This is a genomic window from Ktedonobacter sp. SOSP1-52 (genome assembly GCF_016587395.1).
Genome location: NZ_BNJH01000001.1, coordinates 916,833 through 974,503 on the forward strand (window position 1 = coordinate 916,833; position 57,671 = coordinate 974,503).

The 57,671-nt window shown below is 52.9% G+C and carries 52 protein-coding genes and 1 pseudogene (2 of these 53 cut by a window edge); 27 read left to right on the forward strand and 26 right to left on the reverse strand.

The window, feature by feature from the left end:
- Both JMJ16_RS04185 and JMJ16_RS04190 read left to right on the forward strand, forming a co-directional pair.
- Positions 1-345, forward strand: the 3' portion of a protein-coding gene (locus tag JMJ16_RS04185; RefSeq protein WP_201378646.1) for an HAD-IA family hydrolase. 261 nt of this gene lie to the left of the window's left edge; 345 of the gene's 606 nt are visible here — the last part of the coding sequence; the start codon falls outside the window, past its left edge; it ends in the stop codon at positions 343-345.
- A gap of 83 nt (positions 346-428) precedes the next feature.
- Positions 429-737, forward strand: coding sequence for a MazG nucleotide pyrophosphohydrolase domain-containing protein (locus tag JMJ16_RS04190; RefSeq protein ID WP_201378648.1), 309 nt, complete (start codon positions 429-431; stop codon positions 735-737).
- 50 nt (positions 738-787) lie between these two features.
- Here JMJ16_RS04190 and JMJ16_RS04195 read toward each other — a convergent pair whose 3' ends face one another.
- Both JMJ16_RS04195 and JMJ16_RS04200 read right to left on the reverse strand, forming a co-directional pair.
- Entirely contained in the window at positions 788-1,825 is a 1,038-nt protein-coding gene (locus JMJ16_RS04195) for a Gfo/Idh/MocA family protein (protein WP_201378650.1), read from the reverse strand.
- A gap of 52 nt (positions 1,826-1,877) precedes the next feature.
- Positions 1,878-2,411 (reverse strand): NUDIX hydrolase, encoded by a 534-nt coding sequence (locus JMJ16_RS04200; RefSeq protein WP_201378652.1) that lies wholly within the window; start codon positions 2,409-2,411, stop codon positions 1,878-1,880.
- A gap of 317 nt (positions 2,412-2,728) precedes the next feature.
- Between JMJ16_RS04200 and JMJ16_RS04205 the strand changes: the two genes are divergently transcribed.
- A complete protein-coding gene (locus JMJ16_RS04205) occupies positions 2,729-4,078 on the forward strand; it encodes a hypothetical protein (RefSeq protein WP_201378654.1) in 1,350 nt (449 codons plus the stop codon).
- Positions 4,079-4,145: 67 nt separating this feature from the next.
- Here the strand turns inward: JMJ16_RS04205 and JMJ16_RS04210 are convergent, their stop codons facing one another.
- The 9 genes from JMJ16_RS04210 to JMJ16_RS04250 form a co-directional block, all read right to left on the reverse strand.
- Positions 4,146-4,463: an AzlD domain-containing protein gene (locus JMJ16_RS04210; RefSeq protein WP_201378656.1), complete on the reverse strand. Its 318-nt coding sequence runs from the start codon at positions 4,461-4,463 to the stop codon at positions 4,146-4,148.
- On the reverse strand, positions 4,460-5,236 hold the full coding sequence (locus JMJ16_RS04215) for an AzlC family ABC transporter permease (protein ID WP_201378658.1): 777 nt from the start codon (positions 5,234-5,236) through the stop codon (positions 4,460-4,462). The genes JMJ16_RS04210 and JMJ16_RS04215 overlap by 4 nt, the downstream gene beginning before the upstream one ends.
- A gap of 47 nt (positions 5,237-5,283) precedes the next feature.
- Positions 5,284-6,138 carry an AraC family transcriptional regulator gene (locus JMJ16_RS04220; RefSeq protein WP_201378660.1) on the reverse strand — a complete coding sequence of 285 codons (855 nt, stop codon included), beginning with the start codon at positions 6,136-6,138 and terminating at the stop codon, positions 5,284-5,286.
- Positions 6,139-6,262: 124 nt separating this feature from the next.
- Entirely contained in the window at positions 6,263-6,640 is a 378-nt protein-coding gene (locus JMJ16_RS04225) for a PleD family two-component system response regulator (protein WP_201378661.1), read from the reverse strand.
- The gene (locus tag JMJ16_RS04230; RefSeq protein WP_201378663.1) at positions 6,630-8,876 is read right to left on the reverse strand and encodes a PAS domain S-box protein; all 2,247 of its coding nucleotides are present in this window, start codon (positions 8,874-8,876) and stop codon (positions 6,630-6,632) included. Before JMJ16_RS04230 ends, JMJ16_RS04225 begins: the two co-directional genes overlap by 11 nt.
- A gap of 91 nt (positions 8,877-8,967) precedes the next feature.
- Entirely contained in the window at positions 8,968-9,231 is a 264-nt protein-coding gene (locus JMJ16_RS04235) for a hypothetical protein (protein ID WP_201373678.1), read from the reverse strand.
- A 272-nt stretch (positions 9,232-9,503) separates the two neighbouring features.
- Entirely contained in the window at positions 9,504-10,463 is a 960-nt protein-coding gene (locus JMJ16_RS04240; protein WP_201378665.1) for an NAD(P)-dependent oxidoreductase, read from the reverse strand.
- A 47-nt stretch (positions 10,464-10,510) separates the two neighbouring features.
- Positions 10,511-11,554 (reverse strand): hypothetical protein, encoded by a 1,044-nt coding sequence (locus JMJ16_RS04245; RefSeq protein ID WP_201378667.1) that lies wholly within the window; start codon positions 11,552-11,554, stop codon positions 10,511-10,513.
- Positions 11,555-11,571: 17 nt separating this feature from the next.
- Positions 11,572-12,135, reverse strand: coding sequence for a sigma-70 family RNA polymerase sigma factor (locus JMJ16_RS04250; protein WP_201378669.1), 564 nt, complete (start codon positions 12,133-12,135; stop codon positions 11,572-11,574).
- A 251-nt stretch (positions 12,136-12,386) separates the two neighbouring features.
- Here JMJ16_RS04250 and JMJ16_RS04255 point away from each other — a divergent pair, with 251 nt between their 5' ends.
- Positions 12,387-12,944 carry an AAA family ATPase gene (locus JMJ16_RS04255; RefSeq protein WP_255553197.1) on the forward strand — a complete coding sequence of 186 codons (558 nt, stop codon included), beginning with the start codon at positions 12,387-12,389 and terminating at the stop codon, positions 12,942-12,944.
- A 162-nt stretch (positions 12,945-13,106) separates the two neighbouring features.
- Here JMJ16_RS04255 and JMJ16_RS04260 read toward each other — a convergent pair whose 3' ends face one another.
- The 4 genes from JMJ16_RS04260 to JMJ16_RS04275 all read right to left on the reverse strand — a co-directional run bounded on the left by JMJ16_RS04260 (position 13,107) and on the right by JMJ16_RS04275 (position 15,417).
- On the reverse strand, positions 13,107-13,613 hold the full coding sequence (locus JMJ16_RS04260) for a DinB family protein (protein ID WP_201378671.1): 507 nt from the start codon (positions 13,611-13,613) through the stop codon (positions 13,107-13,109).
- Between the two features lie 147 nt (positions 13,614-13,760).
- Positions 13,761-14,237 carry a hypothetical protein gene (locus tag JMJ16_RS04265; protein ID WP_201378672.1) on the reverse strand — a complete coding sequence of 159 codons (477 nt, stop codon included), beginning with the start codon at positions 14,235-14,237 and terminating at the stop codon, positions 13,761-13,763.
- A gap of 106 nt (positions 14,238-14,343) precedes the next feature.
- Positions 14,344-14,727 (reverse strand): hypothetical protein, encoded by a 384-nt coding sequence (locus JMJ16_RS04270; protein WP_201378674.1) that lies wholly within the window; start codon positions 14,725-14,727, stop codon positions 14,344-14,346.
- Positions 14,728-14,925: 198 nt separating this feature from the next.
- A complete protein-coding gene (locus JMJ16_RS04275) occupies positions 14,926-15,417 on the reverse strand; it encodes a MarR family winged helix-turn-helix transcriptional regulator (RefSeq protein WP_201378676.1) in 492 nt (163 codons plus the stop codon).
- A 301-nt stretch (positions 15,418-15,718) separates the two neighbouring features.
- Between JMJ16_RS04275 and JMJ16_RS04280 the strand changes: the two genes are divergently transcribed.
- From JMJ16_RS04280 to JMJ16_RS04300, 5 genes are all read left to right on the forward strand, one after another.
- Positions 15,719-17,182, forward strand: a complete 1,464-nt coding sequence (locus JMJ16_RS04280; protein ID WP_201378678.1) for a catalase — start codon at positions 15,719-15,721, stop codon at positions 17,180-17,182.
- A 473-nt stretch (positions 17,183-17,655) separates the two neighbouring features.
- A complete protein-coding gene (locus JMJ16_RS04285) occupies positions 17,656-18,477 on the forward strand; it encodes a MetQ/NlpA family ABC transporter substrate-binding protein (RefSeq protein WP_201378680.1) in 822 nt (273 codons plus the stop codon).
- A 120-nt stretch (positions 18,478-18,597) separates the two neighbouring features.
- Positions 18,598-19,578, forward strand: coding sequence for a methionine ABC transporter ATP-binding protein (locus tag JMJ16_RS04290; RefSeq protein ID WP_201378682.1), 981 nt, complete (start codon positions 18,598-18,600; stop codon positions 19,576-19,578).
- A complete protein-coding gene (locus JMJ16_RS04295; protein WP_236601183.1) occupies positions 19,578-20,231 on the forward strand; it encodes a methionine ABC transporter permease in 654 nt (217 codons plus the stop codon). Before JMJ16_RS04290 ends, JMJ16_RS04295 begins: the two co-directional genes overlap by 1 nt.
- 501 nt (positions 20,232-20,732) lie before the next feature.
- Entirely contained in the window at positions 20,733-21,668 is a 936-nt protein-coding gene (locus JMJ16_RS04300) for a PhzF family phenazine biosynthesis protein (RefSeq protein WP_201378684.1), read from the forward strand.
- Between the two features lie 213 nt (positions 21,669-21,881).
- Here JMJ16_RS04300 and JMJ16_RS04305 read toward each other — a convergent pair whose 3' ends face one another.
- Positions 21,882-22,841, reverse strand: coding sequence for an LLM class flavin-dependent oxidoreductase (locus tag JMJ16_RS04305; RefSeq protein WP_201378691.1), 960 nt, complete (start codon positions 22,839-22,841; stop codon positions 21,882-21,884).
- Between the two features lie 165 nt (positions 22,842-23,006).
- Here JMJ16_RS04305 and JMJ16_RS04310 point away from each other — a divergent pair, with 165 nt between their 5' ends.
- Positions 23,007-23,594: a TetR/AcrR family transcriptional regulator gene (locus JMJ16_RS04310; protein ID WP_201378692.1), complete on the forward strand. Its 588-nt coding sequence runs from the start codon at positions 23,007-23,009 to the stop codon at positions 23,592-23,594.
- Positions 23,595-23,729: 135 nt separating this feature from the next.
- Positions 23,730-24,977, forward strand: a complete 1,248-nt coding sequence (locus JMJ16_RS04315) for an RNA polymerase sigma factor (protein ID WP_201378694.1) — start codon at positions 23,730-23,732, stop codon at positions 24,975-24,977.
- Positions 24,978-25,174: 197 nt separating this feature from the next.
- On the opposite strand, the gene JMJ16_RS04320 is transcribed toward JMJ16_RS04315, so the two are convergent.
- Positions 25,175-27,454 carry a DEAD/DEAH box helicase gene (locus JMJ16_RS04320; protein ID WP_201378695.1) on the reverse strand — a complete coding sequence of 760 codons (2,280 nt, stop codon included), beginning with the start codon at positions 27,452-27,454 and terminating at the stop codon, positions 25,175-25,177.
- Positions 27,455-27,836: 382 nt separating this feature from the next.
- Here JMJ16_RS04320 and JMJ16_RS04325 point away from each other — a divergent pair, with 382 nt between their 5' ends.
- The 3 genes from JMJ16_RS04325 (at position 27,837) to JMJ16_RS04335 (ending at position 31,288) form a co-directional block, all read left to right on the forward strand.
- The gene (locus tag JMJ16_RS04325) at positions 27,837-28,772 is read left to right on the forward strand and encodes an MBL fold metallo-hydrolase (RefSeq protein WP_201378696.1); all 936 of its coding nucleotides are present in this window, start codon (positions 27,837-27,839) and stop codon (positions 28,770-28,772) included.
- Between the two features lie 171 nt (positions 28,773-28,943).
- Positions 28,944-30,791, forward strand: coding sequence for an asparagine synthase (glutamine-hydrolyzing) (asnB, locus tag JMJ16_RS04330; protein ID WP_201378697.1), 1,848 nt, complete (start codon positions 28,944-28,946; stop codon positions 30,789-30,791).
- A 20-nt stretch (positions 30,792-30,811) separates the two neighbouring features.
- Positions 30,812-31,288 (forward strand): MarR family winged helix-turn-helix transcriptional regulator, encoded by a 477-nt coding sequence (locus JMJ16_RS04335; RefSeq protein ID WP_201378698.1) that lies wholly within the window; start codon positions 30,812-30,814, stop codon positions 31,286-31,288.
- A gap of 71 nt (positions 31,289-31,359) precedes the next feature.
- Here the strand turns inward: JMJ16_RS04335 and JMJ16_RS04340 are convergent, their stop codons facing one another.
- Positions 31,360-31,704 carry an antibiotic biosynthesis monooxygenase gene (locus JMJ16_RS04340; protein ID WP_201378699.1) on the reverse strand — a complete coding sequence of 115 codons (345 nt, stop codon included), beginning with the start codon at positions 31,702-31,704 and terminating at the stop codon, positions 31,360-31,362.
- Positions 31,705-31,895: 191 nt separating this feature from the next.
- Between JMJ16_RS04340 and JMJ16_RS56715 the strand changes: the two are divergent.
- The 5 genes and pseudogenes from JMJ16_RS56715 to JMJ16_RS04360 all read left to right on the forward strand — a co-directional run.
- Positions 31,896-31,955, forward strand: a pseudogene (locus JMJ16_RS56715) (hypothetical protein); the annotation flags it as partial.
- A complete protein-coding gene (locus JMJ16_RS53635; RefSeq protein WP_236601185.1) occupies positions 31,934-32,149 on the forward strand; it encodes a LysR substrate-binding domain-containing protein in 216 nt (71 codons plus the stop codon). The pseudogene JMJ16_RS56715 and the gene JMJ16_RS53635, both read left to right, overlap by 22 nt.
- Before the next feature lie 25 nt (positions 32,150-32,174).
- A complete protein-coding gene (locus JMJ16_RS04350) occupies positions 32,175-33,050 on the forward strand; it encodes a dihydrodipicolinate synthase family protein (RefSeq protein ID WP_201378703.1) in 876 nt (291 codons plus the stop codon).
- Between the two features lie 203 nt (positions 33,051-33,253).
- Positions 33,254-35,542, forward strand: a complete 2,289-nt coding sequence (locus JMJ16_RS04355; RefSeq protein ID WP_201378705.1) for an ATP-binding protein — start codon at positions 33,254-33,256, stop codon at positions 35,540-35,542.
- Between the two features lie 274 nt (positions 35,543-35,816).
- Entirely contained in the window at positions 35,817-36,506 is a 690-nt protein-coding gene (locus JMJ16_RS04360; protein ID WP_201378712.1) for a peptidoglycan-binding protein, read from the forward strand.
- Positions 36,507-36,628: 122 nt separating this feature from the next.
- Here JMJ16_RS04360 and JMJ16_RS04365 read toward each other — a convergent pair whose 3' ends face one another.
- From JMJ16_RS04365 to JMJ16_RS04400, 8 genes are all read right to left on the reverse strand, one after another.
- The gene (locus JMJ16_RS04365) at positions 36,629-37,798 is read right to left on the reverse strand and encodes a methyl-accepting chemotaxis protein (RefSeq protein WP_201378713.1); all 1,170 of its coding nucleotides are present in this window, start codon (positions 37,796-37,798) and stop codon (positions 36,629-36,631) included.
- Between the two features lie 13 nt (positions 37,799-37,811).
- The gene (locus JMJ16_RS04370) at positions 37,812-38,912 is read right to left on the reverse strand and encodes a serine/threonine-protein kinase (protein WP_201378714.1); all 1,101 of its coding nucleotides are present in this window, start codon (positions 38,910-38,912) and stop codon (positions 37,812-37,814) included.
- A gap of 314 nt (positions 38,913-39,226) precedes the next feature.
- Positions 39,227-39,367, reverse strand: a complete 141-nt coding sequence (locus tag JMJ16_RS04375; RefSeq protein WP_201378715.1) for a hypothetical protein — start codon at positions 39,365-39,367, stop codon at positions 39,227-39,229.
- Positions 39,364-40,269 (reverse strand): SAM-dependent methyltransferase, encoded by a 906-nt coding sequence (locus JMJ16_RS04380; RefSeq protein ID WP_201378716.1) that lies wholly within the window; start codon positions 40,267-40,269, stop codon positions 39,364-39,366. The genes JMJ16_RS04375 and JMJ16_RS04380 overlap by 4 nt, the downstream gene beginning before the upstream one ends.
- 26 nt (positions 40,270-40,295) lie before the next feature.
- Entirely contained in the window at positions 40,296-41,210 is a 915-nt protein-coding gene (locus tag JMJ16_RS04385; protein ID WP_201378718.1) for a hypothetical protein, read from the reverse strand.
- Between the two features lie 171 nt (positions 41,211-41,381).
- Entirely contained in the window at positions 41,382-41,723 is a 342-nt protein-coding gene (locus JMJ16_RS04390) for a hypothetical protein (RefSeq protein WP_201378719.1), read from the reverse strand.
- 2 nt (positions 41,724-41,725) lie between these two features.
- Complete coding sequence (locus JMJ16_RS04395; RefSeq protein WP_201378720.1) at positions 41,726-42,001, reverse strand: hypothetical protein; 276 nt, start codon at positions 41,999-42,001, stop codon at positions 41,726-41,728.
- Positions 42,002-42,515: 514 nt separating this feature from the next.
- Positions 42,516-45,782: an ATP-binding protein gene (locus tag JMJ16_RS04400; protein WP_201378721.1), complete on the reverse strand. Its 3,267-nt coding sequence runs from the start codon at positions 45,780-45,782 to the stop codon at positions 42,516-42,518.
- 489 nt (positions 45,783-46,271) lie between these two features.
- On the opposite strand from JMJ16_RS04400, the gene JMJ16_RS04405 reads away from it, so the two are divergent.
- From JMJ16_RS04405 to JMJ16_RS04440, 8 genes are all read left to right on the forward strand, one after another.
- The gene (locus JMJ16_RS04405; RefSeq protein ID WP_201378722.1) at positions 46,272-47,786 is read left to right on the forward strand and encodes a hypothetical protein; all 1,515 of its coding nucleotides are present in this window, start codon (positions 46,272-46,274) and stop codon (positions 47,784-47,786) included.
- 43 nt (positions 47,787-47,829) lie between these two features.
- Entirely contained in the window at positions 47,830-49,833 is a 2,004-nt protein-coding gene (locus tag JMJ16_RS04410; RefSeq protein WP_201378723.1) for a hypothetical protein, read from the forward strand.
- 48 nt (positions 49,834-49,881) lie between these two features.
- Positions 49,882-51,801 (forward strand): hypothetical protein, encoded by a 1,920-nt coding sequence (locus JMJ16_RS04415; RefSeq protein WP_201378724.1) that lies wholly within the window; start codon positions 49,882-49,884, stop codon positions 51,799-51,801.
- 24 nt (positions 51,802-51,825) lie between these two features.
- Positions 51,826-53,481 (forward strand): CHAP domain-containing protein, encoded by a 1,656-nt coding sequence (locus JMJ16_RS04420; protein ID WP_201378731.1) that lies wholly within the window; start codon positions 51,826-51,828, stop codon positions 53,479-53,481.
- A 180-nt stretch (positions 53,482-53,661) separates the two neighbouring features.
- Entirely contained in the window at positions 53,662-54,054 is a 393-nt protein-coding gene (locus tag JMJ16_RS04425) for a hypothetical protein (protein ID WP_201378733.1), read from the forward strand.
- Positions 54,055-54,072: 18 nt separating this feature from the next.
- Positions 54,073-54,471: a PrgI family mobile element protein gene (locus JMJ16_RS04430; protein WP_201378735.1), complete on the forward strand. Its 399-nt coding sequence runs from the start codon at positions 54,073-54,075 to the stop codon at positions 54,469-54,471.
- A 17-nt stretch (positions 54,472-54,488) separates the two neighbouring features.
- On the forward strand, positions 54,489-57,188 hold the full coding sequence (locus JMJ16_RS04435) for a VirB4 family type IV secretion system protein (protein WP_201378736.1): 2,700 nt from the start codon (positions 54,489-54,491) through the stop codon (positions 57,186-57,188).
- 8 nt (positions 57,189-57,196) lie between these two features.
- A protein-coding gene (locus JMJ16_RS04440; RefSeq protein WP_201378737.1) for a hypothetical protein crosses the window boundary here: on the forward strand, positions 57,197-57,671 show its 5' end (the start). Its footprint extends 797 nt past the window's final position; only the first 475 of its 1,272 coding nucleotides appear in the window; it begins with the start codon at positions 57,197-57,199; the stop codon falls past the right edge of the window.

A 57,671-nucleotide genomic window follows, 5' to 3' on the forward strand; every position in this document is an offset into this window, starting at 1 on the left:
GAGCCACTCCTGGCCTATATCCAGACACTCAGGGGTCAGGGCACAGCCTGTTACGTGGCAACGATGCAAGAGCAGTATCGCACCGCCTATATCCTGCAAGAGATGGGCTTCGAGAAGCTATTTGATGGCATATTCTCATCGGCTTTTATCGGCTATAAAAAGACCCAGCCAGAGTTCTATGCTCACATTCTCAAGAAGCTAGACGTAACGCACGCCCAAGAGGTCCTTTTTTGGGATGACAGTCCTGCGAATGTAGCCACAGCCCGCAACGTTGGTTTGCAAGCCGAAGTGTACTCTGATTTCGCTGATTTTACCGAGAAGATGCGGCTCTACTCTGACAAATGACAGTAACTATGATATGATAAAGCCGCACTAAAAGCATTTAGAGTCCCGACGCTGCTGAAGCACGCGTCGGACAGGAGCACGATATGGACTTAGAACAGCTCTCCTCAGCTGTAGAGGGCGTATCGCAGACCTATGCCGAGCGTTTCGATATCGAGCGTGACGCCACGTGGTTTGTCCTGAAGCTACAAGAAGAGGTTGGCGAGCTCACGCAAGCCTATCTCATGCTCTCGGGCCAGGCCCGCACCAAAGGCAAGTCGCCCGAGGAAATCCAGGCCGACTTCCGCAAAGAGCTCGCCGACGTCTTCTGCCAGACGCTTCTGCTCGCCAGGCACTACGGCATAGACCTGGAGCACGAAATCGAGGAGAAGTGGCTCCGCTGGACTAAGGCTTAGCATAAGAGAAGCGTGTTCCCAGCTGGGAACACGCTTCTCTTATGCTAAGCTTAAAGCAGGCTGGCAATTTCAATGGGAAGCCCCTGTTGCTCGGCGGATGCGATGGCCGCGAACATGAGGGCCAGGGTCTTCAGGTTATCTCTTCCTGAGGAACCTGGCTCGCTTCCTGTCTGTATGGCCTGGACAAAGGCAGTAAGGCTGCCCGCGAAGTCGGTAGGCGCCAGGGCTGGTGACTCGACTGGGGCCGGATCTTCGCCGAGACGGCGCACAAAGATATTGTTCGTCACCCCACCGGTCTCGCTGCGATCATTCCAGATCAGCTCGCCATCGGTAAACTCCATGTGCCAGTCGCCAGTCCAGGATGTCGGTTGACCAGGGCTGACCCAGCTACCGCGATAGGTGACGACCGCGCCACCATCAAAAAGAATAGTGGCCGCAGCGACAGGCGGCTCCTCAAAGCGACTCCAGGCTGGATTCCAGCTTGTGCAGGAGATACTGACTGGTTCCTGCTTCAAGATATAGCGCATCAGGTCAAAGTGGTGAATCGACATATCCGCCAGCAGGGGCTGCCAGATATGATAATGGCGGTTAGTTTCTACAGGTGCTCTATTGGCATAATGGCGGAAGTCGACAGTAACCGTTCCCAGCTCTCCGAGGATCTTTTCTTGCACATATTGCCTGGCCGCCAGCGCTCGCGGAAAGAAGCGATAATTCTGACTAATCATCAGAATGCGCTGCTGCTCCTGCGCCAACGTGACAAGCTCGCGTGCCTCCTGTATGGTTGGCGCGAAGGGCTTCTCCATCAAGACATGCTTTCCCGCCATGAGTGCCGTCCGGGCACTTGGCACATGTCCAGCCAGGCTGGCAGTGATGAGCACAGCATCCGCTTCATACGCTTCTAGAGCCGCCTCCAATGAGGAGAAACAGCGCTCCTGCGGTAGCGGCCACTTCTCAATGGCACGCTGCAATGCCTCCTCCACAATCTCTACCCAGGCCACCACCTCGACCTCTGTGTTTGAGTTCAAAACTGTGCGAAACCAGTGACCACCAATTCCTCCCAGGCCCACTTGAATTAGACGCAAAGCCATACCAGGTCTCCATCCTCTCTAAAATAGTGTAACAAACATCATCATCATAAGTTCAGAGTAGTTGTAGCTTCTCCAGGCCCATATAAGCGCCCGCAACATCCGTCATTTTGCCACTTCTCACATGGCTCCTGAAGTCCTCCAGAGGCATCTCGACTACCCTGACGAACTCGTGCTCATCGAGCGCCGGTTCCTGAACCTTAACACAGTTACGCGCGACAAAGTTATGCTTGAGCATCGTTGAGTATGCACAGTGCCAGCACGTTCCCGCCATTTCAAGTTCGCCGCGATAACCTGTTTCCTCCAGCAGTTCGCGGGCAGCCGCCTGCGCGGGATCCTCACCCGGCTCGACACCACCACCAGGCAGGTCCAACAAAATCTCTTCTGGGCCAGGCCGAAATTGCTGCACCAGGAGCACTGTGTTGTGGGGAGTTAGTGCCAGGACACAGGCCGCATAAGACTCATGTTTAATCTCAAAATCAGCCTCGGCCCCATTGGGAAGGTGATACGTCCTGCGGAGAATATGACGAAAACCGGCAAAAACCTTGGTCTCCGCACGCTTTTGCCATGGCTGGATATTCAAAGGCATAACCTCGCTTTTTTGCCCTGATTATACCATCTAGGCCGCCTCTCTTCCGTCTCAGCTCACAGGCTTGCTGTAGGATGGATAGGCGTATGGCGCCTGCGCCATACGCCTATCCATCCTACAAAGTACCGCAGGCGCGAAAGTAAGTGTGGAAAAGCAATATGAGCTACACATGCGGTCTTTTAGCAATTCACGCTATTGATGATAGAGTCAGGTTCTTTCCTCATTAACCGTTGGTTACATTCATATGCCGACAGTTACAACTTTTTCAAACTTCGAAACAAGCTCATATATCAATGCAGTAAGGGAAACTTAATTTTATGAAAATTGTATCTACGATCTACCGAATAGCTCTCTCTATTGCCCTGTGCCTAAGCATCGCAGCCTGTGGAGAGCCAGCACAAAACAGCCACTACACAAAAATAACTTTGAGCAAAGCTTCATCGAATACGCAGATACCCACGCCAACGATTACGCCATCGACTCTTGGGAGTTGCCCTGCGCAAGCACATGGCGCCCACATGCCTCCTCTCGTTGGAGCCAAGCATCCCGCAGTAATATATGCGACAGGATCGTATCAGTATCTCATCAGTAGCTATGACACAGTGACAAAGCAAACGCGTGGAATCTTCCTTGGCGGGCAGAGTACGGGCGACCGACCCGCACTCTCTCCCGATGGGCACTGGATACTCTTCGTTGTCAACGAGGCAAGTGAGAAAAAACTAGAACTGGTACGCAGCGATGGCAAGTATGCGCAAACGCTCTATTGCCTCGATGGTGGCATCATGTTTCTGCACTGGTCGCCAGATCAGAAGCATATTGCCTTCGTAGGTAACCAGGACGAGAATGGCGGCATCTATGTGCTCAATCTGGAGAGTGGAGAGGCAAAAGTAGTGCTCCCTTTCGTGCCAGCAGGTGATTTGCAGCAGAAGAACGAGATTCAACCCTTTATGCCCGACGCCTGGCTCGATAATACTCATCTCGCGGTGCTTGGCTTCTCGTCCAAACGCTTTACCCATTATGACAGCAGCCTCTTCCCACCAACCTCTACTCTGGCCGCACGCTGCCCGTTCCATAACGCGACAGAAAGCCCTCAACTTCCACCTGATCGTCTGTATGTACTCAATATCACAAAAGGGGAAAAGCAGCATGAGCCAGACATGCGCCTGGCCTTCGATAGCAATAGTGGAAGCTATGATAGGAGTTGGAGCTATACATACGCGACGAATCCAGGCCACCTCTTTATTCACCGGTGCTCTATCGACCAGGCAGGCGCGCCGATACCTCCTTGTAGTGTTAGCCAGCTCAATACAGATGGCTCTCTAAACACCATCTACAAAAGTTCAGATCAGCAAATTCGCCATATACGTATGCTGACAGACCATAGCCTGCTGCTCATCACCGATCAAAGAAATACCCCGGAACTCTGGCGGCTCAACGTCGATGGAAGTAGCCTGACCCGCTTGCCATCAACGCTCAACCTTCTGAGCGCATACGCCAGTGAAGAATGGGCAATGCTCTCGCCCGACGCCAACATGTATGTAACGCAGAGCTATACTACAACGCAAACAAGCATCATCATTGGCGAGCTAGAGCATAAGACGCAAATTCCTATCCTGTCAGATCAATCTACTAATACTGTCTGGATTGCTGGCTGGGGAGAAGAGTAACAGTATGTGACCAAGCAGCCAGAAAAAGCAAGAGAAGCTAATTGTCTTTCTCTACGGCAGGTAGAGGCTAGCCGAAGAGTGCCTGGAGGCCCCACAGGGCGAGCATCCCTATTACAATCGTCAGAAAGACGTTGCGCGTTCGCCAGGCGATAAGGGCGGCAAGAAGGCCCGCCAGCCAGCGCGGATTGTGCAGAGAGAGATCTACGGCCCCACCTGGGAGCAGAAGTTGGGGTACAATGATGGCCGTGAGCACCGCTATCGGCACGAAGCGCAGGGTCCTGAGCACCAGCGCGGGCATCTCCACCCGCCCCAGGCCCAGGATAAAACTCAAGCGTAACCCGTAGGTCAGAAGACCAATTCCAATAATCAGCAGCCAGGTCATCATGATTTCAACTCCTTGCCGTCTCTCTCCTCCAGAGAGGTCGAGGGGATATGTTCACTCTGCTCCACGCTCTCCTCAAGCGGAGCTTTCCTTTTCATCTTTGACTCAAGCAGGAGGCCCAGCAAGATGCTGGTAAAGGTCGCCACCAGCAGGCCGGAGTTGAGAGGCAGATGCGCCGCCAGCACCGCGACCAGCCCGGCAGCCAGCGCTACAATGACTTCCACCCGCTCTTTGAGCGCCGGGACCACGAGGGCGATAAAGGTCAGCGGCAAAGTGAAGTCCAGCGACCAGTTTGCCGGAATATTGGCCCCCAGGAGCATGCCTACCGCTGTACCTGCCTGCCAGGTGCTCCAGAGTGCCAGCCCGGCTCCCAGGAAATACCAGTGCTTATGCGGGCTTTCGTCTTGCTGCTGAAAACGCGTAATCGCGATAGCGTAGACCTCGTCGACCAGGAGATAGGCCAGCAGCAGTTTCCAGCCTGTGCTCAGGCGGCGCAGGTAGGGCGCGATGGATGCGCTATAGAGGGCATGGCGTAAATTGATGATGCCAGCCGTTAGCAAAATAATACCCGCTGGCAAGGCGGCCGCCAGGAGCTGGACCGTCACAAACTGAGCCGAGCCAGCGAAGACGATAGACGACATGGCCTGAGTCAGGGCCAGCGAGAGGCCCGAGCTGCGTGCGGTGACGCCATAGATCAGGCCAAAGGGTACCGTCCCCATCAGGATGGGGAGCGTGTTTTTGATGCCTGCGAAAAATTCGGAACGTGATGTTTGCATATCCCTATTTTAGGGCATATGTTGGGAGACCGTCTTGAACGTTCTTGCTATCGCTGGCAGGCGCGCGCATACTGCCCCGGCGTCACACCGACCAGGGCTTTAAAGTGGCGCGTCAGGTGGCTCTGGTCGCTAAAGCCAACGGCACCCGCCACCTCCGCCAGGGGCATTGAGGACGCGATAAGACGCTTGGCACGCGTCACACGTAGCTGAGTGAGATAGCCATGGGGAGGTAGACCCACCGTCTCGCGGAAGACGCGCAGCAGGTGAAAGGGGCTGAGCTGCACCAGGCCCGCCAGCTGGTCCAGCGAGACATTCTCTGTGGCATGCTCCTCAAGGTAGGTTCGCACATGCTGAACAATCGAGCGACCTCCCCTGGTTGGACGCTCGATGAGGTGTGTATCCGCGTGGCGCATCACCAGATGCGCGAAGGTCCAGGTCAGCCTGGACTCCCTTTCCAGGGTGGAGGGCGAGGTCGCCAGCGCCAAATGAAGCTGAGAGAGCATGCCAGCCAGCATAGGGTCATGGATTACAGGAGAGGGGAAGAAGGGGACATCCAGCGTGCGTGTCTCATCCGGAGAGGCGGCCCGCTGGACCAGCGAGACATCGGGATAGAACATCCGATAGCTCCACCCCCGCTCAATGGCCGCCGCGCCCGTATGGACCTCGCCCGGATTAACCGCGACCACGTAGCCCTGGGGAGCGATATGCGAGCTACCGCGATACTTAAAGCGCTCGGCCCCTGACTCAATCACGCCAATGGCATAGCCCTCATGCGTATGCGGGGCAAAGCTATGCGTCACATACGTCGCCTGCAACAGCTCTAGATCATTCAATGCCGGGTCGCGCCAGAACGTCGCCTTTTCTTCCAGGCCCGACCCGGCCCCCTGGCGTCTTTTCTCCACACGCATACTCCATCCTAGAAGGGAAAAACAGCAGCTTTCTTCTAGAGCTAGTATAGCAGCAAAAGCGGACAAATACGATGAGAGAGAGAAGGCAGTGAAAGCGCAGGATCAACGCAACTGGTCACTAGCAGAGGAAGTGCGCGATTTTTGTGACTAAGATATCCATATCAAAAGGTTTTTCGATGAAAGCATCGGCACCCGCTGCCTGCACAGTCGCTTTCACATTAGGATAAGCCGAAAACATGATGATAGGGATCTCCCTGGTCTCCTCCTGGCTTTTCAGGTGTCTGGTGACCTCTCGTCCATCTCGACCCGATAGAAACACATCCAGCAGGATGAGGTCAGGCAAGGCATCCTGCTGCAATTGCTCCAGTACCTCTGTCTTCGTTGTGATAAGCACTCGATAGCCCTCCATGGAAAGCAGGTCGTACAAAAAGTCGAGAATGTCGAGATCGTCATCAACTACCAGGAGCGTTTTCTGTTGGCTTTGTCTACTCTGCATTTGGCTGCTTCATCCTTTCACGCTCTTCCTCCTGAGAGAGTACCTGGCTTTCTCGCTGTATAAGGGGCAAGCTTAGAGAAAAGATGGCTCCTTTGTTGCGCTCACTCTCGACCCAGAAGTGTCCTCCATGTCGCCTGACAATTTCTTGTGAAATGGCCAGGCCAATCCCCATACCTGGATAGGTTTTCTCCTCTTGATCAGTGACCCGATAGAAACGCTCAAAAATTTTCTGGTGATGTTCTTTGCTAATGCCCAGGCCAAAATCCTGAACGTGGATCAGCACCTGCTCCTCAGTTGTGCCCAAATGGATAAGAACGGTGTTGGCGTTGGGCGAATATTTAATAGCATTCTGGAGAAGATTTATCAGCACTTGCCCCAGGCGATCCGGGTCTCCAAACACAGCAGCTCGCGTCTCTCCTTGCAGAAGCAAGCGATGGGTCTGCGTCGTCTCCTGCACGTTCTCCACAATCTCTCGTACCAGGGTATCCACCTCTACCTGCTCTTCTCGGTAGGTCAGTTGTCCTGTCTGTATCATGGAAACATCCAGCAGATCATTGATGAGTTTGGTTAATTTCTCGATTTGTGCATCCATGCGGGCAACATATTGCAGGATTTTTTCATTTCCCTGTTGCGAAAATTCCTTTTGTGAGAGGAGTCGTTGTACCAGGCCCAGAAAGCCCTTCAGACTGGTCACCGGGGTTTTGAGTTCATGGGAAGCCATGCCGATAAAGATGTCTTTGCGCTGCTCCAAGGCTTTGCGTTCACTGATATCAAGCACGAAGCCGATACAGGTCTGAGTATGCTCGATGCAGGTCAGGGCCATAAGTATCGGGAGAGCTTTCCCACTTTTATGCAACAAGATGGTTTCCTGCGGATCGGAGGAGCCATTTCCAGCGTGTGCAGACTGAATGAGTGGGCGAAGGAACGAAGCCAGAAAAGAGGGAGACGTCATAGCAAGGGGCGCTTCTGCCTGCCACTCATCTTGGGTATAGCCCACCAGATCCAGGAAGGCTTGATTGGTTTCCAGAAGCCTTCCCGTCTCATCCGCGACAAAAATCCCGATCAAATTAGAAGCAAAGAGTCGCTGCGACTTCGCTTCTAAGTGCCGCTGCTCCGTAATATCACGGGCGATGGTCGAGGCACCAAAAATCACACCGTTTTCATCCTTGATGGGGGAGATCGTAACGGAAACCAGGAGTTCCTGGCCGTCTTTGCGTACACGCCGGGTTTCAAAGTGATCTACCGGTTCGCCAAGGCGAATCTTCGCCATGATCTGCTCAAATTCCTCGTATTGATCTGGCGGGAAAATCCGGGTCACATGCGCTCCAATCATTTCCTGGGCTGTATAGCCATAGATGCGCTGGGCTGCGCTATTCCAACTGGTGATGATACCTGAGAGAGTTTTGCTAAGGATGGCGTCGTCAGACGACTCCACAATGGCTGCTAGAGCCCGGAGCCGCTCCCGCGCGGCCTGGCTTTCCGTGATCTTGACCTGTAAGGTGTTAGCCTTCTGTTGCAGCAGTGTAAAGGTCCGTAACCGTTCCTGTTCAGTGAGCTGGGTATAGCTCGTAGGGGGAACGAGCTGGGAGTGCAACTGGCAAATGTGAGTGAATGCTGCCTCATGCTTCCTTCCGTCAAAGTCCTGGAGTGGGTACGCGCAGAAAAGGGAAAAGGTATACCTCTGACCTAACGCGTTCCAGAGTTCTTCCAGGCGAATGGCTGCCGCCTGCTTCCCCTGTGCCCACAAGAGCGCGACCATCTCCCCAAAGATACGCACGCGGCGGCCTCCCTGCGTTGCTTGTTTGACGAGCGGTCCTATCACCTCTATGAAGCGGGTCGAATCTGGCTGCCCATCGACGAGGAAGCGCGCCATGGTTGTGGCGGCATCTAAAGGGATATAGGTCCCAGTGGCCACGGCCTGAGCCAGATTGAAGCCAGCGGCTTGCAAGTATTGCTCCAGGTGTTCGTGGTGGGAGGGTGTTGCGACGACAATGCAGTTATCCCCTGCCCGTAAACCATCACCGAGAAATGCGCTGAGCATGATGATGAGTGAAGCATCGTGCTCACTAAAGCAAACAACATGCGTATGGCCTGCGAATGTGTGCTCAGAGAGAGTATTCTGTCCTGTTGATGGAATATCCAGAGGAGTGGGCGCCCAGTCCTGTTCATGCATGAGGCGTGACTCCGCGCCGTTGTCTTGCTGGGGTGTACTCATTTGATCTTGTAAGTCGTCCATTCATATTACTCTCTTCCTGCACCTACTCAGAGGGTCTTCTCGTCTGAGCCTCTGAGTGGGTGCGGAAAGAGCACAGAGGCGGATAATATGTTCACAAAGACGAGGCGTGAGAAGTGGTTTGCTCCTGATCCTCAGCTTGATGCTCCTGTTGTTGATACAGGAAGACCAGAGCAGAGAGGCGTTTAGCAAAGGAAACCACCGTTCCATCTTGACGCTTGAAGGCTGTCGTTCCAGGATGCACAGGATCATGCAGATGGACACGAACAGGAAAATATCGCCCATCCTGACGCAGAATATCATAGCCATCAGGGGACGGGATCGCCGCTCCTCGGGGAGCGCGCATCGTCTGGTTCATCGCAACGCCTCCTGCTTTTAGGGGTCAAATATAACTCCTACTTTTTCTACGTAGAAGTAGGAAAAAAGGTAACAGAAAGTGGCATTGTCAACTTATCAATTAAAGGAAGAGTTTTTCTAGAAATGGAGAAAAAGAAAATAAAAGAGTGGTAGCAAATAGTGGAGTGCTATGCGACTGTTATCATTCCTATGGAGTTGTTTTAAGGTTGTTTGATAATGAAGAGAGCATGCGCGATGGCATGCTCTCTTCATTAGATTCACCAGTCCCTGAGTCTACTTCTGCTGAAGGTGGGGTGACATCTTCAACATCTGCCTGCGGACCAGCGGACGTAGGAGTGGCAGGATAAGGGCCACGGCTCCTTTAGGGCGGGTCGCCTCCGCCACGTCGCGCATGATCTCGTCAAAGGTATGGCGTTGGTATTGTAAGAGCGCCTGGCTCTCTTCAGTATCGAGCCAGTCGGTACAATAGGGCTTGCTATCGGGCGCGAAGGCTTCGTCTGGTGGAGGCTGAATACCAATTTCGCCAAGTGTGCGATAGAGGTAGTCACGATAGCGAATCTGACACTTAGGACCGCCACCAATCAACCAGACCTTGCCCCAGATGGGACTATGCATACCATTGGCAATTGCCAGGCCCACATCATGGGTGTGAACCACCTCCAGGCGTGTGTTCAAGGGAATGGTATACATGATAGGATGCATCTGACGTGCCTCTAATGGAGGCACATCGCCAAAGCGGTAAATTGCCCATTCCAGGTTAGAGGTTCGCAACATCTCTTCGCCCTCTAGTTTATGCCTGGTATACTCGTCGGTCGCCATAACGGGATCGGTCAGGCGGCGCGGCGGCTCCTGATCCTGTGTAGGCCCAAAGACATCCAGGCTAGAGCTAAAGAGGACCTTCGGTGGCTGGCTCTGTGCTTTGGCCGCCTCGATGATATTACGTGTTCCCCCAACATTCACCTCCTGGGCCAGTTGAGGGTTCTCATCCACGGCAGGTGGAATGATATAAGCCAGATGAATGACAGCCTCCTGCCCCTTCACAGCCTCAGCTACGGCCTGGGCATCGCGGATATCGCCCCAGATAATCTCGGCTTTGCCCTCAACAAGGTGGGCCTTCTTCTCCGCCCCCTTCGACTTCAGGTCAAAGCAGCGAACCGTTTGCCCCTGCTCGATGAGCGCCTGCACAGTGCTAAAGCCAACGTTACCAAAAGCGCCAGTAACCAGAATACGCATAAATATACTGCTTCCTTCTCTTGTTATTTTCACAAATACTGTTGTTGCTAATGCTGTCCTAACGTGTTCCCATAGCGAGACTGAGAATGGGACGTAGCACTACGAGCTACGTTATTGAGTTCGATGATAACCGGATCAAGCGGAGTACCAGTGGTGGGTAGATGAACATTATTAATCGTGCCCATCGTGACAGCCTGGTGGAGCACATTCGAGACCTGATAGGCGGCCTGGCGCGTCGCGATAAGCATGTCCGCGTCGCTCTTCATGCGTTGCATGCGATTCAGAAGATTATTGAGTGAACCAGCGACATTCCAGAGCATATGCCCCTCACTCAGATTCACACGCACACTCAGATCACCATTGCTGATACGTGCATGCGTCTCCGCGATCTTCTGAAAGCCTTCTTCAAGTTGCTGCTTCTGCTGCACCTGTGTCCGTACATGTAGCGCGAGCTCCTGCTGCAACGAGACAATCTCTTCAGCGCGGTCAGCGCGACGAATAGTATTGATCAGGTTACGCATAATGACATAGGTCATAACGCTAATCATGAGCTGTATACTGACTGGCACAATCAGGGTAACGGTGAAAAGACCTTTATCGAGCATTTGCTGATATGCAAGCGTATGAGGAACGAGCTGACTAATAAGAGCGATGTCCAGGCAACATAACACTCCTACGACCAGAGATGCGATAGGAGGCAGCAAAGCACCGGCCATGATGACTGAGATAGGAAAGATGCCAAAGAGTGGCAAAAGCGAGGGGTCCAGAGGATTCGTCACCATTACAGCACTAATACATAATATGTTGTATGCGACAATGAAGGCAGCACTAATGTAGTTCCATCCCGCTTTTCCAAAGCCAAACGCGCATGCAAGTAGTATAAGGGTACCAATGCCGATAGGCGGCGATGAAGGACTATTCGGGGAATCAAATATCATAATCGGCGAAAGTGGTAGAAAAAGCGCACAAATAAGTAAAAGAAATCCACTTGTTAACCGCGCATAGCGAGAACGCTCACGCTCGCCTGGAGTTGTGTCTGGTCCGCGCTTTGGCATCGAGAACGCATACCACCAGGCCATAAATCGCTTCATATGCCATTCCTCCTAACTTATTCAATAATATTACGCGCACGCAGATATGCCAGCGCGCTTTCGACAGTTTCTGGAGAGAGTTGTAACTGTGCCTTGATCTCTTCTACGCTTCGCACCCCATTCACCTTCGTCAATACCAGGCGTAGTACGACGCGTTGACGCATAGGAAGAGCCGTAAATTCTTCTTCCATCATATTACGTCTCATTCTTGGGTGCCATCCAAGCGCGAAACCAGCGCCGAGCACAGGCCATTGCCCACTTGTTGTGGGCGGCCTCATCGCGGGCAATTGTCCGCTCGAAATGCCTGGTTTCGTCGCGGGCAATTGTGCATTTGGCCGTATTATGGGCAGGGATGGGCTATTGGTAGATGATGGAGGATCTGGTGGGGACATCAAAGATTGTAACGGGGTCTGCTCATTCTGAAGCTGTACCTGCCATTCTGAGAAGCGCGCTAACACCTTAAAAGCCTGCTTTCCTTGCAGGACAACTCTTTCCCCCTCTTGAATATAGCAGGAAATCATAGATCCAGCGCTCACCTCAACGTAGCCAGTCTGCCCCCTCTCCTTGAGGGTCTTGCTCAAAAGGCAAGACTCTCCATGCACAGAGAGATAATCAAGCAAAGTTTGCAGGTCAAGATAATAGACCTTTCTATTCATTACGCTCTCCAACATACAAATGCACGAATATACATTAGCGACTGGCAGATTTCTGCGGGCTGGAACCTACTATGTGTTATTCGTGGCGATACAGGAGCCATTCTATCATCATCCATCAAGATAGGTCAAATAAATACTTAAAAAGCACAGAACAACCCATCTAAATAAACCCATCAATAGGATGCGATTGTCCTGTTACGCGAAAACACTCGGCCCTACCTGCTGGGGGGAAGAGCACTCTTGCCAGGGAGCTTTGTGAGCAGTATGAGAAGGGCGTGCATATTGAGACTGATGCCCTGCGTCACCTGGTGGTCAAGGGCTTTGTCCCGCCACGTCCATTGAATGAGGAAGCGCATCGCCAGGCTCAGATTATGCGTCAAAATGCCTGCGCTATCGCTCTAAACTATCAAGTGAATGGCTTCTTTGTTGTTATCGACGAAGTTCTGGCTGATCCTGCCCCTTATCTGCATCATTTGCACAATCACTCGGTGATAACAGTATTCATTAAACCTGAGCTTGAACATTGCCTGAAGCGCAACGCTGAACGAGTCAACAAGGATCCAGAGACACGCCTTGAACTGGATGCTTTCATCAAATATTTTTATAGTGAGACCGAGCAGGAGGATTTTACGCGGCGTTGGGATGTGGTTATTGATAATACTGGCTTGCATGCCTCGGAAACGCGGGAGAAGATTATGCAGTGTATTCAGCAGAAATATCCTGCCAGCTTGTAAGTTCCTGCTACTTCGCAGGATAAGCTCTATAGATCACTTTCGAGAGGCACGAATACGAATGACCGCACCGGTGGAGTTGGTGCGTCCGCACCAACTCCACCATACCCTTTGACCCAGCAAAGCATTTGAGCATTGCTTTCTTCGTTGAGTCTTTCACAGACTCTAGCCAGGGAAATCAGCTGGAATCCCGTGCATGCCGAGGGTGAGCGAGAGTTCGCCGCCGTGATGCATATCATGCTCCATCACATGCCCGACGACCCAGGCGCGCGACAGGTAGACCTGTTTGCCGTCCAACTCATCGGGGAAGGTTTGTTGCATGTCGGCGGGACTCCAGCGAGCCAGGCAATCCGCCATGAGTTGCCAGGTGTGGTCGAGACCCTGAGCCAGTTCGGCTGCGGTTGGGATGGGTGTCCCCTGTCGCAACGCAACCTCGTTTCGCTTCAGGTACGCACTCATCTCCTCGCCAAACTCTTCTCCCAGGGTTATGATGAACCAGCCGATACGGGTACCGATGATGTGCATGGCGTTCTCGCCAACGGAGCGCAGGTGAGGCGTGGCACGCAGCGCAAGCTGTTCAGCGGTGAGCGGAGCAATCGCCCCTTTGATGTGCTCCTGATACTCTTTCCAGATAGTGTAGTATGTCGTGAGTGTAAAGTTGTCTTCAGTCATAGAATGGGCTCCTTTTTGCTTGTTTTCTCTTAGATTACCACGGAAAGCGGGCAGTTTATGCCCGCTTTCCGCGGGTTCTGACTGGAGCGCTGAAAACTCTCTGGAAAGGATCAGAAATAAGGCATTGAGCATCATTTCTTGTTACTACTAAAGGTTTGCGCTCGTCGATACCCTGGCTCTGCGACGGGCGTTGAAATATTTTACGAGCAGAATGATAGCGGTAATAAAGCTACCTAGCAGGATGAGGCTCAGGGGCACACCTATCGCATTCAGGATTCCCTCTTGCTGATCAATAGCCTTATTTTTCTGCTCTACAATAGCATTTATGCGACCATCACTTTGTACCTTCTTCTGCATGTCATATGTTTTGTCTATTTTTGAGGTCGTGCCGTTGTAAGTTATGCTGAGTTGACATATCTCGTCAGTTTTCATGGGCTTGTCATTACAGGTGACAGGCGCATCTGGCTGGGGGTCGACCAGGCCTGCACTAGATACATGTGTTAGTTGGTTAGCCTGGATTGAAAGCGGTATTTCTGCAATCCCACTGATGAGAGCGATAGATAGAGCAATTAAACCCCACACGAGAAGCTTGCGCGCTTGAGAATATCCGACCTGTGCTTGCATCCTTGCCTCCTCGTTGATGCGTAAGAGGTGTTACCGAATTTATTGGATGTTAAGTGACTGCTCCGGGAACCTTTAGCATACTCTATCGCATGGGTTTATGCAATGCTTAAGCGTGGATGGGCGGATGAAGCAGACAAGCACCACAAGGACGGTCCACAGCGGCTAGAAAGCGACTCAAGCTGGCCCAATGCGGACAATACCGGCGTCCAAAGAGGGCCATGAATGCTGATCCAAAGGGAGCCAGCCGCCCCAAAAAAGCTTCTAAAGTGCGTTCCCCACTGATGGCATAGCCTAACAAGAGTGCCAGAAAATCGATGGGCTCATAGCGACCAAAGCGAGCGCGGATCAGACGCACCTTCTGGGCAAAAGCGTCGAGCAGTCTCTTGGTGACGAGATACTGCACAATGATAGTCACTTCCCCAAACCAGGGTGGTACTGCTGGCCGAGGCTCTTCAGAGGTCTGGATTTCAATACACGGGTTCGCTATCATGGACAACAGAGACCTCCCATCTTGAGACGAAACAACAGCTTCTCTCTCAAGTAGAGACCTCTTTTTGTGTTATGCTGCTAGCTTGCTTGTAGCTCGTTGCGTATCTCGTGGGCAGAGCCATGATTGGGGACAAATGCTCACGTTTGAAGGCAAAAGTCGCCACTTTTCACGTCATTTACCAACAATGTGTGCGGGACTTCATCTTTGTTCCGGGGTACAGCTTTGAGTGGTGGAGAGTTCGTTGTTGAGCGTGAGAGTTTCGGCCAGGTCGCGGAGTTGCCCGCGCAATTGGGCAAATTCACCAGTCTCCAGGGCAACACGACAGTTGAACTGTCCTGGCACGGGGAAGGCCTGCTCTTTGAGAGCCTGCCCAGCCTCAGTCAGGCTGATCTCGACGGCGCGCTCATCGCGTGCGCTGCGTGTGCGATGGATGAGGCCAGCCGCCTCCAGACGCTTCAGGAGTGGCGAGAGCGTACCAGAATCCAGGTAGAGCGTCTGCCCCAGATCTTTGACCGTACTCTGGCCTACCTCCCAGAGCACCAGCATGACCAGGTACTGGGGAAAAGTCAGGCCTAGTTGCTCAAGTAGGCCACGATAGGTGCTCATCATGGCTCGGGTCGCGGCATAGAGGGCAAAACAGAGCTGGTTATCGAGCTTTAAAGCTTCGTCAGGCGATGTCGATGGAGTCATTAGAACCTCTTGAATAAAGGCAAGAAAAGATCAGCTATGCCGACGCTGCTAAAGCACGCGTCAGTCCACATTACTACATTTCATTGCGCACAATTAAATTGACAAAAATATACTACCGTGCTATTATCATAACATACATTTCAATTGTATGCTATTCAATCGTGTGAGCGAAACTAGTCGCTGTGAAGCGGCATTCACGATTGCATTTTCATGGCTAGCAGGCCGAACCCTCCGGCACAGCTAATATGCTTAGTTGGTCATGTTCCGCACATGACCAGTTTGGAAAGGTGTCCGCAGAGACATGACGGAACAAGATAAGCGTTTTCTTACGACTGATTTCGGTATTCCCGCTCCAGATAACACCAATTCACTTACCGTAGGCAATCCTGGCCCCACGCTGTTAGAAGATTTTCATCTCGTTGAGAAGCTGGCGCATTTCAATCGCGAGCGCATTCCTGAGCGCATCGTCCATGCCAAGGGCGCGGGCGCGCATGGTTATTTCGAGGTCACGCACGACGTCACCCAGTATACAAAGGCTGCGTTCCTCAATACGGTTGGCAAACAGACACCCGCCTTTGTGCGTTTCTCCACAGTTGGTGGTGAGAAGGGCTCGGCGGACAGCGCCCGCGATCCACGCGGCTTCGCCATTAAGTTCTATACTGAAGAGGGCAATTACGATCTCGTTGGTAACAATACGCCCGTCTTCTTCCTGCGCGACGCCATCAAATTCCCTGACTTTATTCACACACAGAAGCGCAATCCACAGACCAACGCCAAGGATCCCGATGCCTTCTGGGATTTCGTCTCGCTGACGCCAGAAGCCCTGCACCAGATCACGATTCTCTTCTCCAGCCGTGGCACACCCAAGACTTACCGCCATATGGATGGCTTCGGCTCACACACCTTCAAGTGGATCAATGCCGAGGGCAAAGCGGTCTGGGTCAAGTATCACTTCAAGACCGAGGCTGGCATTGAGAACTGGACTAACGAAGAGGCTACGGCCATGGCGGGCATCAATCCTGATTTCGCGACCCTGGACCTCTTCAAGCATATCGAGAGCGGGAAAGAGGCCGCCTGGACCTGCTCTGTACAAATCATGCCCCTGGAAGAGGCGGCGAAGTACCGCTTCGATCCCTTCGATGTGACCAAGGTCTGGCTGCATAGCGACTATCCACTGATCCCGATTGGTCGCCTGGTGCTTAACCGCAACCCGGAGAACTACTTCGCCGAGGTCGAGCAGGCCGCCTTCGCACCGACGAACATCGTTCCCGGCATCGGCTTCTCGCCTGACAAGATGCTCCAGGGCCGCATCTTCGCCTATCCAGATGCCCATCGCTATCGCGTCGGCACCAACTACGCGCACCTGCCCATTAACCGTCCCCAGGTTGAGATCAACAACTATCGCCGCGACGGCTCCATGCGCTTCGATGGCAATGGTGGCGCGACCCCCAACTATCAGCCCAACAGCTTCGGCGGTCCTAATGCAGCCCCCGAGTTCTATCGCGGCGATCACCAGGACGCCTTCAGCGGCAACGCTGAGCGCTTCGCCTATGAGCTGAAGGATGATGACTTCGCGCAGCCAGGCGCGCTCTATCGCTTGATGAGCGAGGAAGAGAAGACCCACCTGGTCAATAACCTCGTGGGTCATATGCGCAACATCAAGAACAAGGAAATCGCCGAGCGCCAGTTGAAGCATTTCTACCGCGCCGATCCCGAGTACGGCCAGCGCGTCGCCGCCGGCCTGGGCCTGGAAGTGACTGCCTAGCTTCTCCACTGTAAGCAAATGATATAAGCACGCGGGCATAAGCGACCCCGAGATTTCTCGGGGCCGCTTATGCCCGCGTGCTTTAGCAGCGCTGTAGGGCAGGGTGTAAGAGTCGATGAATTTTAAGGGGGCCTGAATTTTACAGACCATTATGTTGACATTCTCGATCAACATTGTTATATTTATATACAACAAGCAAGTAGGCGCTATTGGCTGGGATATACAGCATAAACCACTACTCCCTGTTTGTCCAGGCGGCCGCTGCTTATGCTTGGGGAAAATGATCAGCCATAATGATTAGATATAGAGAATATTCCTCTCTGACTTTTTGGCTCATTCTTAGCCAGATACGCCTCTGTGACCATTCTGGCTCGCTAACCTGGAAAAAGCAATCGTGAACGCCGCTTCTCAGCGGCTAGCTTCACTCGCACGATTGAAAGGTATTCTGTGGTTTTGGAAGGGATTGTTTTGCTATGCGTTTCTTTAAAAAGCTATCCATTTTATTCCTGAGTGTCTTCCTACTCTCACTCCTGGCGGCCTGTGGCGCCAATAGCGGTGCGGACGCTAATTCCGATACCATTACCGTTGGGGCATCCCCTGTTCCGCACGCAGAAATTCTGCAATATATTAAAGATAATCTCGCCGCTAAAGAGGGCTTGAAACTGAATATTGTGCAGTTTAATGACTATGTGCAGCCCAATACAGCGCTTAAAGATGGTTCCATCGATGCCAACTTCTTCCAGCATGTGCCCTATATGCAGGAGTTTGGTAAGGAGCATGGCATCGATATGGTCGCAGTGACGAAGGTTCACATCGAGCCACTGGGCATCTACTCTCACAAGATTAAGTCGCTCAATGAGGTGCCAGCCCAGGCCGTTGTGGCCATCCCCAACGATGTCACCAATGGCGGGCGCGCCCTGCAACTGCTAGCCCAGAATGGCCTGATCACCTTGAAGGGAAATGTCGGCACGAGCGCTACTGTGCATGACATTGCCAGCAATCCAAAAAACCTGCAAATTAAAGAGTTGGATGCGGCCCAGCTGCCACGCTCGCTCGACGATACGGCCCTTTCGGTCATCAACGGCAACTATGCCCTTACTGTTGGCCTGAAGCCCAACAAGGACGCACTGGCCCTCGAAAAGGCCAACAACAACCCCTATGCGAACGTCCTCACGGTATTGAAGGGCCATGAGAACTATGCTGCCGTCAAAAAGCTGGCAAAGCTGCTTAACTCTCCCGAGGTGAAGAAATTCATCGAGGACAAGTATCAGGGTTCAGTTATCCCCGCGTTCTAAGCAAAACAGCGGTATAGAGAATGTGATGGCAAGCTGGCAAAGCCAGCTTGCCATCACATTCTCTATACCGCAAGCCATGAAATAGCAAGAGGTCTCTAGATTGAAGGGTCTGGATAGAAGATGATTACAATTGAACATGTACGCAAGATCTATGGGCGCGCTCCGAATGAGGTCGTAGCTCTTAAGGATGTAAATCTGGAGGTGCCAAAAGGCGAGATCTTTGGTGTGCTCGGACAGAGTGGCGCGGGCAAGAGCACATTGATCCGTTGCGTGAACCTCCTGGAGCGCCCGACCTCAGGCAGAATTCTCGTGAATGGGCAGGAGATTACAGCCCTCTCCGGCGGCGAACTGCGCAAGGCCCGCCAGCGCATCGGTATGATCTTCCAGCAGTTTAATCTCCTCAGCTCACGCACGGTCGCAGACAACGTGGCCTTCCCTCTAGAGCTCATGGGCCTGAGCAAGACAAAGCGCCAGGCGCGTGTACTTGAACTACTCTCACTAGTCGGCCTTGAGGATAAGGCCAATGCCTATCCCGCGCAGCTCTCGGGCGGGCAGAAGCAGCGCGTAGGCATCGCGCGCGCGTTAGCTAACTCGCCCGACATTCTGCTCTCGGATGAGGCTACCTCGGCCCTTGATCCCCAAACCACACACGCCATTCTCGATCTCTTGCGCGACCTGAACAAGCGCATGGGCATGACAATCCTCCTCATCACGCACGAGATGAATGTGGTCAAGCAGATCTGTCATCAGGTGGCGATCCTCGAAGATGGAGCTATAGTTGAGCAGGGACGCGTAAGCCAGCTCGCGGCCCAGCCCTCCTCGCATCTCGCCCAGGCTCTCTTCCCTCGCCCTCAAAGTTATAGTGTCCAGCCCGGCGCCACCCTGGTCACAATAACCTTCGCGGGCGATAGCGCCAGCGAGCCGGTTTTCTCAACGCTGGCTCGCCGTTTCATGCTTGACGTAAATATTCTCAGTGGCAATATCGAAGCCTTTGGCGAGGAGCGCATCGGCCAGCTCCAGGCCGAGTTTTCTGGCGAGCAGGTCGCGCCCGCGCTGGCCTATCTACGCGAGCTGGGACTACATGTGGAGGTGCATAACTAATGGATATGACGATACTCCCCGACCTCTGGCAGGCAACCCTGGATACCCTGCGCATGGTCCTGGTCTCAACTCTCTTTACCATCCTGGTTGGTCTGCCGCTAGGCGTGCTCCTGGTGGGCACGGACCGCGATGGACTCTTCCCTATGCGCGTACTGCACCAGGTCCTCGGCATCATCGTAAACATTGGCCGTTCACTACCCTTTATTATTCTGCTAGTGGCAATTATGCCTATCACGCGCTTCATCGTTGGCACCAGCATTGGCACCGACGCGGCGATTGTGCCGCTGACCGTCGCGGCGGTCCCTTTCTTCGGGCGTGTCGCTGAGACCTCGTTGCGCGAGGTAGATTCTGGCATCATCGAGGCGGCAAAGTCCATGGGCTGCACCAGCTGGCAGATCGTGCTCAAGGTGCTTATTCCTGAGGCGCTCCCCTCAATCATCCTCGGCATCACCATTACTATCATCAGCCTGCTTGGCTACTCGGCCATCGCGGGCGCGGTCGGCGCGGGCGGCCTGGGCGACCTCGCCATCCGCTATGGCTACGAGCGCTTTGAGACCGATGTTATGATCATTACCGTCGTCCTGCTCGTCATCCTCGTGCAGGGTATTCAGCTACTCGGCAACCTAATTGCCCGTAAGTTGACCCGGCGTTAAGAATAACCCGTAAATGAAAAGGGCTATGCCACCGAGTACGACATTGTTTGCCAGGTCTTACCGCCATCCTTTGTCTGCAACAGGCTCGTCACGCAAAATGTGACATGTCCCAAATTAGAGAAAGTCCAAGCTAGCTTGGACCCTACAACACTGGAAGCAATAACACTTATATCCTATTGATGTTTGATGTCGAGCCAAAAGCATCGTACTATATCTAGAGAGCAAGGAGGAATAAGTACTATATAAAAACCATTAAGCCATGCCCTGAATGCGGTGGGAGACGTGTGCAGACGATAGCTGAAATAGCCGGAGATAATCAATGGCTTAACCCGCCCTACATCCGCATTAAGCAGCCTGAACGCAGCAGTAACTGGTTCAAGGGCAGGCTCAGAACATCCGAAATAAGCACACTCACCTGCCTCGACTGCGGCTACACAGCTGTCTTCGCCACTAACCCAGAAAATCTCACACCTGATGAGTAATACCAATATGGATAAATATATGCATAATAAAAATTCGCGCCCCTACCACTTCCGCGTGGTAGATGTCTTTGCCGATCATATCTTTGGCGGCAACCAGCTAGCCGTGTTTCTAGACGGCACAGGCCTGACCGAACAAGAGATGCTTGCCATTACGCGTGAGATGAATTTTTCTGAGACAACCTTTCTCTTCCCGCCATCTCAGCCTGGCTCGCATGCCCGGGTCAGAATATTTACGCCCGCTGGCGAGATACCCTTTGCCGGTCATCCCACGCTCGGCACGGCTTTTGTGCTCGCTACCAATGATCTTCTTCTAGCGAATACACAGCAGATTGTGCTAGAAGAGGGCGTTGGACCTATTACCGTCCGCCTCTCGGGCGAGCCGTCTGCTCCCGAATTTCTTTGGACCACGCTCCCTCCTCTGACCTTTCGAGCCCCTTTTGAGAACCGCGAGGCTATCGCGGAGGCCCTGGGCTTAAGCACCGCTGATCTCCTGTCAGAGGCTCCCATCCAGCTCATCTCGACCGGAAATGCCTTCGTCTATATTCCCCTGCGCAGCCGCTCCCTGGTGGAGCAGGTCGAGGTCAATATGGCGCAGCTACGTACAAGCTTCGCAGGTGTATCCTCGCTCAAGCTATACATCTTCGCCCTTGAGCCACAGGCCGACGAGCAGGGGAGATTTCACGCCTTCGCGCGTATGCTCAAGCCTTACCAGAACAGCATCGTCGAAGATTCCGCGACCGGAAGCGCGGCGGGTCCCCTCGGCGCCTACCTCGCCCAGCATGGTCTTATTCCATGCCAGGATGAGGCAGCGCTGGTCGTAGAACAGGGAACGCAGATGGGACGCCAGAGTTTTCTGCACATCCATGTCCGGCGCCAAGACGACGCGCTATCCGTTGACTTTGGCGGCAGTGTCGTCCCAGTCTACGAGGGCATTCTGCGCCTTCCGCCGCGCTAGCATGCTCACCATCAATCATGCAATAACGCCTTCAAATCGGCAATTGTCTGTTCGCGTGTCTCGAAGACAACGCCGTGCATGCCACAGGCTTGCGCGGCGGCGACATGCGGAGGATAATCGTCGATAAATACGATGGATGCGTGAGGCAGTTGACTTATTTCTTCAGTCAGGTATACCTGGTTACTCTGAGCATCAGCGCCTAAAGTTTAACACTCACAATTGGCCGATGAGCCGTGCCAGTTGGATTTCTTCTTGATTCGCGTCTGAGACTGGAACAAGGCCAAGGGTCAGCTCATCAATTCCTACCTCAAGTAGTTCCAGCAGGCGATCTCGTATCTTACTTTCATCTCCAAAGACCAGCAGGCTTTCAATGAAACTATCCGAGACCGTATCGATCTCTTGTTGCGAGAAACCTGCCGCAACAAACATATTACGATAGGCCGGGCGCGTATGATAAACGCTCATCGCCTGGCGCCCTATCTGCAAAGCAGTGGCACGATCCTTTGTAAAGGCTACCTGCACATGAGCAACGACTGGCGGCCGGGATCGTCCAGCTATGTCAGCCCCCGCTCTCATGGCTGGAAGAGCCGTATTAAGCAAGTATGGAAGCGGGCACATAACGGAGAGAGCACCATCCGCAACCTCGCCAGCGAGGCGAAATGCTCCTGGTCCAAGCGTTGCGATAAGCAAGGGAAGCTGCGCTGAAGCATGCAATGAGGCATCAGTCGTAAAGTAGCGCCCCTGATAATGAGCCTCGCCTTGATAGAGCAGCGAACGCAACACCTGAGTATATTCTCGCAGGTAGGAGAGAGGCTGCTCCATTTCTACGCCGTACACACTCTTCGCGAACTCTGGCGAACTTGTACCAAGACCTAGCCGCAGCCTACCTGGAGCCAGGGCGTTTAGACTTAAAGCCTGCTGAGTCAACAATACAGGATGGCGTGAAAAGACCTGCACGATAGCAGTTCCTAATTTGAGATGCGTCGTGCGCATCGCCGCCGCCGCCAGTGTTGTGAGCAGATCTGGATTCCAGGGCGGACCACCAACCCAGATGTGTTCAACTCCCGCCCCCTCAATCTCAACAAGCCTTTCGACAAGCATTGCCGGATCAGCGGGCACAACCGATAGTCCAATGCGTTCCTGTAGAGAACGAACCTCAGTTTTCTCTTCCATTTAGACGTTCCCTTCTGCACTTTCTTCAAAAAATTTCTTTAAAGCTAAGCATCTAGGCGTTGCTTATCCAACAGAGTATTGCATAAAAAGCCTACCAGGAGATACAATGATGCGTCAATCAGCAAAGAAACTTAGAATGTTGCATATGCGACAAAGGAGAGGAAAGTGACGCAAAAGCCAGAAGCATTAGAGGATTTACGCGTCCGCCGCACTCGCAAACTGCTCCAGCAAGCCTTCATCGAGCTCACGGTAGAAAAGGGATTTGCTACGCTCACAGTGCGAGATATTACGGAACGAGCTATGGTCAACCGCTCGACGTTTTACCGCCATTACCTGGACAAATATGACTTACTCGAACAGTATATGAACGAGATCTATGAGCTAACCGAAGAACAGAACTTTCCGGCAGAGAAACAAGAACAGACCTCCCCTGGCCCCCTTAATCTGCTCAAGCATATTCAACAATACGCTGACTTCTATCGTGTGATGCTCAGCGCTAAAGGAGACCCCCACTTCACGCAACGCTTTCGCCAGAATACGGAGAAACGCTTTCGCTCTTTTTCTACCCAGACCCCCACAGAACCAGAGGCCGACGCGCCTCCAATCGATCTAAAACTCAGTTGTATCGCCTATGCAGGAATTGGCGCGACCACCTGGTGGTTAGAGCAAGAGCAACCCTGTCCACCCGAGCAACTAGCCAGGTGGATGAGCCAGATCAGCAGTGCCATCGCTGGCCCTTCCCTCAAGCCATAGACTTCCGTCAGTTTGCCACCCGTTCGTTTACAACAGGGCACAGAAGTATGTCAGGTTTTTGCCTCGTGTTCGCGATAGGGTAGTGTACGCCATGTGGCGGACGGTTCTAAAAATATATGAATCAAGGAGAGACATGTGTTATCACAACCCTACGAGGAGACCGTGGCACTACCACCAGCACAGCGGGTAGGAGCAAGCGATCAGAGCATTGACAGCCTTTTAACCAGCGAGCGGGCATGGCTAGTACGTAAATGCGCCATGATTATAAGGAACGCGGATGCCGCCGAAGACCTGGCACAGGAGACGCTACTGGAGGCATGGCGCAACCAACAAAAATTGTATGACCTTGGCAGCGAGCAGCAGGAGCAGAGAAGAAGATGGCTAGCAGCCATCGCGCGCAATGTCTGTCTGCGCTGGCTGCGCGAGGATCACCACGAGCGCGCCCACCGACTCATGCGGCCATCCAATATAACCGTTAATCCTGGAACAATGAATTCACAAGAAGAAGAGTGGAGTGTTGATCTAGCCCCGGCACCCGATAAGTATGGCGTTGAAATGGAACTTGAGCGCGCGGAACTGAGTGCCTTATTGGGTGAAGCCCTCACTCATCTCTCAGAGCCACTCCGCACAACGTTAGTCGCTCGCTACATCCAGGGCGCAACTCACGCTGAGATGACACAGCAGTTTCAGGTGAGCGAGGCTACCCTGGTACAGCGCATCTACCGGGGAAAGCAGGCCCTGCGCTCGGTCTTCACCACGCACTTGAGCCAGGAGCTAGCGAGCTATGGCATTTACCAGCCAGACACACAGCCAGGAGAACTGGTCACCCGCATGTGGTGTCCCTGGTGTGGCGATGATCACCTTGTGCTCAGTGAAAATGCGCAGAGCAGTAAGCGCCTCTTCCGCTGCCGAAGCTGTAACACAACCTCTGGCGGCAGCAGCAAAACAAGCCAGTGGCAGAAGGTTAGTAGCGCCGCAGCCAAATATACGCAGCTCATCAAGTGGCTCTATAGCTATTACTGGCAGACCATTGACCAGGAGCCAACCTGCATCTCTTGTGGGGAGCCGGCCATCCTGACAGTAAAAGAGGCTCCAGATCTCCCCGCCAGGTATCATGGCATTGGCAACCAGCCAGGCATCGCTATCACCTGTTCCCAATGCCAGCGCACGCACTATAATACCCTATCGCACCTGACATTCGATCTCCCCCAGGTCCAACGCTTCTGGAAGGCTCAGAAACGCATAACCTGGCATCAAGGCAACCAGGTCGAACACGCAGGCATCCCCACCCTGGTCAGCACCTTTCAAAACAAAGACAGCGCCAAACATATCGATGTACTCGTAGAGCGCCAGACATTCCGCGTCCTGGCCATCAACGAGTAGCCATCAACCACCATAGGTGCTCGATTTATCGCGCACAAGGCGATTTATCGCAGTGATACCGAATAGCGGACAATTTCCATAACGGGAGGATGTCCCATCGGATGCTCCAGGAGATGATATGACTGGTTACTACTCCGTCTTCGTGCGATAAATCTCCTTACACGCGAAAAATCGGGTGCCTATGGGTTTCGAGTTTGTCAATCGCATTGATCCCCTTCCAGCAGGCGCTCTAGCAGGTAGATGGCGCCGGCTTTATCAAGGGGACGATTCTGGTTGCCGCATTTGGGCGACATGATGCAGGCATAGCAGCCACTGGTGCATTCGCATTTGCGCAAGGTGTCCAGGGTGGCCTGGGCCAGGGCGTGCCACTGCCTGTAAGCCTCCTCGCTGTAACCGATGCCACCGGGATAGCCGTCGTAGATGAAGATGGTGGCCTTGCGCGTCTGGGGATGAAATGGCACGATGCTGACGCCGCCGACGTCGCGGCGGTCGCCCAGAACGAAGAGCGGGAGCAGCGCGATCATACCGTGCTCAACTGCGTGTAGCGAGCCAGCCGGGTCGAGCCGCCGCTTGATGAGGGCATCGATAAATCTGTCTTCGATAAGCATCCATAAGGCCCTGGTCTCCAGGGGCGCGGAGAGCGGCTCTTCCAGCTCGCACTGCTCAAGAACGGTGCGGTACTGGTTATGCTTCCTGTTGAAGCCCTGCACCTCGCGTGTGACCAGGACCTGTCCAGAATACAACTCAAGCTGTGGACGCTGCTGGTGTTGCTCGCTCTTGAGGATCTCGACATCCGTCTGGACGATAGGTTCCGTGTAGAAATGGGTCTCATTGGGTAATACCTCGATGCGACCCTGCGAGAGGTCCAGCCGCTGCACCTCGTAGGCGGCGCCCTGGGAGTAGTAGATGGCCCCTGGATGGCACTCGCTGATGGCGTGGTAGATATCGGTCTCTTCGAGCAGGCGCTCCTTGCCGCCACTACTCAGGCTCATGATGGGGATACGCACCCCCACCTGGCGCAGCGAGACCTGGAAGGCCACGCTCTTGCGTGGATCGCGCAGGTGATAGTAGTCGCCACGCCTGACGAGCCTCTTCTCCTCGACGAGCAACTCCAGCGTACGCGCGGTGGCCGCGCCAAAAAGTTGCTGATCCGCCAGAGAGAGGGGTTGCTCGAAGGCTGCACAGAGCAGGTGCTGTGGAAAGATATAGGGATTGTTGATGTTGACCAGGGCACGCTCGGCAGGCTGATCCAGCAGCATCGATGGATTGGCAGCGAAGTACTGGTCGAGGGCGTCCTCACGCAGGACGAAGATGCTCAAGGCACTGCGGTTGCGCCTCCCGGCGCGTCCCGCCTGCTGCCAGAAACTGGAGATACTCCCAGGGAAGCCCGCGACGATTGAGACATCCAGGTCTCCCACATCGATACCCACCTCTAAGGCGCTAGTCGAGATGATACCCAGGATTTCGCCCTGGGCCAACTGGCGCTCGATCTCGCGCCTTTGCTCGGGAGTATAGCCCGCGCGATAGGCCAGGACCTTGGATTGTAGATAGGATGGCAGCTTGCTACGGGTATAGCGCACCATACGCTCGACCGTCTGGCGAGCCTGGCCAAAGAGAATTGAGCGCACGCCCTGAGTGATAAAGAAGGCCAGCAGGCCCGCCGCCTCCTCGACATAACTCTGGGCATCGGGCGGCTGCCAGAGCAGGGTGAGGCGTCCACCAGAGGGCGCGCCATTCTCAGTAATGGCGCTCACATCCTGGCCGATGAGCTGGATGGCGTGATCCTCGGGATTGCCGATGGTGGCCGAGCCGAAAATAAAGGTAGGCTGCGCATCATGTAGAGCCAGGATACGCTTGAGCCGCCGCAGGATCAGCGCGACATGGCTGCCAAAGACGCCCCGGTACATATGTGACTCGTCGACGATAACATCTTGCAGACGTGAGAGGAAGCTCGACCATGAGCGATGATAGGGCAGCAGCCCCATGTGCAGCATATCGGGCGTGGTGATGACAGCCTGGGCGCGTGTACGAATGGCGGCGCGCTCGGACTGGGGCGTATCGCCCGTGTAGACATCCACGCGCAGGTCTGCGTCCCAGGCCTGAAGCCGTTCCTGCCACTGCTGGATCAAGGCCCGCGTCGGCGCGATGCACAACAAGGTCGCGCCCTGCTGGCGATGCCGCCGCACACGCGAGGGCAGGGCCATGGCATAGGTCTTCCCCGAGGCAGTGGCGGTGGCAATGGTCACATGCTCGCCATCCAGCGCACGTGTCAGCGCCTCGTGCTGGTGGGTATAAAGCTGCGTGATACCGGGAGGGAGCAGGGCCTGTACCTCATCCGTTACGCTGGCATGCCGCGCTGGTCGGGGCATAATCTGATGTTCGGCCTGGATACGCTCTTTATAGTCCGACCATTCCGTGAGGCGGGTCAGCAGTTGCTGCGCGTAACGGTCGTTTATCACCTTCTCATCACTCGCCATCTTCAAATCCTTTCATTTCACTTTACATATTATAACCGCTGCGAGGGGAACCCGCTACTTGCGTACGCGGCTACTGTTAGGTTTCAGGAGTAATTTGTAACGCTGCGCGCCATTCCCGACGTGACATGTATGGACCAATGTTGGTAGAGGCTCAATTACGCGGCTGTCTCTCCCTCTCATAGGCGCCCGATTTATCGCGCGCAAGGCGATTTATCGCATAAATACAAAATAGCATGGATTTATCTATAACGGTTTGTTGATTTATGGTATGTGATGAGGATCATGTAGTTGGACCCGGCCCTGTACCACGGCGATAAATCGCCTTGCGCGCGATAAATTGGGCGCCTATGCGGATGAAGGCACCCATACAGGATGGTAAATCATGAGCAACAAAAAGAAGGAAAGTGACCAGAAGCGTATTGCGTATGTTCATCGCGTTGTGCTACCTGCGGCACAGTCGCCCGCGCAGTTGGAGCAGGGGTCGATCTTTTTTGTTGGTACAGCGACGCTGCTGGTCAAGTACGCTGGCTTTACCTTCCTGACCGATCCCAATTTCCTGCACCGGGGAGAGCATGTGCATCTTGGTTATGGGCTGCGCTCAAAACGCCTGACCTGTCCGGCGCTGAACCTGGAAGAGTTGCCACGCCTGGACTTTGTGCTGCTTTCGCACCTGCATGAGGACCACTTTGACCGCCTGGTGGCGCGCAAGCTTCCCAAGAATACGCCTATTGTGACAACGCCAAAGGCCGCGAGCGCGCTGGCAGAGAAGGGCTTTATAACCACCTATCCCCTCAACACCTGGGAGACCTTCGTTTGGGAGCGTGGCGCGCAACAGCTCGCGATCACGGCCATGCCCGGCAAGCACGCTCCAGGGCCACTCGCAAAACTCCTGCCTCCGGTCATGGGAAGCATGCTCGAATTCCAGCAAACCAGCGGCGAGACACTGATGCGCATGTACATCAGCGGCGATACTCTCTATATCAAAGACCTGGCGGAGATTCCTCGTCGCTATCCTAATATCGACCTGGGGCTCTTTCACCTCGGCGGCACACGCATCATGGGCCTGATGGTTACGATGGACGCGAAGCAGGGGCTAAAAGCCGTAAAGCTCATCAATCCCAAGACCGCCATCCCCATCCACTACAATGACTATACTGTCTTCAAGTCGCCCCTTGAGGACTTCCAGCGCGCCGTCGAAGACGCAAAACTCACATCGCGCGTCCACTACCTCTCACATGGAGACTCCTACACCTTCCAGGTTCCCGCCGAAAGAAGGAACACTACTGACGTACGCGCCTACGCGAATCCCAAGGCATAGATGTTACGAAATGGGTAAAGGAGTATCGTGGCAGACGGGCGAGGCCCGTCTGCCACGATACTCCTTTACCCATTCGATACCTTGATGTCATCAAGTATATTTATAGTATCAAAGTAATTTCGATATACACATATAGCAGAGGTAAAAACCCCTGGAAAGTGAGTTTCTCTTATGTGCGGTATCACCGGTTGGATCGATTGGGAACAGGATCTCTCGCAGCAGCAACCTGTGCTGGAGCAGATGGCCTGCACGCTAAAGGAGCGCGGGCCAGATCGCGAGGGCTACTGGCTCTCTCCCTGCGCCGCCCTGGCGCACCGTCGCCTGATCGTTATTGATCCCGTTGGCGGCAAGCAACCTATGCTCTTTACCCAGGGTGAACAGACTTATGTCCTGACTTATAATGGCGAACTCTATAACTTCCGCGAGCTGCGCGAGGAGCTGCGCGCGCGCGATCATGTCTTTCGCACCCATTCCGATACCGAGGTTTTATTACATGCCTATGTTGAGTGGGGCGAGGAGTGCGTTAACCACTTTAATGGCATCTTCGCCTTTGCCATCTGGGACGAGGCGCGTCAGCGACTCTTTATCGCTCGCGACCACCTGGGCGTAAAGCCGCTCTTCTACGCTCAGGTAGGCAGCGCCATCGTCTTCGGCTCAGAGATCAAGGCCCTGCTGGCACATCCGCTGGTCGAGCCTGTACTGGATAATGAAGGCATGAAGGCCATCTTTGTCTCACTCTTTCTGTCTGGTGGCGGCATCTTCCGCGATATTCACGAGCTACGCCCCGCCCACTGCGCAACCTTCACGCGTGAGCGCACGCATATTCGTCCCTACTGGCAGTTGGTCAGCAGGCCCCATACCGATGACCTGGAGACGACCGCCGAGTATATTCGCTCGCTTCTGAAGGATACCGTCAAGCGCCAGCTCATCGCCGATGTACCCGTGGTGACACTCCTCTCGGGCGGACTGGACTCCAGTGGCGTGACCTCGCTGGCGGCGCGCGAATTTCAGAGCGAGCACAAGGTGCTTGATACCTATGCCATCAACTATGCCAATAGTGAGGAGCACTTTGAGGGCAACGCTATTCGTCCAAGCATCGACCGCCCTTATGTTGAGCAGGTGGCGCGTTACTTACCGACCAATCATCATGATGTTGTGGTTTCCACCGAGGAGCTGCTTGAGAACCTGCTCGTACCCATGCGCGCCCACGATCGGCCCAAGATGGGGCAGATCGAGACCTCACTGTACCTGCTTTTTAAGGTCATCAAACAGAACGCGACGGTCGCGCTCTCGGGCGAGTCGGCCGACGAGGTCTTTGGCGGCTATCCCTGGTTCCACCAGGAGCATGTGCTTAATACGCCGACTTTCCCCTGGATAGCCGCGCGCATGAATCCCAGGGGCGATAACCAGTTTATGAATATGGGTACGCCCTTCCTCTCGCCAGCCCTGGCGCAAGAGCTCCATCCACGTGAGCATATGCAGCGCCTCTACCAGGAGGCGCTGGTCGAGGTTCCGCGCCTGGAGGGCGAGTCTCCGCGCGACGCCCGTATCCGTGAGATCTTCTACCTGAATATGACGCGCTTCCTGCTCCTGCTGCTGGACCGCAAGGACCGCATGAGCATGGCGACCGGCCTGGAGGTACGCGTCCCCTTCTGCGACCATCGCCTGGTACAGTATGTCTGGAATATTCCCTGGGAGATGAAGACTGTCGATAATATCGAGAAGGGTATCCTGCGCCGCGCCTTTAGCGGCCTGCTTCCCGAAGAGGTACGGATGCGGCGCAAGAGCGCGTACCCAACCTCGTTCGATCCAGCCTATACTCAGGCCGTGCGCTGCTGGACGCTGGAGATCCTCAATAATGCCAACGCGCCAGTAAACTCTTTCGTCAATGTAGAGTTTATCCGCCAGCTCGCGGAGCACCCCGATGAGGAGATGCGTGGGGAAAATGCCTACTTCCTCTTTGACTACCTGATCCAGACCAATGCCTGGCTGCAAGAGTATCATGTCGTAACCCCATAAAGAGAAGGAGGAGACCCCACATGCCAGCCCATCCTCCGCGCGCAACGCAGGAAGAGGAGGCCCTGCGCTATTACCTGGAAATTCACCGGGCGCTCTGGCATAGCCTGGCGACGACCTGGATGGACCTTGATCTCTCGCTTGCGCAGTTGCGTACATTGCTCTTGCTGGCGAATCATAGTCCGCTCCAGGTCGGTCACCTGGCGCGCCATATGGAGATCGGCATTCCCACGGCTGGTCACCTGGTAGAGAAGCTGGTGCAGGCGGGCTTCGCGCGGCGTTTCGAAGATCCCGCTGACCGCCGTCGCTGCCTGGTCGCGCTCACCAGTCAGGGCGAGGAGCTTTACGCGCGCTTGCTCATTGGGCGACAGACCATCGCCGCCTGCTTGCATCAGCTTAGCGATGAGGACCTCTCCGCCTATCTCCAGGGTGCTCAGGCCCTCGCGGACAAGCTCGTTTCACAACTTACCACAAACGCAAGGCAGGCCCGACGCTGCTAAAGCACGTGTCTACATATAATGTATCATATGTAGACACGTGCTTTAGCAGCGTCGGACCATATACGGTTCCTCTAGCTATGGAAAGCCTGGCTATCGCGTGGTGCCTGCTCTCGCTCAAACATACCATAATCTCTGACAACACCAGCGATACGCAACCGGTAGTCTTTGAATATATTGGCTCTACCCCTGGACTGTGCCGCCCGGTGCTCTTCCATTTGCCTCCATGCCTGGATCGCCTGTTCATCCCTCCAGAATGAGAGCGATAGAATCTTCCCAGGAGTCGAGAGGCTCTCGAAACGCTCTATAGAGATAAAGCCATCGATTTCATTAAGCAATGGACGAAGAGAAGCAGCGATATCGAGATATTCCTGCTTCTCTTCTGGCCTTGGAATAACTTCAAATATTACAGCTAGCATGGTTAAAGTATCCTTTCAGTCCTGTGAGATTCATCAAATAAGGCGAAGTTCTCTAGAGCATGGGAAGTAAGACATTCTGCCTTTCAAGATTTTGGCACTCCTCGCCCTTGACGCGAGTTAAGTATACTGGTGCCGCTACTTATTTGTCCAATGGATAGCTTTTATATTTGCCATCCGTTATACTGATGGCTATGGAACTGAGTGAAATTGAAGCATTTGTCACAATTCAATGCACAGGCGGTTTCACAAGGGCAGCGAAACTCTTGCACTTATCGCTGCCAGCAGTATCACAGAAGAGCTTCGCCTGGGAACCGTGCGCATATTGCCTATCTCAACCCTACAAACACACGCACCAATAATGGTAGTTTACCGGCGCCAGGCCTATCTCACTCGCGCGGTTCGCCTGCTGCTGGCAATGCTCACAGCGCAAGATAACGTGATTTAACAACACAAACTTTAAGGAGATACATATGATACGAGGCATTATCTGCCCACTTCTGACACCGAAAACGGACGACGGACAAATAGATATATCCGCATTAAACAGTCTACTTGAATATGTCATTGCAGGTGGCGTCGATGGCCTGCTTATCGCGGGTACAACTGGCGAATGCGCGGCGCTCTCGGACCGGGCGTGGAGCGAACTGGTCGCGCATTCCACGCGCAAGCACGCCGTAACCATTGTCAATGTCAGCCATTGTAGCCTGCACGAAACACTGAACCGAGCTACCTACGCAGCCGAGCAGGGCGCAGAGTATATCACGGCCACCGTTCCTTTTTATTTCCCGCTCCAGCCTGCCGAGGCTGTAGATTACTACCTGCGCCTGGCCGATGCCTCTCCTCGCCCGCTTATGCTCTACAATATCCCGCAATATACCAAGACAGATATATTTCCTCAGCTTCCCCGCCTTGTGGAGCATCCCAATATCGTGGGCATCAAAGACTCGGCTGGCCTACTTGATCGCCTGGGAAAGTTCGCCCTGACGGTTAGCGATTCTTTCACTGTACTCTCTGGCACCGAGTCTCACCTGGAGGCCTTGCAAGCCATGAGGATCTCTGGCCTGGTTCCTGGGCTAGCCAATCTCGTGCCATCCGTTTATCGCAAGTGGCAACAGGCGCTTGAAACCGGGGACCGGGAGAGCACTCGCACCTGCTCTCAGACCATCATCGCGCTCTCAGCACTCTACAGCGAAGTCGAGAGTTCCGCTCCTTATATCCAGGTCTTCCGCTATGGTCTGCGCCTGCTCGGCATCGAGATTGGTGATGCCTTCAGCCCCCTACAACCCCTCTCAGAGGAGAGCAAACACCGTATCGAACGCGTGATGCGCGACCATCATGTGATATAGCTCGCTACTTGCGTACGCGACTACTTCCGGAAGTAGTCGCGTACGCAAGTAGCGAGCCTCATTACCCTGAAGTCCTTCCTGAATGCCCGGTTGGCACGGTTAAGCATCTTTCTCCGTATTCTAAACAGGGGTCCTGTCTTCCCAATTTTTCTGCTATCATCTATTACATGTTATCCCCCAGGACCCGACAAAGGAGAAAGCGTATGGACCCGCGCAATCATATCCATGAGGGGACGCAAGAAACCGATAAATTTGCTAAACCAGACCCGGACACGGATGAGTTTCTCTCTCCTTCACGTCCCCTGCCACCATCGGTTCCCCTCACCAGGGGACAGCGCATAGGGCGCTTTTTGCAGCTCCATACATTCGCACCCGAATTCTTTCCTCCACAACTACAGCACGCCGCTGTTGGCTATGTTTGTGCGGTACTCCTGCCTATACTGGCAACCCTCTTTCTCTTCTCCATATTGCGCATGGCACCCTCATTTCACTTTATTGAGACTCCCATTATTCTCATGGTTGTTATTATCTCACTGGGTTGGGGAACGGTCCCAGGCATTCTGGCAACCCTGGTTGGGACGCTTATGCTCGCCTTTGTGCTACAGTACTCTCATGCCACGCCTATGCTCACAAGTAACACCTTCGCGCTCACACAATCTGAAAATATCTTTGGTCTGGGTCTCTTCGCTATCATCGGCCTGAGTGTAAGCCTGGTCACCAGCCAGACACAACACGCCAGGCGTGCGGCAACCCGCGCTCACCACCAGGTAGAAAGCCTGCTTATCCAGACAGAAACAATTTTCGAGAATATCAATGACGCAATCATGGTCATGGATACCGATGGTAAGATTATCCGCTTTAACCAGGCGCTCCAGAAGCTGCTCGCCTTTGATGAAGACTATCCCTCGCTACCACCAGCCCAGCGTGGCGCCCAGGTGCTGCCGCGCGACGAATATGGCAACCCGCTCACCCTCGAACAGTGGCCGCTCAGGCGCATTCTACAGGGAGAAGAACTCTCCAGTTCTCAGCCCGCCGATATTATCCTGCAAACCCTGGATAAGCGTACAATCCATGTCAGCATCACCGGAACACCGATCCGCAGCCAGCATGGGCGCATCATCGGAGGCGTCCTCGTGCTGCGTGATGTGACACAACGCCGCGAGCAAGAGCGGCGCACACATGAGGCTCTGGCCTCCATGCTCATAATGGCCGAGGCCCTGGTTGGCATCGCAGACTCCACCACAAGCGAGGCACTGGCTGGCAAAAGTAATCGCGATGTCTTTCACCGCCTGCTCAAGCTTGCTTGTGACCTGCTCGGCTATCGCTCTGCCAGTGCCGTCACCCTTGATAGCCAGACAGGGCAACTTCAACCCATCGACGTCTATGGATTTCCCTCGCATTATGAAAGCCACTGGTGGCAGCATGTCTCTGGCGTCAGCCTGGACGACTACCTCTCGCCACAACAAATCGCCCAATTGGGAGCCGGCCAGGTCATCAATTTTCACTTGAGCGAGCGCCGCAAGCCAGAGGCACTCACCTATGGCCTTCAATCGGTACTCCTCGCACCACTTCGCATCGGTGACCGCTTTATCGGCGTTCTCTCCCTTGACTATGAGGGAAGCGGGCGCAAATACTCGCCCGCGAAAGAGCGAGCCATTGCCTCGGCGGTAGGGAAGCTTACGGCCTTGCTTGTCGAGCGCGAGCACCTGGTCCGCGAGCGAGCCGAGGCGCGCGCACGTGAGCTTGCCGCCCTGGAAACCACGCGCATGATGGATGATTTTATCGGCATCGCGGCCCATGAGCTACGCACGCCTATGACGGCCATCAAGACCAGTGTACAACTGGCACGCAGGCAGGTCAGGCGCATCCTCAAGCAACAGAATCTCCTCTCTGAAGAGATGGTTGAGTTGGTAGCCTCCGTGCAGAGCTTTCTTACTCGCACCGAGCGGCAGATCAATACTCAGATGCGCATGATTCGCGACCTGCTGGATGTCTCGCGTATCCGCGCCGACCAGCTCGAACTTCAGCCTGAAAACTGTAACCTGGCCCAGGTCGTACGCGAGTGTGCCGAAGATCTGCGCGATATGGACGCCAAACGTTCATTCACTCTCAACCTGCCAGGGAAACAGAGAATAGCAGTCGTCGCCGATGTAGACCGCCTGCGCCAGGTTGTCATGAACTACCTTACAAATGCCCTGAAATACTCGGACGCCAGCCAACCTATCACACTAACCGTCAGCATGGAGAGAGACAGGGTGCGTGTAGCAGTCATCGACCATGGACCCGGCATCACCAAGGAGCAACAGAGCAAAATATGGGAGCGCTTCTACCGCGATCCAGATGTCGAGGTACGCAGCGGTTCCGCCGTGGGCCTGGGCATTGGCCTGCACGTCAGTCGCACCATCATAGAAGGACTGGGAGGCCAGGTTGGCCTGGAGAGCCAACCTGGTGAAGGTTCAATCTTCTGGTTCACACTCCCCCTGGCCCGGTAACCTCTGCAAGAGTAGAGTACCCTCTTCCCCTACGTCAAATACGGCAATGTCATTTTAAGAGTTATGGTGCGGGTTGCCTTCGGCAACCCGCACCATAACTCTTAAAATGACGAGCCACGTAGTAGAGAGAAATACCTAAATTAAGGCACACTACCTTGCCCGAGGCAAAGAAACAGAGTATCCTAGAAAAGGAATCTACACAGAAAACTTCTATTTTTAGAGTGAACGAACACTTGCATATTTCTATCTATGACAAATCGGAGAAGGTTCAAGGATGACAAAACACACCAATCCAGACCAACCGGTCTCACCAGATGACATTACGCTAAAAGATGGCGAGTCTCCTCTTGAGTATTCCTGGCCTGCTATTAACATAGATGCATCCACACTTACACCGTCTCCACCCCCACCAGTCAAGAAACGCCCTGCAAATGAAGAGAAGAAGATTATCCTGATGATCGCGCTTATCAGTGTAGCCTTACTACTATTAGCGTCTAGCATATTTTTATCACCCATAGATACAGCAAGAACCGCTTTAGCATTTCCAGCACTATCAACGACCATTGTCAAAAGTGCTAATGGGGGTGAACCCTCTCCCGTCCCCTCCCCCCCCATACTCCACCTGGCACCAGCTTCTACTCCCACACCCGGGACTACTCGCACAGTTTCCGCTACACCCATACCCGGGGCCCCCAGGCAACCCACTCCCCCACGCCCGACACCAACGCCCAAACCGGTCTGCCCTCCCCTGATTCAGTATGGGAGTACAGGTAGCTGGGTCAAAACGCTTCAGCAAGAATTGAATGCGCGCAAGATGTTAGACCAGAACGGGCATGCCCTGGCTGTTGACGGAGACTTTGGCACAAATACACAATACGCTGTTAAAGAATGGCAGACAAAGGAGCACATACAGGTTGATGGTCAAGTCGGGCCTATTACCTGGCATACATTAGGAAATTGTTAACGATCCGCTCCATACCTCAGCCTTCGAGGGAAGGGGCAGACACCTCAAGGGACGCGCCTAATAAAAAAGGAAATTTACATGTGCAAAAACAGAAAAAACTGTTTTTGCACATGTAAATTTCCTTACATATCTGCTTTGTGACCGAGGATATCCGTTGGTATTGGCGCCCGCAGAGCGGTACTATCCTCGCCGACAACCGCGTAGTCCAGGGACTCTTCTGGCAACTGAAAGTTCTCAATAGAGGCGTTCCATTGCTGCGCGAGTTTCGCCAGGGAGTGAATGTGCTCGGCGGTTTGGAGAATAGAGGCGCTGGATTGATGAATGCGTTGCGCGATGGCATACAGATCGGAGATCATAGATTCTGCCAGGGTGGCATTGGCTTGCGCGGAAACGAGAAGCTCATTGAGCAAGGCTTCCAGCCTCTGGGTATCTGTATTGATGCGCGTCAGCAGGCGCGTCTGTTGTTGCGCATCTTCCAATGACTGCGTCGTATTGACAATCAACGTGCTCTCACCCGAACCCTTTTGCAGTTCTGGACGTTTCAACAGCATCGCTCGTATCTCATGGATAAGTTCGACATTGAGCTGAAGGGTACTACTCAAGCGCTGTATGAATGCGACAAGCTTCTCTACAGTTTCGGTAGTATCAGAGAAGCGCGTGGTTTGTATCTCAGAGGTCTGAGCCAGTTCAATCGAGCTAGAGAGGAGGTTTTGTGTCTTAGACATCACCTGCTCAGAGGAGTAGCGCGTCCACTTCGCCAGGTTTGCAAGCTCTTCAATAAGCGCATTACAAATATCCGCCACCATGCCAAGCCTACCGGCAGGCACACTGGCTCGGACGCGCAAATTTCCATCCATGATAGGCTTGATGTCAGTCACGAGTTGGCGAATTTGTAGCTCCAGTTGCTGGACATCATTGGTAGCTTTACTGGTATGCTGAGCCTGCTGAATACTCACATTGACATTATCGAGAAGGGCATTGAGTGTCTGGGCAAGGGGGGAAAGCGCATTGTCACCAAGAAGAGGGGCGCGCCTCTCTCTCTGACCAGCCATATATGCCTGGCAGACCTCTACCAGTCGCGCATATTGATTTTTCGTCACGCGCTGCATAAAACGCACAAGAGCGATCTCAGCGGAAAAGACCCCGATGGCACAGGCAAAAAGCACACCTAAAAAAAGGCCGACACCTGTATTCTCACGCTGCCCCAGTCCGACGACACCAACAATAAAGATCGCGGTGACAGGCAGCATGGCGGCGAGAAGCAATTCTAAGCGCAAAATATTTGATTTCATTCTCATTCTCTTTTCATTGCGGCTCGGATTTCCAGGCAAGCAAGAACGTCTCGTCTGGATCAGACGTAACATGTGGCAGCAATTGAGACACTGGCTCAACTTTCTCTGACTGCTGCTGAGGAGCTGGCAGTGGCATAGGAGGCGGGATGGCAGGGCCTGCCATCTCGCGTATCTTCTCGATTCTCTGCGCGATACTCACCTGCTTGGGAGCGTTCAGGCGCTCATTCAGCACATGTGTATAGGCCGTCACCAGCTCTCTGACCGTCTGAAAGCGCCGTTCTGGATCGCGATGCAGTGCATGATTAACCACCAGTTCTAGCGCGACCGGGATAGCTGGCGCGATCTCATGCAATGACGGGAGAGGCTCATTAATATGTTTACGCGCCACCTCTAGATAGCTACTCCCTGTAAAAGGCGGAGCACCACTCAACAGTTCGAAGAGCATGATACCAAGCGAGTAGACATCTGAGCGAGGATCGCCCTCGGCTCCTCGCACGATCTCTGGCGCAAGATATTCAGGTGGGCTCAGGTAATTACCAGCGACATTTTTCAGGTGTTCGTACATAGTAGCCTGAGTAGCGCTCTCTTCAAGCCCTCTGAGGCGCAACATAGCGATTGTACCCAGATCTATGAGCTTGACATCGGCTTTATCGAGAAGGAGCACATTACTAGAATTGAGATAGTAGTATGCCCGCCCCTGCTCATGAATAAAATCGAGCAGATCCGCGATTGGATTCAGGATCGTAAGCACTTCATACGGTGACCACCGGCGCTGCTCCTTTAAACGACTAGCCAGCATTTCACCTGAAAACATGGGTCGAATATGATAAAAGATACCTTCCTCTACTCCATAGCCATACAGCGGGAAGAGATGGGCATGGCGTAACGTGACAAGCTGCTCACTCTCGCGTTCGAATCTCACGTGAAAATTTCGTCTCATGGTGCCTGGAAGCGTATGAGGAAGCTGAAAAATAGTGATGAGGAGTTCAGGAACCAGCCAGAGTTCTCGCGTACGCGCACGGTACGTTGTGGTCATATTTCCCCGATGGCACAGTTCTTCCAGCCGATATCCGCGAATTTTTCTCCCTAGAAATGGGTCTTTTGCTGTATCCATAAGAATAGCTTCCTTTCTATGCCTACCACTGCCCCATCTCGTACTAGTCAATACGCGCTTTATTTAAAATATCGCATATATATTTTATATATACTATGAAGTACCTCATAAATCCAGGGTTATTTAATTTTCTTCTGCTTCCTGCCTCGGCACTCTATGCGATCCTCTGGATAAGGGGATGTGCGTGGAAAACGACAAAGCCATTTTCCACGCACATCCCCTTATCCTTGAGCGCCGCAGGCGCGAAGGACCCTCAGCCCCATATGTATGAACATTAAATAGCCCTGCGTCGCAGGCGATAGAGCTTCCCGGATCTAGAGCCCTGGTATAAAATGTGGAGCCAGCAGGAGCGAACCCAGGCTGGCCAGGCAGAGGATGATTAGCAACCACAGCCAGAGTTTAAAATTTGCCTGATGCTGCGCGTCGTCCTTCGTCTCGTCTCGATATTCACTCATTTCACATCCTCTTTTTCTAGCTCTTGAGATGGCGTCTCCACTACTTCTTCTTCCACAGTGCGTTTAAGTAAGACAAAGCCTCCTGCGGCTGGATCGGGCTTCTTGCCACCTAAGAAGAGCATGAAGCGTATAAACCAGTTCAACTTGATGGGCAACTGCAAGCGCAGGGTCTCTTGCAGCGGCCCGTGAAACTCCTCAGACTGCCAGCCAAAGCGCTGGAAGAAGGCCAGCCCTCCCTCGGGGGCAAAACGCGTCTTGACGCTATCGGCCACGAAGGTATTCCAGTAAGCGTTATCGCGTTTGAGGGCAAAGGGTGAGACATACTCGGTCAACCACCAGCCAAGATGCTCGCACTCCTGGATATCCTCCGCCAGGCCCACTACCTGCTCAGGGTATAAATAAATGAGCAGTCCCTCCGTTAAAATCAGCGCTCGCTTAGCCTCCTGGTTGACGCGTTGGAGAAAAGTTTTGCGAGCCTGGTGGTCGGTAATATCGAGCGCGACGCGCTCCAGGGCACAATGCGGCTCTTTCCCTTCCAGTTGCGCCTCTTTATAGGCTATCACATCGGTATGATCAACCTCGATCCAGCGGAGCGAGGGCGGTAGCGAAAGGCGATACGGCCTCGTATCCAGGCCAGCAGCCAGGTTGACGACCGTATCGATCTCTTCCTGCTCGATGATACGCTGGATAATTTCATCATACACATGCGTACGCACAACCAGCGACCACATTTCCTGCTCGCCACGGGGCAGAGAGCGCATTATCTCGGCTCCGCGCTCGCCCGCCAGTTGCCTGGCGTACTCGTCCTTAAAGAGGCCACCAGGGCGCTCTGTCTCCAATGCACGGTAGTAGGCAGTCAGGCGAGCCGTATCAAATGCATCTTGAATTAAGAGAGATGACATAAAGGTAATTCCTTGTAACCTGGACCTTATTGTCCAGGCAGGGATGGTAATGATAAATGCGGTAAAAATGGGATAGGCGCGTTGAGCCAGTAAAGAGAGAGGAAACCAATAATGACGACAATGATGAGCAGAGCAAAGAACTGGCCAGACTCCGCCGTAGCCGAAGTTGAGACAGCCCCTTGGACCGTATGATTATACGCTTTATAAATAGTGATGGCCCCTCTATGCCTTCTTCTCCCCCAGATAGAGATGGTATCTCCTAATGAGACATTGGCTCCGCGCAGATAGCCCTGCACGCGTGCATCTTGATGCTGACCGTTAGCAGTGCGCACACGTATCGTCGTCATCATGATTTTTTCGCGGTCCAGGTAGCGCGCCTCATGCGGAATAGGCCAGATAATATCGCGTAGTAGCTTGAAGAAATTCCCCAAACCGGCCAGAGGAGGATTCTCCAGCTGTGACTGAACCTGCACGACTGTGCCCCAGAGATCTGGCGACCTGCGAGGGAAACCCATAGGAAGCTTATCAGCCTGCCACGGAACCAACGAAGAGCTCGAAGTTTGTAGTCCTCGCTCTTCTCGAATAATTGCGCGCATGTCTCTTGGGGAGACTTCGTAGGGAGCCAGGGACTGGTCTGCGACCGAGTAGGGAGACAACTCCTGGCGGGGTTCGAGCGCGGTAATCTCCTTAAGTATCATAGGAAGCTGCGGGGATTGAGTTGCTGGCAGTGGCAGGAGCGGCTGCGTTGAAGCAGAGTGCTTTGACGGTTGTATCGATCTAGCTTCTGGATAATCCTCTTCTTGCGTTACAAGCGGACCCGGTTCAAAAACCTGTGCCGCTAGCTGCTCAGATGACAGGGGTGAACCACAATTGATACACACCTGCGACTCACTAGATGACTTATTACGATACCCACACATATCACACTTTATCAACGACACGACTTCGCCTCCTTGCCAGTTATGGTTCGTCCCTTCCCTCTATCTTACATAGAGCAAGCTCAAGGCCACACTTTGAGGTAAAATAGAAGTAGTTAGCTACTCTTATCTATTTTCCCACAAACAGGCCCCTTTTGAAAAGAAAAAGGACTTTAAGACTTCCGCAGAGATCTTTTATCGCGAAGCGGTCCGTACCGCTCCATCAACATTCTCCTTAAGAACCTTCAAGCCTGCATCCGATATATCCTTGGCACCCTTCGTCACCTCTTTAATAAAGTCACCAAACTTAAACTTGTTCTTATTACCACCTTCTGGTGCAGCAGCAGGGCCATTGTGATTAATAGTGATATTTGTAACATTTCCACCAAACACATTGCCCGAACCAGAGACATGTATCTGATTTTGATTGCCATTAACATTGATGCCATTAACATTGTTGCCCGATTGATTAGAAATTGTGGTGATATTTCCAAATTTCCCTCCTACACTCTGTGGAGGACTCCCTGCTTTGGTCATATTCACACCAGGAGGTGTTGCACCGGTTGCTGAACCAGCTCCTGGCTTAGGTGGTGTCGAACCAGTTGCTGAACGAGGTGGCCAAACTTGCCTGTTTCCGGACCCAGGCTGGCTACCTGTCGGACTGGTCGGTGGCTTAGTATTACCTGTCGGGCTAGTCGGTGGCTTAGTGCTACCTGTCGGACTGGTCGGTGGCTTAGTATTACCTGTCGGGCTAGTCGGTGGCTTAGTGCTACCTGTCGGGCTGGCCGGTGGATTAGTATTACCTGCTCCCCCATTGTTTATTACCTTACCCTGGATAACCTTCACTTTGGGCGCTGAATTCTCCTTGTTCGCCTTAGGGCTATCTGCTCCCATGCTTGTTACCACACCCTCGATAGTCTTCCCATTGTTTGGCGCTGAGCCCGCTGTGATCTCCTTAGGCTTCGCAGTGGGCGCTGAACCCGCTGTGATCTCCTTAGGCTTCGCAGTGGGCGCTGAACCCGCTGTGATCTCCTTAGGCTTCGCAGTGGGCGCTGAGCCCGCTGTGATCTCCTTAGGCTTCGCAGTGGGCGCTGAGCCCGCTGTGATCTCCTTAGGCTTCGCAGTGGGCGCTGATGTTGATGGAAGAGCTTTAATAGTGGAACTGGGACTCGCCTTGATCGTAGATCCAGAATTCAGACGAGGAGCTTTAGAAACAGGATTTGGCATCTCAATTACTCTCCTATTACAAAAACTGCAAACAACTTCTCTACCGTTGAGCAATGAAACATCCCATCATACATCCCCTCCCACGTTATAGGCACCTGCTTTCTATTCTTCTTCTTCTACATCCTGCTCGCCCTGAGGCGCAAAGTAGGCTTGTAATCCATCACTGACGATAACACGTTCGTACTCACTCATGTCGGCGTTTGCGATAGTATGTAAGATCACGCAGTAGCCAACGCCCTGTAGCGTATCATTAACCTCTTCACTCGCTAACCAGCTTTGAGCAAGCCTTGTCGCCGCCTGTATCACACTCTCATTTCGCTCCTCCACTGTCGTATGTGCTTCATTCAGAAGCTCACCATGCAGCTGCTGTATATCCTTGGGAGTCAGTAGGGTGCTTACATCACTACGATACAAGCATTTGGCCTGGCAATGAACGCATCCATTAAAGGGTCCATGTCTGCGCTGCGAGAGCTGGCTATATCTACTGATAAACCGCTCCAGATACTCCCCTGCCTGATCAAACATCGCCTGGAGCTGCTGTAAACTCTCTTCGGTGTGAGGGGTACCCTCCGCGTTTGCCATCTGATAAGTATAGGACATATGCGCGAGTCCATAGGTGAGCGTCGCGCGTAATTCTTCGGTTATAGCATACGGCCAGCCAAATCTGGCGCCTCGCGTTTGGATTAACTGGGCGCATCCCTGGACAAGTACCATGCGCAAGAGTTCATCTTGCTGCTCAGTGGAGAGATAGGCCATTTCAGCCTCAATGCTCTCGGTAAAGCGTAATAGGGCAGCCATTACGCCTTCGGGCTGCACAACCATGCGCAGCAAAAGATTAGCCCAGAACCACTGGTTCTGCTCCATATCTAGCAGTTTCGTAGCGGCCTGATAGAGAGTAGGATTTGGCCCTCCCATCAGAGTCGTCGGGATGTGGTAGGTATCGTAATCCATGATGGCCTGAAACACCTTGACCGAAGCATACGTGCGGCCGGCACGCTTTAACTCAGCATCAGACAAAGGCTGCAAATTGCGCTTGTAGTTCTCCATGCGCACCAGGTAGGAGTGGTCCGCGCCCTCCGCGTAGACCACGGCCTGGCCGGGAGTGAGCACACCCAGGTGCATCTGCTGGGACGGATTCAAATTCATCGTCTGGGCCACGCTTTGCCGGTCATCCTGCGCAATCAAGCGGTGCGCGATCTTTAGATTGGTGTTCTTTAATACATCGGGCGCGAGCTTGCTGGGTATCTGCTCCGCGACCAGCACACCCTGGCCGTACGCGCGGATCTCGGAGAGCATGTTGGTGAAGACCTCGACGGCCTGAGCGCGCGGATTGGCCGACTCGGGATTAGATGGCATGACAGGGCCAGTATTCTGGAGCAGGCGGTGCGCCTCCTCAAAGACGATCAGATGGCGTAACTCATGTCCGGTCAACTTATTCTCATCAGTAGCAGTATCCGCCTGGAGGCGACGATATTCGTATAATTTGGAGAGCAAGAGGCCCATAATAAAGGTCTTCTCATCGTCGTTGCCGATCCGTTCAAGTTCAAGGATCGTTGGCCGCGCCAGGAGTTCAGCCATAGGAATACCACGCGCGCAATCGAGCATGAGTCCCTTCGCGCCAATACGCAGCGAGCCGATACGCGCTTTGAGCGAGGCTTTAATATGCTCGTCCGCCTCGGGATTATAATTGAGGCGGTCAGCGACGATCTGAGCTTTGCGGTCGAGGTCGGCCAGCGTTGGGAAAATAGGATATTTCTGCCGCTCAACCCACCTGGTTAAGCGTCTGTTGGTGCCACTGGTGACATCCCAGCCTTTATCTTCATAGATTTCGTAGATCGCGGTCTCTAACACCTGGGGCAAGGGCGCATACATAGGGAAGGCCGCCGTAAAGACCGCCTTCAGGAAATCGATATGCGTCATCAGGGCACCACTACCAGGCTCGTCGGTAACCTCGAACTCGAAGGGATTGAGGCGAAACGGTGCTACCATCTCATTACCGAGCGTATAGATGCGAATATCGGCTCGATCTCTCAAAGCATTGCGTAAGGAGCGATACTCGGTTTTCGCTGGCTCAATGACCAGGAATGGTTTGCGTGCCTCGATCACCTGGTCGAGGAGATTCATCACTGTGGTTGTTTTACCGCTACCTGTGACGCCGATGACGACCGCGTGCTTGGTTAAAGCATCCAGGGAAATATTGAAAGTCTCCTGCGAATCATGACCATTATGGCGAATCTTGCCGAGAGGCAAATTGCCACCCTCTGGGGTGTCAAAATCGACATCGAATTTGACATAGTCGTGGATCGCATATCCTGGCACCTCTTCGCGTGGGAGCTGGATCAGCGTCGCGACCTCCTGGGAACTCAGGAAGGTATAGTACTCCTCCAGGGAGGCTCCATACTTCTCGCATATGGAGGCGCGCAGTGGCTCTGGACGCGAATCAGTACCAGCCAGTGTCCCCAACAAGAGCGAGGCGAGGCGCTGCGCGTCATCGGCCGTACTGGCCCCGAAGTAGGTATGCACAATCCACTGGCCAGCCGCAGCCGCCTGGTCCAGGCGCTCTAGCTCGCGCTCTAGCAATTTTTTGAGGTATTGGGCCCGGTAGTTGATCATATCGCCACTAAAGCTTTTTGTCTGCCCCCCCGAATCAATGGAGGTAAATTGCTGGTTCTCTTGCTTTGTGGATGACCACTGGACATGTGAGCGCGTCGTGATCTGGGTCAGCAGATCGACGGTGCGCATGCGCTCCTCGACAACTTTCTGCCGGGGCCGTGGGTGAGCCTGGACCATATACGCCCAGTTCGCGCCATGCATACCGCGAATGACGCGCTCCATTTGCGCCTGGTCTTTGCTGCCATTGACATTGTGGCTGACCTGTTGTCCATCCTGGTCAATCTGGGCCGAGGAGCGGTTGGGATCGAACGCCTTCCGGCTGGGTATACCTGTCAGCAATCCCTGGGCTTTAAAAGGGAAGCGCAGTAAAGCCACCAGGTCCTGCGTAGCCACCGGCTCTAACACAATTCCAGGAAAGACGCCTTCAAGGATACTTCTGGTTGTCTTCTCGGTTCCTAATGATATATACACGGCAAGTTTTGTCGCCGTCCCCAGCAAAAGAAAGGTTACATCGGCATGTCGCTGGTGATGGGCCCCTATGACGATATCCACCACATGGTGCGCGAAATCCATCTCCTTGTTCTGGCTCCAAAAGTCAGTCAGACCCTTTATTTTGAAGAAGGCCTGCTCACCCTCTTCCAGTAAATCCATTGCATCAAAAGTCTCTGGCGCGGCCCCCTCTAAATTATATCGTTCAAGCCCGGCAATGAGCTTTCCTAGCTTATTCAATGACTCAACATCAAATCCGGGAACCATAGAAGCAACCTTTCATGTAACTACTCAGTTTCTCTCTTGATGAGGTATTCTCAGCGCCTGCACCACACACCCTGACCCAGCGAGCCACGTAGTGGCGAGAAGTCCTGAGTAGACTCCCCTTTCAGAAAGAAGTTTATCTCGCCAAACAAAAGCATCTTGTACTTATATCTATACAATTGTCAGAATAACATATACAATTGCCAGAATAGCATAAAAACCTTGTTTTTGATAGGTATAAATGGGGAAACTTTTTGTCCCCATTTACCCCTACCTGTTCGCAGCAATTTCTTCTATCATTTAGCTAATACACAGTCATATGTGTATGGTTGCCGCGATTCTAACCTGATTTGGCCATTCTACATATTCAGTACTATTCGTGAATGTATACCAGAATAGCCAGATAGGGACAAAGATTGCTATTCTTCTTCCAGATGTGCTTACATACATGCAATGATGTAAAATCGGAATTAAGTTGAGTTAGGGCGCATTATGAGAATAAAGAAAAAGGGTACGCCAGAGTCAAAAGCAGAGCCACGAAAAAAGCGTCGCTGGCTTGCTTATCTTGATCTCATCATTGTATTCATAATCTTCAATATTGTACTGCTCCTTATTTTTCTGCTGCCTCGAACCCATGTTGCTTCCTCCTCGGGGACTGCTCCGCAAAAGAAGCAAGGCAGTCAGACCAGCCTGGCTATTCCAGCCATACCTCATAACACCCAGAACGCAAATGCGCCACAGTCGTCCGCCGACAATCCAGCGTGTTCAAATGGACAGCACATGGACGGGAGTTGCCTGGAGGGTGTCTTCAATGATAATGGGGATACATACAAAAATAGCACAAAGAGCCCAAATGACAAATCGCCGGTCCTGAATCCCCTCTCCGATAACAGCGCCCTGTTTTTCTATACACCCTATAAAGACACAGTGGACAATCCCCAGGTAAAAGAGCTATGGACAGGCATCCTGCTGATTGTCGATGCCTTTATCGCGCTTGTTCTTGTTCTCAATGGGATCAGGGTCATCTTCTCGGGCATCGTCTTTCGCTTTGACAAGGTCGTTGAGGAGCTACCTGGCATCTTCCTGGCGATTATCGCGGCCCACCTCAGCATAACCTTTATCATGGCGTTCCTGGGCCTGAATAATATCCTGGTTTATGACACCTACCAATGGGCGGGCAAATACATTTTTCAACATAATGGCGTCTCGGTAGATGAGGGCAACAAGCCATTCACAGTCAATATCGTCATTGGCAAAGGGCTTCACGGTACCCCTGAATACGATAACCTTCCTGATGATCTCAAAAAGGATTGCCCATACACCTCTGTCTGGGATGAGAAGGTATTGACGTTTCTCAAAGATCATCACTGGTTTGGAACCTATTACTGCAAAAATCTTCCAGCCGACGCGATCATAAACAGCATCATACTCCAAAAGGATCTTAACTTTACCGATCTCTTTGACAATCTACAGGACTTATCAAACGGGCTAAAGATAATCCTGAAGGTGATGGCTCTCATGCTTATGGCACAAATGATCATTCGCCTCTTCTTTATTATTTTCTATATCGTTACCGCGCCACTTGGCCTGGCCTGCTGGGCCTTGCCGGGCAAGATAGGCCAATCAGTAACGAATTTGTGGCTCAAAGGCTTTATTTCGACAGTTATGGTGCAATTCATTATGGTAGTTGCCCTGATTGTGATGCAAGTGATGGCCGGTGCCATACTTCATTTCGTCGCTACCCCGCTTAGCACTTCGGATCAGATGGATTACGGACCAGGGCAGCTCGACATCTTTACACTCTTAAAGCTAATGTGCCTGTGCTTTTTCTGGTTTCTTATACGCATTCCTTCGCTATTGGGAACCGCGCCCATGCGCACTATGACAATGGCGGGACAGGCCATGGCTCAGGCTGTTAGTGCGACAATCGCGATTCAGATCGCGGAGGCCCAGTTTGTCATGCAGTCGGTATCAAGCGTGGGCTCTATAGCGGCTTCTGCCCGCTGACGTAACTAAACATGCAAAGAGAAAACGACATCGAGTAATGCTTATGAACATAAAACAATTGCTCTTGCCTGACACAAAGTCGCGACGAAGGCGGCGCTGGTGGCATTTTCTTGACCTTGTCATCGCGCTAGTCGTGGTAAATATCATCCTGGGCGTTCTGACTTTCTCTTCGCATCCAGTGTCTTTACCTACTACTGGGGAACAGGCTCATCTTACAGGATTAGCAGCCCTGGCGGCTCCTCTTGAGCATCTGCTATCCCATGACAACGCCCAGACTCAGGCCGACCCCTGCGGGGGTATGCAGGATGCTACCCAGTATGCCCAATGTGTTCAAGATATCGTGCAGCATTGTAATAATGATCCCACGGCAACCCAGTGCAACGATCTCGCCCAGGCCTGTAGAACATCTACGACTCAGCTCCAACAATGCCTGGATGGCATCAAAGGGAGAAATACCTATACACAGCAAAACCCTAAAATTCAGAACCCTATCGCGAAAGGCAGCCTGCTCTTCTTTGTTACGCCCTATGAGGTTACCATCGCCAATACCCAGGTAAACTTACTCTGGGGCGCGATCCTGGGGATTGTAGATATTCTCCTTGTGCTGACACTTATGCTTAACGGCCTGTATGTCATTATGGCGGGAACGACTTTTCGCTATGCACAGGCGGTCGAAAACCTTCCAGGCGTTCTCCTGGCCATTATCGCAGCCCATATTAGTTTAGCCTTTATGCTTGCTATGCTCAGCCTCGGCAATCTGATGACGCAGGGCATCTATAACTATGCGCAGAACGATTCCGCGATCCATCGCTCGCCCTCGGGCTTTAAAGATGGGGGAAAGACACAGGATTTGTATCTGCATGTGCTTTTCCCCTCATACAATGAAAAAATGGGGTCTAACTTTAACAAAAATCCCAATCTTACCCCACAAGAGGCGGCGAAGCAGTGGGGAACGCCTCAGACAGCTCAAGACATGAAGCAATTTCAGGACCAGGTCTGCACCTGGGAGTGGACAAACTTCGACAGCAATTTGAGGTTGCAAATATTTGGCTCCAATGGAGACTATCACAATGGTGGTTTATACAATCTTTTTAAACAGCGCAACGATGATCTAAAAAAATATGATGGTTCAAAGGTTCCCGATGGCGTACAAACAGCGCTGGACAGTATATTGACGCAAATCGATAGAGATATGCAAGAGTTCAGCAGTGGCAGTGATCGCCTAGCCTGGTATAACGATGCCTTTGTCGGAACTCCGTCCCAGGACTCCTGGGATAAACAGATGGACGATGCCTGGAATCAATATGGTCAGGATATACCACAGGCCGAGAAAAACCGCCTGGGGGATGATCGTTATGGTCGCGGCGGCGAAGGCATGCTACGCGCCAATATTCACAAGCTACTGCAAGGCGTACCGCCACACGAAGGCGATATGCTTGAGTATAGCTGTCAGCACGATGCCACAGGAGATACCTTTCAGCTTGTGCCAGATAACCTGGACTTCAAGGACCTTTTTCAAAATTTACAGGATCTCGTAAGCGGTGTATCGTTCTTTAGCAAGCTGGTGGCCTTGATGTTGTTGGGAATGATGATCGTGCGCCTCTTTTTCATTAATCTGTATATCGTTACGGCTCCGCTCGGCATCGCTTGCTGGGCCTTGCCGGGTAAGATAGGGCAATCGATAACCCGGCTCTGGTTACAGGGTTTTTTCTCGACGGTCCTGGTGCAATTTCTAATGGTGGTAGCTCTGATCGTGATCCAGGTCTTGTTGGGAAACGTGCTGGCCTTTGTCGGAAGCGATCCCAATCATCCCTTAGGCAACCTGTCGAACGAAACGCTAAAAGAGATTATGCGCATCGCCTGCCTCTGGTTTGTCATGCGAATTCCCTCGCTCTTTGGTAACGCTCCCATGCAAATCATGGGAGCGGCGGGAGAGATGCTGGGACAGGTGGCCGTAACAACGATGCAAGCACAGGTAGCGCGTGCGCAAATGGTCATGCAAGCCGTTACCAGCGCAGTTGGAGTCGTCGCCTCATTTGCCCGCTAGGATGAATGAGGAACGCACTCTCTTGGTAGGGACTAGAGAGAATTACATATGCGAAAGATACAGAAAATGTGGCCTTTTAGACGGAGATGGCAGCCAAAACCCTGGTGGCACTATCTGGCACTGGCATGTATTGTGTTAACTGTGAATGGCATGATGCTTATTCTCAGGCTCCTCCCTGCCTTCCAAGTTACCGTTGCCACCGTTGCACCACAAATACACCTGCCAAATTCTATGGTTGGCATAAACACCATTGCCAGCCCTCTTGAGCGGGTCTTCCATTTCCAGCTACAGGGCGACCCCTGTAGCGACCCCAACGCCACACAGGAACAGAAGAACCAATGCCTGAAGGGAAACAGTAATTCGGGAACCTACAAAGACGGCAGCAAGATTCAGAATCCGATCTCAAAAGGAAACGCGCTCTTCTTTCTCACGCCCGCCGATATCACCATCGATAACGGCAGCATCAAAATGCTCTGGGGCCTGATGCTATTTTTTGTGGATACGCTGCTCGCGCTCGTTATTGCGCTCAATGGGCTCAGAGTGATCTTTGCCGGTAGCGTCTTTCGGTATGCGAGCGCGATTGAGGATTTGCCAGGCGTATTGCTGGCGATCATCGCGGCACACATCAGCCTATTATTCATGACCATGATGATTGGCCTCAACAATAACATGACCGAAGGCATCTACACATTCGCGCAAACCAATCCAAATATTCATCGCTCAGCCTCGGGATTCGGCGCTGGAGACAAGAAACTCTATACCTTGCGCCTCTTCTTTCCCAGCGCGTCTCAGGCTGATGAGCAGACCTATGAATCTAAAACCACTGTGACTTGGCAGGAGGCAGTTGATAAATGGCCAGGACCAGATGCGCTTCCGGCCAATGCTAAACTCCCCACTGGATCAACAAACCTTGATAAAACACAGTTTAAGCAGGATATGATCTGTAGCGTATATCAGATCAATTTCGATAGGACCCGTCGCTATAACCTCTTTGGCAATGGCGATGGTGCTCCACTTGTTAACCATCTCAAGGCTCATACCAACTGGATGATCAATCAATATAACCAGGGTCAGGAGAATATCACTGCCAAACATCTGGCCGACCTCAAACAAATGCCAGATACAATGCAACAAGACATTAACAATATTCCAACCTCACCCTTGAAGTGGTATGACGACTGGAAAACGTTCAATGCAGAAATAGATGATGTCTACAAAAATGATTTTAAATACACGCATGTACCTCTGCAAGATTTTGAGTTGGAGCAAAATCGATTAACTCAAAATATGAACACCCTTTTCTATTTGGGAGGTGTGCTTCCGGATTCAAACGGTGGGCCAGACAACATGGGAGACGCGATCACTTACTCATGTGAGAATGACGCCACTGGCACTACTTTTCAGCTTGTACCTGATAAACTAGACTTCACGAGCCTCTTTGATAATCTCCAGAGCCTGGGCGATGCCACGCAAATAATGGCCAAAATCCTGGCCTTGATGTTCCTGGCCCAGATGATCATTCGCCTCTTCTTTATTAACCTGTACATCATTACCGCCCCTCTCGGCATCGCTTGCTGGGCCTTACCCGGCAAGGTGGGACAGCCTATCGCACGCCTATGGCTTAAGGGCTTTATCTCGACAGTCATGGTGCAGTTTCTGATGGTGGTGGCTCTGATCATAATCCAGGTCCTGTTAGGGAACATGCTGGCTTTTGTGGGGGGTGATCCTAAGCATATTATAGGCAATCTGTCGGACGGGACGCTAAGAGATATTATGCGTATCGCCTGCCTCTGGTTCGTATCGCGTATCCCCTCACTCGCTGGAAACGCTCCGATGCGTACCCTGGCGTCAGCCGGGCAGATGATGGGGCAGGCAGTAGGCACAACTATCGCCATGCAAATTACACATTTCCAGATGGTTACCCAGGTGGCATCCAGCGCCGTCTCCATGGCTGCGTCGGCTCGTTAGAAAAGAAATGAGAGGAAGGAACCTATGAGTAAAAGTAGAGGCAGCGCCCTGGGCCTATCAGGTCTGGGTGGGGGTGGCGGCATAATGGGCTCCCTTGGCGGCGTCGTAACCACTTTGGGTCTGCACATGTTCGCGATTATCGTGGGTGGGCTCTTCCTGCTAGGAGGCATAGGTGGCTGGTGGAACCACAATATGAAGGCTGCCTATGACAGCGAAATGAACCCACCCGCAACCTCTAGTGACACGCTCGATGGCGACCTTATGCAAATGATTAATTCTAAGAATGCAGTGCTGGTTGGGGTCGCGATTGAGCGCGTCTTGAAAGAGAACTCAAAAGGCTCCCTCAATGTCATTGACCGCAGTAACCCGGTGATGCAGGTCGTGATTCAAAAGTTGAAGCAGTCGAATGGAGGTAGCATACCAGATGCAGGAGACTTCGATCCTATGCAGTGCGCCTATTTCATCCATACGACATTTCTGGTGGCTGGCGTCGATCTTCCAGGACAGCCAACTGCGTTTCAATACTGGACCAATCGCAGCCCCTACATCAGCCGTGGCTGGAACTATATAGATAACGGCACAGGTATGCCATCGCCTGGCGACCTGGTAGTTCTGTCAGGTCCCAACCCTGCCGGTCATATCGCCATGGTTGCCGGCGTTGATCCTCCCCAGGGCGGGAAAGATGGCTACGTCTACATGGTGCAGGCCAATGCCCCCAACAACTACGTAAAAAATTCGGCTGACCACCTCACCTTTATGCGCTGGTCGCTCACCTCTTCCAATTTTATGAAGTCTGGATGGAGCTCTTTTACAGTTATGGGCTTTATTCACAACCAGGCGCTGAGTCAGAAGTGGGGCGATCCCTTCCATGCATCGAGTGATGGTTCTGATATTCGCGCTAAAATCGTAGCGGCAGCGCGTTCGCGGCTTGGCGATAAAGAGTGGGGAAATAATTGCAACCACTACGGCCCCTGCGAGGAATGGTGTGCCCTTTTCGCAACCTGGACCTGGCGCCAGGCCGGTATCGACTATAGCACAGCCTATGTTCCTGATTTTATCAATTATGGACAAAAACATGGCACCCTTCATCAAGGAATGTCGAACCCACAGCCAGGGGATGCTATTGTCTTTAGAACCGGCGAGGGTCCGCATGGTCATGTCGGAATTATTGTCGAGGTGAAGCCAGACGGTAAAGTCATTAGTATTGAAGGGAACTCCAGCAATAAGGTTTCGCAAATTGGCCCATACAGCCTACATGGTGGGCGCGACACAACTGCGATCGTTTCTCCCGACATCCCGGCGGGATCATCTGGAGGCGCAAAATGCGACAAAAACGCGACACCACTAACAAACGACCAAGCAACTGCCCTGGCATCACAGGCGGGCTTTACCGGGCATTCACTCCTGGTAATCGTAGCTATCGCGCACGCCGAGAGTAGCCTCAATCCCAAGAATTGCCTGAGAAACAACGACCCGCACCACACCCTGGATAGAGGCATCATGCAAATCAACAATTACTGGCATAGTGAAGTAAGCGATGCCTGCGCCTTTGATCCCAAGTGTGCCTTTGAACAAGCCTATCGCATCAGCAGCCATGGCACAAGCTTTAGACCCTGGACTACATATACGACTGGAAACCCTCCTCCCTATAGACAGTTTATGCCCAATCACGAGCCGTGAGGAAGGTGCACTACAATCTATAAGTTCTCATAATTTGTTAGGTACTTCATAGAATCTTAGCTTCTATATGGCTAATATAGAATGGTAGATTGCTTTTTATCCGTATAGAAATTAAGATTAGGAAGTTAGGATGCAACGGTAGGTTACATTACTCTCTACAGAGAAAGGGACGACAAGCTTATGTTCTTACTACACATCGCACAACTGATGATTGATCCGCATCTGGCTTTGAATCAGGTGCATGGGATTATCCCTGTATTTAACAATATATCCTCGGTGCTACAACACCTGGCCCCACCTGCTCCACCAAGCGATCCTAAATCACAGAATGATCCTTATAAGGATATCTACAACTTTGCTGATAGTATCAGAGGCCTGGTGTATGCACTCGGCTTTACCATCTTTCTGATTGGTATTATCGCTGCGGGTATTATGCGCATCCTTTCCTTTGGTAGCGACCGGCGTGTGGCGATGTCGAATATGGCCTTGACGGCAGCGGTTATTGGCCTGATCATCATCTTGCTGGGGACTGGACTCCAGAGCCTACTCGTAGGCGCATTCCAGAAAAAGTAAGCGCATTGGAGTTTGCTAATGCAGAAAGAGGAGATTCCAACTTTTCTCAATGAGCAGCCAAAGGTGATATTTGGGCGGACCGGGCGAGAACTGCTCATTATCGTGTGTGGCATCGTGGGTGGATACTCCCTCTGGGGAAATATCTCTCCCCTGGTGCCTGGTGCCTGGTGGGCCGTGGCAAGCGTCATTATTGCTTGCATCCCGGCCCTGCTGGCGCTTGTAGTCGCAATGGTTCCTATCGCGGAACGTCCCCTGGAGGAGTGGGCTATGTGCTGGCTCCTCTATATGGGTATGCCCAGGGTTTTTATCTATAAACCGCTCGAGGATGATGATACCAGAGAGAACCCTGCGTTGGCCGAGGCACAAAAGAAAACCAAGCAGCAAATGAACGAAGAAGAAGAAGATCTTCTCGAATAGCACAAGGAGTTCCTACTATGCTAACGGTCCCGCAGACACCTAGCCAGATGATAAGTGGAACCGGAAATGTAATCAAGACCTTCGTGAGGCTGCGCGAAGTCGCGGGCGAGGTGGCGTGTTTGAGCTTCGGCAGGAAGGTCCATGAGTACCGTTCCATTCTCAAGATAAATACCGTCAATTTTTCGCTAATGTCTGAAGAAGATCAGGACGCGCTGATTGAGGGCTTTAAGAGCTTTCTCAATGGGTTGTCATTTCCTATTCAGATCCTTATCAAAAATCTGCCACACCAACTCGATAATTATCTGCGAGGCCTGGAAGACACTCAGGGCGACCTCGCGGACGTCATGCATGACCATGCCCACTTCGTGCGCCAGCTGGCATCCAAACGCGCTCTGGTGAAGCGCAACTTCTATATTATTATTCCCGCGGACGCCACCATAACCAGAAATCAGGCCGAGGCCCTGGTCAACGCCCAGACGCAGCTCAAATTGCGCTCGGAAGAGCTCTTACGCCAGCTAGAGCGCCTGGGACTCTCCGGGCGTCGCTTGAACGATAAAGAGATTGTCGCGCTCTATCAGCAGTGCCTTCTCTCGGAAGAGGCACGCCAGTTCCCCATGAGCGATAACCTGGTGAACGGGGTAAATAACCTGATGATGTCAGCGCGCGAGCAGATGCCGCTTAATCCAGGGGTATATTCGCTTGAGGAGTTGAACGAAGAGGCCGCCAGGGAGGAAGAGCAGCAGGGCAAGAAAGATAAAAAGGGAAAGAAGCGCAAGAAAAAGGCCAAACAGAAGGTTCCTGATTTTGTGAGTGTTCCTGAGCTTATCGCCCCCAGTAGTATCGAGGTCTTCCCCTGGTATGTGCGCATCGCGGGCGAGATGGGGCACGAGTTTGTGCGCACCCTGGCTTTTGTCAATTATCCACGTAGTGTCTATCCTGGTTGGCTTGATGCGATCATCCAGGTAGATGAGCCACATGTCGATTTTAGTATTCACATCTCACCCCTCTCGCCGCAGCAGGTCACGGCCCGCCTGGGCAAGAAGGCGACAGAGTTCCGTGGCTCGATTATGGCCTCGCAGCGCCAGGGCAAATCAGCCGATCCTACAGATGCCATCGCACTGAGTGATATTGAGGCCCTGCGCGAGAAGCTGGCACGTGGGGACGAGCGCATCTTTACCATGTCGCTCTTTGTGCAGGTACGCGCGCGCACCCGTCGCGAATTGAGCGAGCGCAATAATCGCCTCATCTCGGCTATCCGCAGCCTTGATTTTAGAGCCCTGCCCGCCCACTGGCAGCATCACGCCGGACTCTTAAGCTGCCTCCCTGATGGCGACAATCAACTCGGGCGCGCGCGCCTCTTTGGCACAGGCTCTGCAGCGACCTTCTATCCCTTTACTGGTAGCGATATCAGCATGGATACGGGAGTCATGTTCGGCATTCACCCTAACGGGAGCCTGATCATTCTCAATCCCTTTAATAGCCAGGAGTTGGAGAACGCCAATATGGTGGTCTTCGCCAAGTCTGGCGCGGGCAAAAGCTTCTTCCTCAAGACAGTGGCATGCCGCCTGCTCCCTACGAGCAATGTCTATGTCATTGACCCTGAGGCCGAATATAACAATCTCTGCAACCAGGTCAATGGACAATATGTACGCCTCTCCTCCGAGTCGTTACAACTCAACCCTTTTGATCTGTATAGCGCTGCCGAGCGCCAAAGCCAGACCGAACAGGAGGAGCAAGACGATGAGGGCAATTTCTTCCGCGAGAAGTTACTCAACCTGGTCAGTCTCCTTGAGCTACTGCTCTCCGATAGCGGTATCCTGACCCAGAAGGAGAAAGCCTTCCTCTATAGGTGCTTGACCAAAACCTATGAGAACCGGGGCATCACCATGGATAGCGCGACCCATCATCGGACTCCACCCAATATGCAGGAGTTCTTTGTGATCATGTCCAGCGCCTCACGTGGAGATCAGCGCTTCGGAGTGGGCGAGGATACTTTCGGCCTGAGCGAGCGTCTTGAGCGTTATCTGCACCTCTTCCCGGCTCGCACACGCATCATTCTGGATAATCGCTTTGTTGACTTCAATATTCGCGAGTTAAATGATACGCTGAAACCCATTGGCCTCTTTCTCATCACTGAGTTCCTATGGACCAAGATGCGCCAGGCTCGCGAAGGAATGATGGATCGCAATACCATTATCTTGATCGATGAAGCCTGGCTACTCATGCAGTTCCCGCAAGGCGCGAAGTTCCTCGCAGAGTTTGCCAGGAGAATTCGTAAGTATGGCGGCGGCCTCTGGTGTACAACCCAGAACTCCGACGACTTCCTGGGCACGGAGGAGGGCAGGACGATTCTAGCCATGGCGACCATGAAGTTCTTGATGAAGCAGGATTCTTCAACCATAGAATCGGTGGTACGCACCTTCCGTTTGAGCCGGGGACAGCGCAACTTCTTGCTGGCGGCCAGGCGTGGCGAGGGACTTTTCGCCACCAAAAACTGGACACCTATGGAGGTTGTGGCCTCTCCCAAAGAGGCCGAAATGGCGAATACAACCCTACAGGCAAGCACGGCTCACGCGACCAATATCGAAGATAGCATTGAACAGCTCGAATACCTCGCGAATGGGCATGCCTCGCAGAAAAATGGGCGAAGGCCGCCAAACGGGCAGACAGTAGTGCAGGGATCGCTTACGCCTATCGACCATAATCGTAGGGACTGAGGAATCATATGCAGGCATCACAGAGCAAGTCAAAACCAACATACACGCCACGACAAAAACAACTTGTGTATCGCTGCCTCCCCATCGGGGTGACAGCGATACTCATTCTCTGCCTGGAAGGCTGGCCCCCAACAGCCTGGGTACAGTTCACACGCGTCTGTGTGCGGTGGAGTAGTTTATGGTCCCACCCGCAGGCAACAACAGTGTTGCCTGCCTTCTGGCTATTCCTCCAGTCAATTCTGCTCCTGGCGGCATGGATACTCTGGTTCAGGCTGGCTTGTGCTGAAATTATGGCTCTTGTTGCACTCTCTCAATTGAGCAAAGCTCAGCCCGGCCTGCCAGGGCAAGAACAGCCATATTTCAGGCCAATGAGTGAGGCACAGCAGCCAGTCGCGAATAGTCAGCAGTGGCCCGCCGCTCCGCTGTATTCGCCATCCCCTGTCACCTCAACAGAGCAATATCAACAACAAGCGTCACCAGCGC

Coding starts and splice junctions, on each gene's coding strand:
- JMJ16_RS04190 (WP_201378648.1), top strand. CDS start 429: ATGGACTTAGAACAGCTCTCCTCAGCTGTAGAGGGCGTATCGCAGACC.
- JMJ16_RS04195 (WP_201378650.1), bottom strand. CDS start 1,825: ATGGCTTTGCGTCTAATTCAAGTGGGCCTGGGAGGAATTGGTGGTCAC.
- JMJ16_RS04200 (WP_201378652.1), bottom strand. CDS start 2,411: ATGCCTTTGAATATCCAGCCATGGCAAAAGCGTGCGGAGACCAAGGTT.
- JMJ16_RS04205 (WP_201378654.1), top strand. CDS start 2,729: ATGAAAATTGTATCTACGATCTACCGAATAGCTCTCTCTATTGCCCTG.
- JMJ16_RS04210 (WP_201378656.1), bottom strand. CDS start 4,463: ATGATGACCTGGCTGCTGATTATTGGAATTGGTCTTCTGACCTACGGG.
- JMJ16_RS04215 (WP_201378658.1), bottom strand. CDS start 5,236: ATGCAAACATCACGTTCCGAATTTTTCGCAGGCATCAAAAACACGCTC.
- JMJ16_RS04225 (WP_201378661.1), bottom strand. CDS start 6,640: ATGCAGAGTAGACAAAGCCAACAGAAAACGCTCCTGGTAGTTGATGAC.
- JMJ16_RS04230 (WP_201378663.1), bottom strand. CDS start 8,876: ATGGACGACTTACAAGATCAAATGAGTACACCCCAGCAAGACAACGGC.
- JMJ16_RS04235 (WP_201373678.1), bottom strand. CDS start 9,231: ATGAACCAGACGATGCGCGCTCCCCGAGGAGCGGCGATCCCGTCCCCT.
- JMJ16_RS04240 (WP_201378665.1), bottom strand. CDS start 10,463: ATGCGTATTCTGGTTACTGGCGCTTTTGGTAACGTTGGCTTTAGCACT.
- JMJ16_RS04245 (WP_201378667.1), bottom strand. CDS start 11,554: ATGAAGCGATTTATGGCCTGGTGGTATGCGTTCTCGATGCCAAAGCGC.
- JMJ16_RS04260 (WP_201378671.1), bottom strand. CDS start 13,613: ATGACTGAAGACAACTTTACACTCACGACATACTACACTATCTGGAAA.
- JMJ16_RS04265 (WP_201378672.1), bottom strand. CDS start 14,237: ATGCAAGCACAGGTCGGATATTCTCAAGCGCGCAAGCTTCTCGTGTGG.
- JMJ16_RS04270 (WP_201378674.1), bottom strand. CDS start 14,727: ATGATAGCGAACCCGTGTATTGAAATCCAGACCTCTGAAGAGCCTCGG.
- JMJ16_RS04275 (WP_201378676.1), bottom strand. CDS start 15,417: ATGACTCCATCGACATCGCCTGACGAAGCTTTAAAGCTCGATAACCAG.
- JMJ16_RS04280 (WP_201378678.1), top strand. CDS start 15,719: ATGACGGAACAAGATAAGCGTTTTCTTACGACTGATTTCGGTATTCCC.
- JMJ16_RS04285 (WP_201378680.1), top strand. CDS start 17,656: ATGCGTTTCTTTAAAAAGCTATCCATTTTATTCCTGAGTGTCTTCCTA.
- JMJ16_RS04290 (WP_201378682.1), top strand. CDS start 18,598: ATGATTACAATTGAACATGTACGCAAGATCTATGGGCGCGCTCCGAAT.
- JMJ16_RS04295 (WP_236601183.1), top strand. CDS start 19,578: ATGGATATGACGATACTCCCCGACCTCTGGCAGGCAACCCTGGATACC.
- JMJ16_RS04300 (WP_201378684.1), top strand. CDS start 20,733: ATGCATAATAAAAATTCGCGCCCCTACCACTTCCGCGTGGTAGATGTC.
- JMJ16_RS04305 (WP_201378691.1), bottom strand. CDS start 22,841: ATGGAAGAGAAAACTGAGGTTCGTTCTCTACAGGAACGCATTGGACTA.
- JMJ16_RS04320 (WP_201378695.1), bottom strand. CDS start 27,454: ATGGCGAGTGATGAGAAGGTGATAAACGACCGTTACGCGCAGCAACTG.
- JMJ16_RS04325 (WP_201378696.1), top strand. CDS start 27,837: ATGAGCAACAAAAAGAAGGAAAGTGACCAGAAGCGTATTGCGTATGTT.
- asnB (WP_201378697.1), top strand. CDS start 28,944: ATGTGCGGTATCACCGGTTGGATCGATTGGGAACAGGATCTCTCGCAG.
- JMJ16_RS04335 (WP_201378698.1), top strand. CDS start 30,812: ATGCCAGCCCATCCTCCGCGCGCAACGCAGGAAGAGGAGGCCCTGCGC.
- JMJ16_RS04340 (WP_201378699.1), bottom strand. CDS start 31,704: ATGCTAGCTGTAATATTTGAAGTTATTCCAAGGCCAGAAGAGAAGCAG.
- JMJ16_RS53635 (WP_236601185.1), top strand. CDS start 31,934: ATGCACAGGCGGTTTCACAAGGGCAGCGAAACTCTTGCACTTATCGCT.
- JMJ16_RS04350 (WP_201378703.1), top strand. CDS start 32,175: ATGATACGAGGCATTATCTGCCCACTTCTGACACCGAAAACGGACGAC.
- JMJ16_RS04355 (WP_201378705.1), top strand. CDS start 33,254: ATGGACCCGCGCAATCATATCCATGAGGGGACGCAAGAAACCGATAAA.
- JMJ16_RS04360 (WP_201378712.1), top strand. CDS start 35,817: ATGACAAAACACACCAATCCAGACCAACCGGTCTCACCAGATGACATT.
- JMJ16_RS04365 (WP_201378713.1), bottom strand. CDS start 37,798: ATGAAATCAAATATTTTGCGCTTAGAATTGCTTCTCGCCGCCATGCTG.
- JMJ16_RS04370 (WP_201378714.1), bottom strand. CDS start 38,912: ATGGATACAGCAAAAGACCCATTTCTAGGGAGAAAAATTCGCGGATAT.
- JMJ16_RS04375 (WP_201378715.1), bottom strand. CDS start 39,367: ATGAGTGAATATCGAGACGAGACGAAGGACGACGCGCAGCATCAGGCA.
- JMJ16_RS04380 (WP_201378716.1), bottom strand. CDS start 40,269: ATGTCATCTCTCTTAATTCAAGATGCATTTGATACGGCTCGCCTGACT.
- JMJ16_RS04390 (WP_201378719.1), bottom strand. CDS start 41,723: ATGACCAAAGCAGGGAGTCCTCCACAGAGTGTAGGAGGGAAATTTGGA.
- JMJ16_RS04395 (WP_201378720.1), bottom strand. CDS start 42,001: ATGGGGGAGCAGGTAATACTAATCCACCGGCCAGCCCGACAGGTAGCA.
- JMJ16_RS04400 (WP_201378721.1), bottom strand. CDS start 45,782: ATGGTTCCCGGATTTGATGTTGAGTCATTGAATAAGCTAGGAAAGCTC.
- JMJ16_RS04405 (WP_201378722.1), top strand. CDS start 46,272: ATGAGAATAAAGAAAAAGGGTACGCCAGAGTCAAAAGCAGAGCCACGA.
- JMJ16_RS04410 (WP_201378723.1), top strand. CDS start 47,830: ATGAACATAAAACAATTGCTCTTGCCTGACACAAAGTCGCGACGAAGG.
- JMJ16_RS04415 (WP_201378724.1), top strand. CDS start 49,882: ATGCGAAAGATACAGAAAATGTGGCCTTTTAGACGGAGATGGCAGCCA.
- JMJ16_RS04420 (WP_201378731.1), top strand. CDS start 51,826: ATGAGTAAAAGTAGAGGCAGCGCCCTGGGCCTATCAGGTCTGGGTGGG.
- JMJ16_RS04425 (WP_201378733.1), top strand. CDS start 53,662: ATGTTCTTACTACACATCGCACAACTGATGATTGATCCGCATCTGGCT.
- JMJ16_RS04430 (WP_201378735.1), top strand. CDS start 54,073: ATGCAGAAAGAGGAGATTCCAACTTTTCTCAATGAGCAGCCAAAGGTG.
- JMJ16_RS04435 (WP_201378736.1), top strand. CDS start 54,489: ATGCTAACGGTCCCGCAGACACCTAGCCAGATGATAAGTGGAACCGGA.